Source organism: Micromonospora hortensis, from assembly GCF_022230935.1.
In the GTDB taxonomy this organism is placed as follows: Bacteria; Actinomycetota; Actinomycetes; order Mycobacteriales; family Micromonosporaceae; genus Micromonospora; species Micromonospora hortensis.
The window spans coordinates 1-57671 of sequence record NZ_JAKKFE010000002.1; the positions used below are offsets into that span (position 1 = coordinate 1).

At 71.6% G+C, this 57671-nt stretch carries 48 protein-coding genes (1 of these 48 running past the window's edge); 22 read left to right on the plus strand and 26 right to left on the minus strand.

What is annotated here, in order from left to right; genetic code table 11:
- Window positions 1–471 precede the first annotated feature (471 nt).
- The 3 genes from NIE111_RS01130 to NIE111_RS01140 are packed head-to-tail and all read right to left on the minus strand — an operon-like array spanning window position 472 to window position 4768.
- Window positions 472–2364: a PucR family transcriptional regulator gene (locus NIE111_RS01130; RefSeq protein WP_238682614.1), complete on the minus strand. Its 1893-nt coding sequence runs from the start codon at window positions 2362–2364 to the stop codon at window positions 472–474.
- Window positions 2365–2420: 56 nt separating this feature from the next.
- Window positions 2421–3872, minus strand: a complete 1452-nt coding sequence (argG, locus tag NIE111_RS01135) for an argininosuccinate synthase (RefSeq protein ID WP_238682615.1) — start codon at window positions 3870–3872, stop codon at window positions 2421–2423.
- A gap of 47 nt (window positions 3873–3919) precedes the next feature.
- Window positions 3920–4768, minus strand: coding sequence for a TrmH family RNA methyltransferase (locus NIE111_RS01140; protein WP_238682682.1), 849 nt, complete (start codon window positions 4766–4768; stop codon window positions 3920–3922).
- A gap of 91 nt (window positions 4769–4859) precedes the next feature.
- Between NIE111_RS01140 and NIE111_RS01145 the strand changes: the two genes are divergently transcribed.
- Entirely contained in the window at window positions 4860–6707 is a 1848-nt protein-coding gene (locus NIE111_RS01145; RefSeq protein ID WP_238682616.1) for a thiamine pyrophosphate-requiring protein, read from the plus strand.
- 151 nt (window positions 6708–6858) lie between these two features.
- Here the strand turns inward: NIE111_RS01145 and NIE111_RS01150 are convergent, their stop codons facing one another.
- The 4 genes from NIE111_RS01150 to NIE111_RS01165 form a co-directional block, all read right to left on the minus strand.
- Window positions 6859–9060, minus strand: a complete 2202-nt coding sequence (locus NIE111_RS01150; RefSeq protein ID WP_238682617.1) for a transglycosylase domain-containing protein — start codon at window positions 9058–9060, stop codon at window positions 6859–6861.
- 210 nt (window positions 9061–9270) lie between these two features.
- A complete protein-coding gene (locus tag NIE111_RS01155; RefSeq protein ID WP_238682618.1) occupies window positions 9271–10038 on the minus strand; it encodes a hypothetical protein in 768 nt (255 codons plus the stop codon).
- 152 nt (window positions 10039–10190) lie between these two features.
- Complete coding sequence (locus NIE111_RS01160; protein WP_238682619.1) at window positions 10191–11297, minus strand: SPFH domain-containing protein; 1107 nt, start codon at window positions 11295–11297, stop codon at window positions 10191–10193.
- Window positions 11298–11302: 5 nt separating this feature from the next.
- Entirely contained in the window at window positions 11303–11776 is a 474-nt protein-coding gene (locus NIE111_RS01165; RefSeq protein WP_238682620.1) for an NfeD family protein, read from the minus strand.
- A 120-nt stretch (window positions 11777–11896) separates the two neighbouring features.
- Between NIE111_RS01165 and NIE111_RS01170 the strand changes: the two genes are divergently transcribed.
- Complete coding sequence (locus NIE111_RS01170; protein WP_238682621.1) at window positions 11897–13198, plus strand: serine hydrolase domain-containing protein; 1302 nt, start codon at window positions 11897–11899, stop codon at window positions 13196–13198.
- A gap of 31 nt (window positions 13199–13229) precedes the next feature.
- Here NIE111_RS01170 and NIE111_RS01175 read toward each other — a convergent pair whose 3' ends face one another.
- Window positions 13230–14042, minus strand: coding sequence for a DUF3097 domain-containing protein (locus NIE111_RS01175; RefSeq protein WP_238682622.1), 813 nt, complete (start codon window positions 14040–14042; stop codon window positions 13230–13232).
- Between the two features lie 184 nt (window positions 14043–14226).
- Here NIE111_RS01175 and NIE111_RS01180 point away from each other — a divergent pair, with 184 nt between their 5' ends.
- The gene (locus NIE111_RS01180) at window positions 14227–15021 is read left to right on the plus strand and encodes an Rv1486c family protein (protein WP_091403871.1); all 795 of its coding nucleotides are present in this window, start codon (window positions 14227–14229) and stop codon (window positions 15019–15021) included.
- Between the two features lie 298 nt (window positions 15022–15319).
- On the opposite strand, the gene NIE111_RS01185 is transcribed toward NIE111_RS01180, so the two are convergent.
- The 4 genes from NIE111_RS01185 to fabG all read right to left on the minus strand — a co-directional run bounded on the left by NIE111_RS01185 (window position 15320) and on the right by fabG (window position 18743).
- Window positions 15320–16099 carry an HAD-IIA family hydrolase gene (locus NIE111_RS01185; RefSeq protein ID WP_091403868.1) on the minus strand — a complete coding sequence of 260 codons (780 nt, stop codon included), beginning with the start codon at window positions 16097–16099 and terminating at the stop codon, window positions 15320–15322.
- 15 nt (window positions 16100–16114) lie between these two features.
- Window positions 16115–17143, minus strand: coding sequence for a ferrochelatase (locus NIE111_RS01190; RefSeq protein WP_238682623.1), 1029 nt, complete (start codon window positions 17141–17143; stop codon window positions 16115–16117).
- Between the two features lie 100 nt (window positions 17144–17243).
- Window positions 17244–18011: an enoyl-ACP reductase FabI gene (gene fabI, locus NIE111_RS01195; protein ID WP_210786387.1), complete on the minus strand. Its 768-nt coding sequence runs from the start codon at window positions 18009–18011 to the stop codon at window positions 17244–17246.
- 27 nt (window positions 18012–18038) lie between these two features.
- Complete coding sequence (gene fabG, locus NIE111_RS01200) at window positions 18039–18743, minus strand: 3-oxoacyl-ACP reductase FabG (protein WP_238682624.1); 705 nt, start codon at window positions 18741–18743, stop codon at window positions 18039–18041.
- Between the two features lie 155 nt (window positions 18744–18898).
- Here fabG and NIE111_RS01205 point away from each other — a divergent pair, with 155 nt between their 5' ends.
- The 5 genes from NIE111_RS01205 to NIE111_RS01225 all read left to right on the plus strand — a co-directional run bounded on the left by NIE111_RS01205 (window position 18899) and on the right by NIE111_RS01225 (window position 23332).
- Window positions 18899–20128, plus strand: coding sequence for a sensor histidine kinase (locus NIE111_RS01205; protein ID WP_238682625.1), 1230 nt, complete (start codon window positions 18899–18901; stop codon window positions 20126–20128).
- Complete coding sequence (locus NIE111_RS01210; RefSeq protein WP_238682145.1) at window positions 20125–20787, plus strand: response regulator; 663 nt, start codon at window positions 20125–20127, stop codon at window positions 20785–20787. Before NIE111_RS01205 ends, NIE111_RS01210 begins: the two co-directional genes overlap by 4 nt.
- A 99-nt stretch (window positions 20788–20886) precedes the next feature.
- Complete coding sequence (locus NIE111_RS01215) at window positions 20887–21792, plus strand: alpha/beta hydrolase (RefSeq protein WP_238682626.1); 906 nt, start codon at window positions 20887–20889, stop codon at window positions 21790–21792.
- Window positions 21789–23054, plus strand: a complete 1266-nt coding sequence (locus NIE111_RS01220) for an acyltransferase family protein (RefSeq protein ID WP_238682627.1) — start codon at window positions 21789–21791, stop codon at window positions 23052–23054. Before NIE111_RS01215 ends, NIE111_RS01220 begins: the two co-directional genes overlap by 4 nt.
- A 62-nt stretch (window positions 23055–23116) precedes the next feature.
- A complete protein-coding gene (locus NIE111_RS01225) occupies window positions 23117–23332 on the plus strand; it encodes a hypothetical protein (protein WP_196925116.1) in 216 nt (71 codons plus the stop codon).
- Between the two features lie 92 nt (window positions 23333–23424).
- On the opposite strand, the gene NIE111_RS01230 is transcribed toward NIE111_RS01225, so the two are convergent.
- Genes NIE111_RS01230 through NIE111_RS01240 form a run of 3 tightly spaced genes read right to left on the minus strand, consistent with a single transcriptional unit; the run spans window position 23425 to window position 26449 of the window.
- A complete protein-coding gene (locus NIE111_RS01230) occupies window positions 23425–24375 on the minus strand; it encodes a VWA domain-containing protein (RefSeq protein ID WP_091403838.1) in 951 nt (316 codons plus the stop codon).
- Window positions 24372–25373, minus strand: a complete 1002-nt coding sequence (locus NIE111_RS01235) for a DUF58 domain-containing protein (RefSeq protein ID WP_238682683.1) — start codon at window positions 25371–25373, stop codon at window positions 24372–24374. The genes NIE111_RS01230 and NIE111_RS01235 overlap by 4 nt, the downstream gene beginning before the upstream one ends.
- Window positions 25352–26449, minus strand: coding sequence for an AAA family ATPase (locus NIE111_RS01240; RefSeq protein WP_196924350.1), 1098 nt, complete (start codon window positions 26447–26449; stop codon window positions 25352–25354). Before NIE111_RS01240 ends, NIE111_RS01235 begins: the two co-directional genes overlap by 22 nt.
- Before the next feature lie 241 nt (window positions 26450–26690).
- Between NIE111_RS01240 and NIE111_RS01245 the strand changes: the two genes are divergently transcribed.
- The 5 genes from NIE111_RS01245 to NIE111_RS01265 all read left to right on the plus strand — a co-directional run bounded on the left by NIE111_RS01245 (window position 26691) and on the right by NIE111_RS01265 (window position 30628).
- Window positions 26691–26921, plus strand: coding sequence for a hypothetical protein (locus NIE111_RS01245; protein ID WP_238682628.1), 231 nt, complete (start codon window positions 26691–26693; stop codon window positions 26919–26921).
- Between the two features lie 242 nt (window positions 26922–27163).
- Window positions 27164–27697, plus strand: coding sequence for a PH domain-containing protein (locus tag NIE111_RS01250; protein ID WP_238682684.1), 534 nt, complete (start codon window positions 27164–27166; stop codon window positions 27695–27697).
- 43 nt (window positions 27698–27740) lie between these two features.
- Complete coding sequence (locus NIE111_RS01255; RefSeq protein ID WP_372488265.1) at window positions 27741–29252, plus strand: PH domain-containing protein; 1512 nt, start codon at window positions 27741–27743, stop codon at window positions 29250–29252.
- A 54-nt stretch (window positions 29253–29306) separates the two neighbouring features.
- Complete coding sequence (locus NIE111_RS01260) at window positions 29307–29654, plus strand: PadR family transcriptional regulator (RefSeq protein ID WP_091403826.1); 348 nt, start codon at window positions 29307–29309, stop codon at window positions 29652–29654.
- Window positions 29651–30628, plus strand: coding sequence for a hypothetical protein (locus NIE111_RS01265; RefSeq protein WP_091403823.1), 978 nt, complete (start codon window positions 29651–29653; stop codon window positions 30626–30628). The genes NIE111_RS01260 and NIE111_RS01265 overlap by 4 nt, the downstream gene beginning before the upstream one ends.
- Window positions 30629–30655: 27 nt before the next feature.
- Here the strand turns inward: NIE111_RS01265 and NIE111_RS01270 are convergent, their stop codons facing one another.
- Window positions 30656–31741: a phosphatase PAP2 family protein gene (locus NIE111_RS01270; protein ID WP_238682629.1), complete on the minus strand. Its 1086-nt coding sequence runs from the start codon at window positions 31739–31741 to the stop codon at window positions 30656–30658.
- A 127-nt stretch (window positions 31742–31868) separates the two neighbouring features.
- Between NIE111_RS01270 and NIE111_RS01275 the strand changes: the two genes are divergently transcribed.
- Window positions 31869–32273: a thioesterase family protein gene (locus NIE111_RS01275; RefSeq protein ID WP_238682630.1), complete on the plus strand. Its 405-nt coding sequence runs from the start codon at window positions 31869–31871 to the stop codon at window positions 32271–32273.
- Window positions 32270–33100: an MBL fold metallo-hydrolase gene (locus NIE111_RS01280; RefSeq protein ID WP_238682631.1), complete on the plus strand. Its 831-nt coding sequence runs from the start codon at window positions 32270–32272 to the stop codon at window positions 33098–33100. Before NIE111_RS01275 ends, NIE111_RS01280 begins: the two co-directional genes overlap by 4 nt.
- Before the next feature lie 7 nt (window positions 33101–33107).
- Here NIE111_RS01280 and NIE111_RS01285 read toward each other — a convergent pair whose 3' ends face one another.
- From NIE111_RS01285 to NIE111_RS01295, 3 genes are all read right to left on the minus strand, one after another.
- Window positions 33108–34934: an alpha-galactosidase gene (locus NIE111_RS01285; protein ID WP_238682632.1), complete on the minus strand. Its 1827-nt coding sequence runs from the start codon at window positions 34932–34934 to the stop codon at window positions 33108–33110.
- 229 nt (window positions 34935–35163) lie between these two features.
- Window positions 35164–36099, minus strand: a complete 936-nt coding sequence (locus NIE111_RS01290) for a carbohydrate kinase family protein (RefSeq protein ID WP_238682633.1) — start codon at window positions 36097–36099, stop codon at window positions 35164–35166.
- Between the two features lie 114 nt (window positions 36100–36213).
- The gene (locus tag NIE111_RS01295) at window positions 36214–37389 is read right to left on the minus strand and encodes an XdhC family protein (protein ID WP_238682634.1); all 1176 of its coding nucleotides are present in this window, start codon (window positions 37387–37389) and stop codon (window positions 36214–36216) included.
- Window positions 37390–37758: 369 nt separating this feature from the next.
- Between NIE111_RS01295 and NIE111_RS01300 the strand changes: the two genes are divergently transcribed.
- Complete coding sequence (locus NIE111_RS01300; protein WP_238682686.1) at window positions 37759–38847, plus strand: lytic polysaccharide monooxygenase; 1089 nt, start codon at window positions 37759–37761, stop codon at window positions 38845–38847.
- A gap of 148 nt (window positions 38848–38995) precedes the next feature.
- Here the strand turns inward: NIE111_RS01300 and asnB are convergent, their stop codons facing one another.
- On the minus strand, window positions 38996–40957 hold the full coding sequence (gene asnB, locus NIE111_RS01305) for an asparagine synthase (glutamine-hydrolyzing) (protein ID WP_238682635.1): 1962 nt from the start codon (window positions 40955–40957) through the stop codon (window positions 38996–38998).
- A 132-nt stretch (window positions 40958–41089) separates the two neighbouring features.
- Between asnB and NIE111_RS01310 the strand changes: the two genes are divergently transcribed.
- The 3 genes from NIE111_RS01310 (at window position 41090) to NIE111_RS01320 (ending at window position 46764) form a co-directional block, all read left to right on the plus strand.
- Window positions 41090–42571 carry an aminopeptidase P family protein gene (locus tag NIE111_RS01310; RefSeq protein ID WP_238682636.1) on the plus strand — a complete coding sequence of 494 codons (1482 nt, stop codon included), beginning with the start codon at window positions 41090–41092 and terminating at the stop codon, window positions 42569–42571.
- A 346-nt stretch (window positions 42572–42917) separates the two neighbouring features.
- Window positions 42918–44831 (plus strand): hypothetical protein, encoded by a 1914-nt coding sequence (locus NIE111_RS01315; protein WP_238682637.1) that lies wholly within the window; start codon window positions 42918–42920, stop codon window positions 44829–44831.
- Between the two features lie 286 nt (window positions 44832–45117).
- Window positions 45118–46764, plus strand: a complete 1647-nt coding sequence (locus tag NIE111_RS01320) for a hypothetical protein (protein WP_238682638.1) — start codon at window positions 45118–45120, stop codon at window positions 46762–46764.
- An 85-nt stretch (window positions 46765–46849) separates the two neighbouring features.
- On the opposite strand, the gene pulA is transcribed toward NIE111_RS01320, so the two are convergent.
- The 5 genes from pulA to NIE111_RS01345 all read right to left on the minus strand — a co-directional run bounded on the left by pulA (window position 46850) and on the right by NIE111_RS01345 (window position 55338).
- The gene (pulA, locus tag NIE111_RS01325) at window positions 46850–52345 is read right to left on the minus strand and encodes a pullulanase-type alpha-1,6-glucosidase (protein WP_238682639.1); all 5496 of its coding nucleotides are present in this window, start codon (window positions 52343–52345) and stop codon (window positions 46850–46852) included.
- A 110-nt stretch (window positions 52346–52455) separates the two neighbouring features.
- Window positions 52456–53148 carry a cellulose binding domain-containing protein gene (locus NIE111_RS01330; protein WP_238682640.1) on the minus strand — a complete coding sequence of 231 codons (693 nt, stop codon included), beginning with the start codon at window positions 53146–53148 and terminating at the stop codon, window positions 52456–52458.
- A 147-nt stretch (window positions 53149–53295) separates the two neighbouring features.
- Window positions 53296–53970 carry a hypothetical protein gene (locus tag NIE111_RS01335; protein WP_238682641.1) on the minus strand — a complete coding sequence of 225 codons (675 nt, stop codon included), beginning with the start codon at window positions 53968–53970 and terminating at the stop codon, window positions 53296–53298.
- A gap of 98 nt (window positions 53971–54068) precedes the next feature.
- The gene (locus tag NIE111_RS01340; RefSeq protein WP_238682642.1) at window positions 54069–54458 is read right to left on the minus strand and encodes a DUF6841 family protein; all 390 of its coding nucleotides are present in this window, start codon (window positions 54456–54458) and stop codon (window positions 54069–54071) included.
- Between the two features lie 37 nt (window positions 54459–54495).
- Window positions 54496–55338 carry a hypothetical protein gene (locus tag NIE111_RS01345; protein WP_238682643.1) on the minus strand — a complete coding sequence of 281 codons (843 nt, stop codon included), beginning with the start codon at window positions 55336–55338 and terminating at the stop codon, window positions 54496–54498.
- Window positions 55339–55357: 19 nt separating this feature from the next.
- On the opposite strand from NIE111_RS01345, the gene NIE111_RS01350 reads away from it, so the two are divergent.
- The 3 genes from NIE111_RS01350 (at window position 55358) to NIE111_RS01360 (ending at window position 57592) form a co-directional block, all read left to right on the plus strand.
- Window positions 55358–55546 (plus strand): hypothetical protein, encoded by a 189-nt coding sequence (locus NIE111_RS01350; RefSeq protein WP_238671532.1) that lies wholly within the window; start codon window positions 55358–55360, stop codon window positions 55544–55546.
- 64 nt (window positions 55547–55610) lie between these two features.
- Window positions 55611–56333, plus strand: a complete 723-nt coding sequence (locus tag NIE111_RS01355) for a dienelactone hydrolase family protein (RefSeq protein WP_238682644.1) — start codon at window positions 55611–55613, stop codon at window positions 56331–56333.
- A gap of 251 nt (window positions 56334–56584) precedes the next feature.
- Window positions 56585–57592: an FUSC family protein gene (locus NIE111_RS01360; RefSeq protein WP_238682645.1), complete on the plus strand. Its 1008-nt coding sequence runs from the start codon at window positions 56585–56587 to the stop codon at window positions 57590–57592.
- A gap of 4 nt (window positions 57593–57596) precedes the next feature.
- Here the strand turns inward: NIE111_RS01360 and NIE111_RS01365 are convergent, their stop codons facing one another.
- Window positions 57597–57671, minus strand: partial view of a hypothetical protein gene (locus tag NIE111_RS01365; protein WP_238682646.1) — the 3' end only. Its footprint extends 870 nt past the window's final position; the window shows 75 of its 945 coding nt (coding positions 871–945); the start codon falls outside the window, past its right edge; the stop codon is at window positions 57597–57599.

Sequence of the window (57671 nt, forward strand, 5' to 3'; positions counted from 1 at the left end):
CCCGGCCCCGCCCCGCCCCGCCCCGCCCCGCCCCGCCCCGCCCCGCCCCGCCCCGCCCCGCCCCGCCCCGCCCCTGGGGAGTGTGCCCCTGCTCCTTTGGAGCTGATGTCGTAAACGAATCAGGGCGCGGTTGACCCGAGCCGGGCCGAGCCGAGCCGACCCGAGCCGACCCGAGCCGACCCGAGCCGACCCGAGCCGACCCGAGCCGACCCGAGCCGACCCGAGCCGACCCGAGCCGGGCCGGGCCGGGCCGGGCCGGGCCGGGCCGAGCCGGGCCGGGCCGCGCGATTCGTTCACGACATCAACTCGATAGCGTGCCGGCCCTCTATGCCACCACTACGCCAGGCCGACCCCGCCCCCGTCGATCATGGCGTTCTGGTGGGCGCAATAGACGTTTTCGCGCCTTCTGCCGCCCACCACAACTCCTTGATCGACGCGGGCGGGGCTTGGGTGGGGTGGGGTGGGGTGGGGTTAGGGGGTGCGGACTGCTTCCAGGGCAAGTAGGGCTACGTGTAGGGAGAGGCTGGCCTCCACCGAATCCAGGTCCACGTCGAGGATGCGGGCGATGCGGGCCAGGCGTTCGTAGAAGGCCGGCCGGGACAGGTGGGCGGCGGCGGCGCCGGCAGACTTGTTACGGCCCTGCTCCAGGTACGCGCGCAAGGTGTCGAGCAACTGTTCCCGGGGGTGCCGAGCGTCGTACTCCAGTAGCGCGCCGAGTTCGCGTTCCACGAACGTCTGCAGGCGGGGCTCGTCGCGCAGCAGGTGCAGCAGCCCGGCCAGGCCGACGTGCGGCAGCCGGAAGATCGGTAGGTCACGCCGGTCCCGACGGGCCGCCTCGGCGATCTGCCGCGCCTCGACCAGCGACCGGCGGGCCTCCCGCAGGGTGCCCACCCCGGAACCGGCGGCCACGATCACGGCACCCGGGCTAGCGCCCCGGAACGGGTCGACACCGACCCCCGACCGAGCGGACTCGACACCGGACGCCGCGCGGGACGCATCTACGCCGAAGCCCGTACGGGCCGGATCGGCGCCGACCGCCGCACGGGAAGCGTCGGATGCGGAGCGGGACACGTCAGCTGCGGGACGGGAGACGTCGACGCCGGAGGCGGCCCGCGCCGGTTCGACACCGGGCGCCGGTCGGCCGGTGCCGGCGTCGAGGCGTACCCGACGAAGGGCGCTGGCGAACGCGGACAGCGCGCGATCCTCGGCGGCCGGGTCCGGCAGGGCCAGCAGCGCGCCCACCGAGTGGTCGTCGACGGCGCTGGTCAGCGCGGTCAGCTTCGCCTCCCGCAGGGCCTGGCCGACCGCCTCGGAGAGATCACGTAGCCGGGCCTGACCGGCCTCGGGGCCGACCTCTCCCGCGGGGTCGTCGGCGCGGTGCCGGACCATCACGCCGACCAGGTGCCGTCGGTCGAGCACCACGCCGAGCGCCTTGGCCCGCAGCCCCACCTCGTCCACCGGACGGGAGTGGTCCAGCAGCGCGGTGAGCAGGGTGCGGTGGATCTGCCGTTCCAGGCCCTCGGCGTCGCGGCGGATCAGCCGGCCCAGCGCGAGGGTGGACGCGGCCCGCTCGATCAGGATGGTGAGCCGGGTCGGCGAGCCCGCTGCCGGTTCAACGGCCCGGGCGCTGGGCACGTCCCCGCTGGCCGGCCAGCGCAGCAGCAGCCGACCCCAGTCCTGCCCCCGAGCGCCGACGGTGGTCACCAGCCAGCCGCTGTCCGCGTCGTACGCGGTCCGCCCGGCCGGGCGGATCCGCCGGGAGTGCTGCTCCCAGCCGTCCAGCAGCAGCTCGGCGCTCTCGCCCGCCGGGTCGTACCCGAGCACCTGCCGGGACAGGTTCTCCAGCACCACTGGGCAACCGGACAGCTCGGCGGCCTGGCGGATCACCTCGGCGGCGTCGGCGCCCTCGACGGACAGGTCGTTGAACCGCTGGTGGATCTCCTCGGTGGCGCGCAGCTCGGTGAGCTGCGCGTCGACGATGAGCGCGTGCACCGCCTCGGTGATCCGGACGAACGGGGTGGCCCGGCGCAGCTCCACCAGGGGCAGCCCACGCCGTTCGGCGGCGGCGGCCATCACCCGTGGCACACCGCTGACGTACCGGCGGCCCAACTCGACGACGAGCCCGGAGACTCCGACGTCGGCGAGATCACCGATGAACGCGCGTAACCCGGCGTCGTCCCCGGGCAGACCGATGCCGGTGGTGAGCACCAGTTCGCCACCGCCGAGCAGGGTGGCGATGTCCGGCACCTCGGCGACATGCACCCAGCGGACGGGTCGGTCCAGCCCTTCGTCGCCGGCGACGACGCGTGGCGCGCCGTGGCGGACCGGGTCCAGGGCGAGGACCTCACGGACGGTAGGGAACACGGCCGCCACGCTACCGTCCGTGACGCCGGAACTCGACTTGCCACCGGCGCGAGGGGTCAGTCGACGCCGAACTCCATGGCGGCGCGGTCGAGCGCCTCGTCCTCCGCCGAGGCGACGCCCCGGGACGCGATGGCTTCCGCGCCACCCTCGGGCATCGCGCCGATCAACCCGGTCGAGGCGGCCTGCGCGGCCCCGATCATCCGCTGCGGGTTCCCGCCGCCGACCAGGCCGAGGGAGGCGTACTGCTCCAGCTTCGACCGCGAGTCGGCGATGTCCAGGTTGCGCATGGTGAGCTGACCGATCCGGTCCGACGGGCCGAACGCCGAGTCCTCGGTACGCTCCATCGACAGCTTGTCCGGGTGGTAGCTGAACGACGGGCCGGTGGTGTCCAGGATCGAGTAGTCCTCGCCCCGGCGCAGCCGCAACGTCACCTCGCCGGTGACCGCCGTGCCGACCCACCGCTGCAACGACTCGCGCAGCATCAGCGCCTGCGGGTCCAGCCAGCGGCCCTCGTACATCAGCCGACCGAGGCGGCGACCCTCGTTGTGGTAGTTCGCCAGGGTGTCCTCGTTGTGGATGGCGTTGACCAGCCGCTCGTACGCGTAGTGCAGCAGCGCCATCCCGGGCGCCTCGTAGATTCCCCGGCTCTTGGCCTCGATGATCCGGTTCTCGATCTGGTCCGACATGCCCAGGCCGTGCCGGCCGCCGATGGCGTTGGCCTCCAGCACCAGGTCGACGGCGCTGCCGAACTCCTTGCCGTTGATCGTGACCGGGCGACCCTGGTCGAAGCCGACGGTGACGTCCTCGGCCTGGATCTCCACCGACGGGTCCCAGAACCGCACACCCATGATCGGGTTGACAGTCTCGATGCCGGTGTCGAGGTGCTCCAGGGTCTTCGCCTCGTGCGTGGCGCCCCAGATGTTGGCGTCTGTCGAGTACGCCTTCTCGGTGCTGTCCCGGTAGGGCAGGCCGCGTTCGAGCAGCCACTCGGACATCTCCTTGCGCCCACCCAGCTCGGTGACGAAGGCGGTGTCGAGCCACGGCTTGTAGATGCGCAGCATCGGGTTGGCCAGTAGGCCGTACCGGTAGAACCGCTCGATGTCGTTGCCCTTGAAGGTCGAGCCGTCGCCCCAGATCTGGACGTCGTCGGCGACCATCGCCCGCACCAGCAGGGTGCCGGTCACGGCGCGGCCCAGCGGGGTGGTGTTGAAGTACGCCCGCCCGCCGGTGCGGATGTGGAAGGCGCCGCAGGTCAACGCGGCCAGGCCCTCCTCGACCAGGGCGGCGCGGCAGTCGACCAGGCGGGCGACCTCGGCGCCGTAGCTGAGCGCGCGGCCGGGCACCGAGGCGATGTCGGGCTCGTCGTACTGGCCGATGTCGGCGGTGTAGGCGCAGGGAATGGCGCCCTTGTCGCGCATCCACGCGACCGCGACCGAGGTGTCGAGGCCGCCGGAGAAGGCGATGCCGACACGTTCGCCGGTGGGCAGGGAGGTGAGAACCTTGGACACGGGGAAAATTATGCAATAGAACGCATGGCCATGCAAGCCGAAGGGGTCTACTCGCCGCCGAAAGGCGGATCCTCGCGGCCCAGCTCCCAGAACGCCACCGCCGCCGCGGCGGCCACGTTCAACGAATCCACGCCACGCCGCATCGGAAGGACCACCCGCACGTCGCTGGCGGCCTGGGCCGCCGCGGTGAGCCCTGGCCCCTCGGCGCCGAGCAGCAGGGCCGCCCGCTCACGCTGCGCCGGGGTCAACCGCTGGATCGGTACGGCGTCCGGCGCGGGCGTCATGGCGAGCACCGTGAAGCCGGCCTCCCGCACCTGGTCCAGGCCCTCGGGCCAGCGGTCGAGCTTCGCGTACGGCATCGCGAAGACCTCACCCATGCTGACCCGGACACTGCGCCGGTACAGCGGGTCGGCGCAGGACGGCGACAGCAGCACCGCGTCGATGCCGAGCGCGGCGGCGCCCCGGAAGACCGCTCCGAGGTTGGTGTGGTTGTTCACGTCCTCCAGGAGCACGACCCGGCGCGCGGCGGCGAGCACCTCGGCCGCCGTCGGCAGCGGCCGGCGGTGGAACGACGCCAGCACCCCCCGGTGTACGTGGAAGCCGGTGGCCCGTTGCAGCACGTCCTGGGTCGCGGCGTACACCGGCGCGTCGCCGGTGTCCAGGTCGGCGAGCTGGTCGACGCGCTTGGCGTCGACCAGGTACGACCGGGCCGGGTAGCCCGCGCGCAGCGCCCGGCGCAGCACCAGCTCCCCCTCGGCGATGAACAGGCCGTGCGGTGGTTCCCAGCGGGTGCGCAGCTCGACGTCGGTGAGCGCTCGGTAGTCGGCGATCCGGTCGTCGTCGGGGTCGGTGATCTGGTGGACGGGCACCCGACGATTCTGCCGGACGCGGAGCAGTGCGCTTCGACGCCCGTCCGGCGGGGTGTTTTGTCCGAAGAAGAAGGGGAATGACCGGCGGGCATCGGACGCGACGGGAAGGACCAGCCAGGTGAGCGCAGACGACACCACGGCGGGCGAAGCGGGCACTCTGCCCCGGCGTCCGACCGTCGCCGACCACATCGTGTCGCGACTGTTCAGCTGGGGCGTCCGCCGCTACTTCGGCTATCCCGGCGACGGCATCAACGGCATGACCTCCGCGCTGCAACGCACCAACGGCCGCGCCCAGTTCATCCAGGTCCGCCACGAGGAGACCGCCGGCTTCGCCGCCTCCGCGCACGTGAAGTACGGCGGCGGGCCGCTGGGCTGCGCGCTGGTGACCAGCGGGCCGGGCGCGATCCACCTGCTCAACGGCCTGTACGACGCGAAGCTCGACCACCAGCCGGTGGTCGCCCTGGTCGGGCACACAGCGACCACCGCCGAGGGCGGCGGCTACTACCAGGAGGTCGACCTGCTCGCCCTCTACAAGGACGTGGCAGCGGCGTTCCTGGCCCAGCTCGACCACCCGGCGCAGGTACGCCACCTGGTCGACCGGGCGTGCCGGACGGCGCTGGCCCGGCGCACCGTCACCGCCCTGATCCTGCCCCTGGACCTCCAGGACGAGCCGGCCGTACCGAACCCGCCGCACGCGCACGGCTACTACCAGACCAGCAACGCGCCGAGCAGCACGCCGACGGTGCCGCCCGAGGCGGACGTACGCCGGGCGGCCGAGGTGCTGCGCGGCGGGCAGCGGGTGGCCATGCTGGTCGGCCAGGGTGCCCTCGGCGCGCGCGACGAGGTCCGCGAGATCGCTGATCGGCTCGGGGCCGGCGTGGCCACAGCGCTGCTCGGCTTCACCGCCGTCGACCACCGCGAACCCTGGGTGACCGGCGCGATCGGGCTGCTCGGCACCCGACCGAGCTGGCAGCTGATGAGCGGCTGCGACCGGCTGCTGATCGTGGGCAGCAACATGCCGTACTCGGAGTTCTATCCGCAGCCCGGGCAGGCCCGCGCGGTGCAGATCGACCTGGACGGCACCCAGCTCGGGCTGCGCTACCCGACCGAGGTGAACCTGACCGGCGACGCCCGCCCCACGCTGCGGGCGTTGCTGAACGAGCTGGGCCCCGGCCCCGGGCCGACCGCCTGGCGGGCGGAGGTCACCGAGGCCACCTCGGCGTGGCGTCAGGTGCAACACGACCTGGCCGAGCAGGCCGCCGACCCGGTCAACCCGCAGTTGCTCTTCCACACGCTGAACGAACGGCTGCCCGACGACGTGCTGCTCACTGTCGACTGCGGCACCACCACCGCCTGGTACGCCCGACACATCCAGGTACGCCCCAGCATGCTGGCCAGCCTCTCCGGCACGCTGCTGTCCATGGGCGGCGCCATGCCGTACGCGTTGAGCGCCAAGTTCGCCCACCCGGACCGGCCGCTGGTCGCGCTGATCGGCGACGGCGCCATGCAGATGAACGGCGTCAACGAGCTGATCACCGTGGCGAAGTACTGGCGCAGCTGGACCGACCCACGCTTCGTGGTGCTGGTTCTCAACAACCGGGATCTGGCGTTCGTCAGCTGGGAACAGCGCTCCACCGAGGGGACGCCGATGTTCCCGGACAGCCAGCAGTTGCCGGACATCGCCTACCACCAGTGGGCGGAAGTGCTCGGGCTGCACGGCGAGTTGATCGACTCACCGGATCAGGTACGCGACGTCTGGGACCGGGCGCTCACCGCCGACCGGCCGGTGGTGATCAACGCCCTGGTCGACCCGGCGGAGCTGATGCTGCCACCGCACTTCACCGTCGAGCAGGCCCGCAAGACCGCCGCGGCGGTGCTGCGCGGCGACACCGACTGGGCCGGAATCATCCGCCGCGGCCTGCCAGCCACCCTGGCCAGCTACCGCCCCCGCCGCCGCGACCGCTAACCCCGCCCCGCCCCCGGCCCCGGCCCCGGCCCCGGCCCCGGCCCCGGCCCCGCGATCTTGCACTTTCTGCGCCGACAAAAGGGGGCAAACGAGTGCTTGTCGACAACCGAAAGTGCAAGATCGCGGGGGTGAGGGCGGGAGGGGCGGGGGGTTAGCCTCGGCGGTCTAGCCAGCGCTGGAGGGCTGAGCGGGGGTCGTCGGTGGTGGGGTCCTGCCGACGTTCCGGGACCTTTGGGCGCTCCACCGGGCGGTGCGGGTCGCCGGCCAGCTCGTGGCTCGGGGCGGCGAACGCCTTCTCCGGCTGACCCTTGACGGCGGTGGCGATGACCCGGGCGACCGCGTCGATCACCTTCGTCTGCACCGCCGAGCCCACCGAGTCGGCCGGGTCGTCCGGGTTGGCGGCGATACCGGCAACAGCGACCTGCGGGGTGAAGCCGACGAACGTCTCGGTGGAGTTCTGCTCCGAGCTACCCGTCTTACCGGCCACCGGTCGGCCGTCGAGGATGTCGTTCACACCGGTGGCGGTGCCGCCGTTGCACTGCCCGAACGCCGACTGCTGACCCACCGGGCAGCGCGCCGCGTCGGTCGCGGCACGGGCGATGTCGGCGTCGAGCACTCGCTTGCAGGAGGGCTGCCCCACCGGCACCTTCGTGCCGTCCGCGCCGGTCACGGAGACCACCGGCACCGGCGTGCAGTAGGTGCCCTCGGCGGCCACCGTGGCGTACGCGTTGGCCAGGTCCAGCGGGGTGGTCGCCGCCACACCCAGGGTGAACGAACCCCAGTTCGCGGCGTTGTTCTTGGCGAAGGCGGCGTCCGAGTCGGCGCGGAACGTGATGCCGAGCCGCTGCGCCATCTGGACCACCTTGTCCTGGCCGACCTGCTCGGCCAGCCAGACGAAGTAGGTGTTCACCGAGCGGCCGAAGCCGTCCCACATCATCCGGTACCCGTCCATCCAGTCCGGGTTGGCGTTCGCCGGGCACCAGTGGCCGTCACAACTGCCCGGCCCCTCGGCGGCGTACCGGGTGGGCAGCTTGGCGGGCGCGTCGAAACCGGTGGAGAGGGTACGGCCCGACTCCAGCGCGGCGAGCATCGTGAACAGCTTGAACGTCGAACCCGCCTGGTACCCGTCGACGCTGGCACCGCCGGAGATCAGCGGGTTGACGGTGTTCGGGTAGTTAGCCTGCCCGGCCGGGTTGTCGGCGAGGCTGTAGTGCCTGTTGACCGCCATCGCCAACACCCGCCCGGTGCCCGGCTGGACCGCCGCGATCGGCAGGGCGCGCTTGTTGTCGTAGGAGTAGACCTTGGTGGCCTGCTGCTGCGCGGTGGCCTGGATCTTCGGGTCCAGCGAGGTGACCACCGTGTAGCCGCCCGAACGCAGTGCCTGCTCGCGCTCCGCGACGGTGGCCCCGAAGGCCGGCTGGGTCAGCCACCACTGGCGCAGGTAGTCGCAGAAGAAACCCCAGTCGTCGTGGCCCTGGGAGACAGCGGTGCAGCCGTTGGGCTGAGCGGTGGCGTGCAGGGCCAGCGGCTCCGCCTTGGCCTGGGCGGCCTGCGCGGCGGTGATCGCGTTGGTGGCGACCATCGAGTCCAGCACGTACGACCGGCGGGTCAGCGCCTCGTCCTTGTCGCCGCTGATCGGGCTGTACGCGTCCGGGGACTGCACCAGACCGGCCAACAGGGCCGACTCGGCGAGGGTCAACTGCGCCGGGGGCTTGCCGAAGTACCGCTGGCTGGCCGCCGCGATCCCGTACGCGCCGGAGCCGAAGTAGGCGATGTTCAGGTACCGGTCGAGGATCTCGTCCTTGCCGAGGCTCTTGTCCAGCGCGCTCGCGTACCGGATCTCCTGGATCTTGCGGCCCACCGTGGGATCGGTGGCGGCGGCGCGCTCCTCGGCGGTGCGCGTGGGGTCGGTCTTGAGCACGTTACGGACGTACTGCATGGTCAGCGTCGAGCCGCCCTGCTCGGTGCCGCCGCCCTTGACGTTGGCCACCAGCGCCCGGGCCAGACCGCGAAGGTCCGCGCCACCGTGATCGTAGAAGCGCCGGTCCTCGGCCGCCACGATCGCCTGCCGCATGACCGGGGCGATCTCCGAGAGGGGGACGTCGGTGCGGTTCACGTCGTAGAACGTGGTGATCAGCGTCTTGCCGTCGTTGGCGTAGAGGTACGAACGCTGCGGCGTGGCGGGGGTCTTCAGCGAGGCCGGCAACGCGGCGTACGACCCGAGCGCGGAGCGGGCGGTGAGCCCGAGCAGCAGGTTGCCCGGCAGCGCGGCGACGGCCAGGACAAGCCCGGCCAACACGCCGGCGAGCAGCACTGTGAACAGCCGCGACAGCGGCGAGCGGGGGGCGGCCATGCTCCCCAGGATTGCCATGAAAGCCGCCAACCGACCACCCCCACCCCGCGATTGTCAGCAACTTCACGCCCACCCACCAGCCAACTCCCACCCCGCGCCCCGCACCAGTTGTTCAGGGTGATCAAGAGGTTTGCGTCAGGAAAGGGCCTTCGGCTGACGCAAACCTCTTGATCACCGGCCAGTAGGCGAGGCTTAAGGCAGGTGGGTGGGTTAGGGGTTGGGGGTACTTAGGCTGGCGATGGCGGCGTCTCTGGCGGTTTCGCGGGGCATCAGGCGGCCGGAGCGGTAGCCGATGCCGATGCCGGCGATCAGCACGAAGATCGCGCCGAAGGTCTGCAACGAGCCGATCAGGGCTCCGCCGAGACCGAGCAGCGGCGCGGCGATGATCAGCATGACGCCGTCGCCGAGGCTGAAGGTGCCCGAGCGGGCCACCGCCCATCCGGTGAGGAACCAGCCCGCGCTGTAGAACGTCGCCCCGAGCAGGACCAGCGACCGCGCGGTGGCGCCGAAGACCGGCGTCTGCTCCTCGAATCCCGCGAACGGCAGCATCAGCACGGTGCCGGCGATGCTGACCAGCAGTCCGGCGGCGGCCACCCGGCGGCTGCGGGTCGCGGCCAGCAGCCCGGTGAGGGCCAGCAGCGCGAGCAGGCCGAGCCAGACCGCTGCCACCCAGCCGATCAGGTACACCGCCTGGCCGTCGGCCGGGTAGGGGTCGTTGCCCACCCCTCCGTCGCTGGCCATCGCCACCGCGCCGTAGAGGATGGCGTACGCGGGCAGCAGCCAGACCGCCGCTCGTGCGAACCGACGTACCGAGAAGGCCCAACTGGCGTTCGTGGCGGGGGCGCCCGGGGTCGGCTCGCCGACGAAGGGCAGTACGCCGAAACCGCCACCGCTGCGGCGGGAGCCCAGCGGGGCGACCGGGTCGTGCGCGCCGGGCACCGGGGCCGAGGACCACATCCGATTCGCCGGATCCTTCATGCGTCACCTCGCTCGTCGTCGAGCGGTGCACCGACGCGCCGGGGCGCCCCGATTGCCTGGTCACCACCCGTCCTAGGACCGATCGTGGCAGGCGTCGGAGCGCCCCATGAGTCTTTCTCGTATTTAGCCGACCGGGCGGCCCGCGTACCGGATCAGCCGCGCTCGCGCTGGTCGGCCGGGTCCTCGGTCAGGCTGGCCGGAGACACCGGCTCCGGTGCCGGCAGCCCCTGCGGCTTGTTGCCGCCGGTGGCCTGCGCCTCGGCGACGCGTACCTCGTCGTGGATCTGCTGAGCGGCGTCCGCCGCGGCCTGCGCCGCCTCCGCGGCCTCGCGCTCCACCTGGCTCGCGTGTTCGGCCGCCTCCGGAGCGGGCAGGTCCCCCACCATCTGGCTCAACCCACCGAGCGCGCCGCCCATCCCCTCCAGGGCCTTGGTCAGCTCGGCCGGAACGATCCAGACCTTGTTGGCGCTGCCCTGGGCGATCTGCGGCAGAGCCTGCAGGTACTGGTAGGCGAGCACCTTCTGGCTCGGGTTGGCCTGGTGGATCGCGTCGAAGACCGTACGGATCGCCTTCGCCTGACCCTCGGCCTGGAGGATCCGAGCCTGCCGGTCACCGTCGGCGCGCAGCACCGCCGACTGCTTGTCACCCTCGGCGGTGAGGATCACCGACTGCTTGTGCCCCTCGGCGGTCAGGATCGCCGCACGGCGGTCCCGCTCGGCGCGCATCTGCTTCTCCATCGAGTCGCGGATGCTGGCCGGCGGCTCGATCGCCTTGATCTCGACCCGGGTCACCTTGATGCCCCAGCGGCCGGTGGTCTCGTCCAGCACACCCGAGAGGTGCCTGTTGATCTCGTCCCGGCTGGTCAGCGCCCGCTCCAGGTCGAGCGAACCGATCACGTTACGCAACGTGGTTACGGTCAGCTGCTCGATGGCCTGGAGGAAGCTGGAGATCTCGTAGGTCGCCCGGACCGAGTCGACCACCTTGAAGTAGAGGACCGTGTCGATCGAGACCACCAGGTTGTCCGAGGTGATCACCGGCTGCGGCGGGAAGCTGACCACCTGCTCCCGCATGTCGACCTTGGTACGGACCGCGTCGATGAACGGCACCAGCAGGTTGAGGCCGGGGCTGAGGGTGCGCTTGTACTTGCCGAGCCGTTCCACCACGTCCTGGCGTTGCTGCGGAACGATCCGCACCGCCTTGGCCAGCGTTATCACGGCGATCAACGCCACCGCGATCACCACCACCCCGATTAAGGTCATCCCGTTCACCCTCTCGATTCCGGCAGCTCGCCGGAGGAAGAAACATCGTCCTGCCACACCAGGGCGGTCGCGCCCCGGACCTTTATCACCCGAACCCGTTGACCGGGGTCGTAGACCTGCGTCGTGTCGTACGACCGGGCGCTCCACAACTCACCGTCGATCTTGACGAGGCCGTGCTCGGCGTCCACCCGTTCCAGCACCAGCGCCGTGGAGCCCTCGATCGCCTCCACGCCGAACGGCTGCTCACCGCTCTCCAACGCGGAGCGGCGGTGCCGCCGGATGACCGGCCGGACCACCACCAGGCTCAACGCCGACACCACGGCGAAGACCAGCGCCTGCACGGCGACCGGCGCGCCCAGGGCGGCCGCACCGGCGGCGGCGAACGCACCGGCCCCGAACATGATCAGAAATAGCGTCGTCGTGAAAATCTCGGCGACGGCCAGCAGCACACCCAAAACGATCCACACCACGGCGTCCACCCCCCGATCGTGACACGCAAATGCACGCGCGGCCTCCCCACGAAGATCAGTAGGCTCTGCGGGACCCTTTCCGGCCCGTCAAAACACCACGAATCGGCGGCCCGACCCGAGGAGATCCCGTTGACCCTGTTACCCGAGACCGCCCGACAGATCGACACCCGGGCCGCCCAGGCACAGGCCGACGGTCACACCCCGTCGCTGGTGCTGGGCGTGGTCCGCGACGGCACGCTGGCGCACGTGGCAGTCGCCGGCGAACACCCTCGCCCAGATGTCGACCTGCAGTACCGGGTGGGCTCGATCAGCAAGACGATGACCGCCACCCTGATCATGCAGTTGCGCGACGCCGGACGACTGGCCCTGGACGACCGGCTGGAGCAACACCTGCCGGGTACCGGTGTGGGCGCGCTCACAGTACGTCAACTGCTCGGCCACGCCAGCGGCATCCAACGCGAACCCGATGGCGACTGGTGGGAGCGGGCGGCGGGCGTCGACCTCAACACCCTGCTCGCCGCTGTCGACGCCGACAAGATCGCCTACCCGTCGCACCGCGCGTACCACTACTCCAACCTGGCGTACGGGCTGCTCGGCGGGTTGCTCGAACGGCTCACCGGGACACAGTGGGCCGACCTGCTCGACGAACGGATCCTCACCCCGCTGGGCCTGCGCCGCACCACCTACGCGGCCACCGAGCCGTACGCCCGCGGATACGTCGTCCACCCCTGGCACGGCACGTTGCGTGAGGAACCCCGTACCGACACCGGCGCCATGGCCCCCGCAGGCCAGCTCTGGTCGACGATCGAGGACCTGGGTCGCTGGGCCGCGTTCCTGGCCGACCCGGACCCGTCGGTGCTGGCCGCCGAGACGCTGACCGAGATGTGCGCCCCCGTGGTGATCAGCGACCTCGACTCCTGGACCGGCGGACACGGCCTGGGGCTGGAGCTCTACCGCGACGGCGAGCGCGTGTACGTCGGGCACGGCGGCTCGATGCCCGGGTACGTGGCCGCCCTCATGGTGCACCGGCCCACCCGAACCGCGGTGGTCGGCTTCGCCAACTCGTACGGCTTTCCGATCACCGGGCTCGGCCGCCAACTGCTGACCACAGTGCTGGACACCGAGCCGGCGTTCCCGCAGCCGTGGCGGCCGACCACCGCCGCGCCTGATCCCGAACTCGCCGAGCTGACCGGCCGCTGGTGGTGGATGGGCACGTCGCTGGACCTGAGTTGGGACGCGGGTGACCTGGTGGCCCACGTACGCGGTGAGCGGGTGAGTCGGTTCACCGCCGAGGGGACGGACCGCTGGCGGGGACGCTCCGGCCCGGAGAACGGCGAGATCCTGTCGGTGCTGCGCGACGACGACGGACGGGCGCGAGCGGTCGACATCGCCACGTTCGTCTTCACGCGCAGCCCCGACGAGGTTCCCTGACCCAACGGGGGCGGCCCGGAGGAGCAGGCGGTCAGGCCGGTTCGGTGACGAAGTCGATGAGGCGTTCCATCGCGTTGATCAGCGGGGTCTCCACGTCGGCGAAGCTGTTCACCCGGGACAGGATGTGCCGCCACATGTCGGCCGGCTCGGCCACACCGAGGGCCGCGCAGACCCCCTCCTTCCACGGCCGCCCCGGCGGCACCACCGGCCAGGCAGCGATGCCCAACGCGGCCGGCTTGACCGCCTGCCACACGTCCACGTAGGGGTGCCCGGTCACCAGCACGTGCGGCGAGTTCACCCGGGCGACGATCCGGCTCTCCTTGCTGCCCGGCACCAGGTGGTCGACGAGCACGCCGAGTCGTCGGGTCGGGCCGGGGCCGAAGTCGCGCACCTCGGCGTCGAGGGCGTCGATGCCGTCCAACGGCTCGACCACCACGCCCTCGATCCGTAGGTCGTCGCCCCAGATCCGCTCGACCAGCGCGGCGTCGTGGATGCCCTCCACCCAGATTCGGCTGGCCTTCGCCACCTGGGCCCGGACGTTGTCCACGGCTACCGAACCGGACGCGGTCCGCCGACGGGCCGCCGGCACCGGGGCGCGGGTCGGGCGGCGCAGCGTCACCGGGCTGCCGTCGAGCAGGAACGCCGCCGGCAGCAGCGGGAAGTTGCGCCGTCTACCGTGCCGGTCCTCCAACACCACAGCGCCGGCCTCGAAGCCCACCACCGCTCCGCAGAACCCGGAGTCGGCGTCCTCGACCACGAGATCCGGTTCGGCGTCCACCTCGGGGGTGACCTTGCGCCGTCGCCAGTCGCCCGCCAACACGTCCTCGCCGTATCGCCCCGCCATGTCGATCACGCTAAACCCAGCCCGCGCCCACCCGGGCCCCCGACACACCGCTCCGCCCTCCGACCGCCGACCACACACCCGCGCCAGGGAGCGGGGATTGGGGCGAACAGGGCAGTTGGGGGCAGGCCGGGCGACCGGAGCGGCAGCCGAGACAGGGCCGGTCGTGACCACGTACCCTTTCGGCATGTCCACCCCCGCAACGGGCGCGGCCACACTCGCGCCGCGCCGGTCCAGCCGGTTCGTTGCCTGGGTGCGCGCGTGGCGCGCCGGGTTGGTGCCCTACGACGAGGTCGCCGACGCCATCGCCGGCGACGAGGAACACCTCGTTGCGGACGCCCCGGGCACCTGGACCGACGTCCCGCTGGGCGCCGCGCTGCCCACCCTGGCCAAGCTCTCCCCGGACGAGATCCGCCTGGTGCTGCCCGCGCCGGGCGACCCGAGGGGTTTGCCCGGCCCCGGCGACTTCGCCGGTGCGGCGCTGGTCACTGGCGAGGCGGTGGTCGCCGGCGGGCTCGGGTTGATCCCCCAGGTGCGGCTGCACACCTCCGGCTCCGGGGACTGTTTCGAGACGGTGCTCTGGCGGGTCTACCCGCTGCCGGCCAACGCCGCCGCCGCGTCACTCTCGTTGCCCGGCGCCGCCGAGGCGGAGGCCGAGTTGGCCGCCGCGCTGGCCGAGACGACCGCCGTGCTGACCCGCCTCGACGTCGCCCAGTGGCGGCCCGAGCTGGCCGGCGCGCTGGCCGCGCTCCGCCGCCCGGACGGCACCACCGACCTCCCACCGGGCTTCGACCCTCGGGCCCGCCGGCTCTTCGCCCGGGCCGCGGTGCTCGACCGGGTGCTGGCGTTGGCCGGGCACGCCGCCCCGGGCGGCGCGATCAACAACTACGAGGCACAGCAACGCGACGCGGCACTACGGCCACTCACCGCAGCCTGCCGACAGGCGCTGGTGGCCGCCTGCAACGCCCCCCTGCGCCCCTGACCAGACCGCGCCACGGCACCGCCACAAGCGTCACGGCACTGCCACAAGCGCCACGGCACCGCCCCGCCGCCCATGATCGTGCTCGATCCAGGTTGTAGTGGCCTGCTACGGGACGGTGACCACTACAACCTGGTTACAGCGCGATCATCAGCGCCGGCGCGGCGCGACCACCAGCGCCAGCGCGGCACGATCAAGCAAGCGCCGCCCGACCAGCACCGCCCCGACCAGCGCCGGCACCACACGGCCGCGCGGCGGGCCGAGGGCCGAGGGACGAGGGACGAGGGGCGACCGGGGCTGGTCAGATCTCGTCGAGCAGGTCCGCTACCGAGTTGATGATCCGCGACGGGCGGTACGGGTAGCGCTCCGCCTCGGTGCGGCTGCTGATCCCGGTGAGCACCAGGATCGTCTCCAGCCCAGCCTCCAGGCCACACAGGATGTCGGTGTCCATCCGGTCACCGATCATCGCGGTGCTCTCCGAGTGCGCGTTGATGGTGTTCAGCGCCGAGCGCATCATCATCGGGTTGGGCTTGCCGACGAAGTACGGTTCGACCCCTGTCGCCTTGGAGATCATGGCGGCTACCGAGCCGGCGGCGGGTAGCGCGCCCTCCACGGACGGGCCGGTCACGTCGGGGTTGGTGCAGATGAACCGGGCGCCGTCGTTGATCAGGCGGACGGCTTTGGTGATCGCCTCGAAGCTGTAGGTGCGGGTCTCGCCGAGCACCACATAGTCGGGGGCGAAGTCGGTCAGCACGTAACCGACGGCGTGCAGCGCCGTGGTCAGTCCGGCCTCACCGATGACGTACGCGGTGCCACCCGGCCGCTGGTCGGCGAGGAACTGGCCGGTGGCCAGGGCGGAGGACCAGATCGACTCCTCCGGCACGTCCAGCCCCATCCGGCTGAGCCGGGCCGTCAGGTCCCGAGGTGTGTAGATCGAGTTGTTGGTCAGCACCAGGAACGGCTTGCCGGAGGCGCGCATCCGGTTGATGAACTCCGGCGCGCCGGGCACCGGCTGGCCCTCGTGCACCAGCACGCCGTCCATGTCGGTCAGCCAACTCTGCACGGGCTTACGGTCATGCATGATGATCCTCAGAGGTCAGGGGCGACGGGTCGGCACGCAACAGACGGTGGGGCAGGTGTCCCACAAGGGCAGCTCGCCCAGGCGGCGACGCAGCTGCGCGCCGTCCGGGTCGGTCCGCTCGGTGACCAGCTCACGCACCATGGTCACGAAGCGCGGGTCGGTGCCCGGCGTGCCGGCCCGGACGAAGTCCAGGCCGAGCTGCTTCGCCGTCTCCAGCGCTTCGGTGTCCAGGTCCCACACGACCTCCAGGTGATCGGAGACGAACCCGATCGGGCTGACCACCACACCGGTGGTGCCGCCCTGCGCGAGGGCGGCCAGGTGGTCGTTGATGTCCGGTTCCAGCCACGGCACCTGCGGCGGGCCGGAGCGGCTCTGCCAGACCAGGTCGTACGCCAGGTCGGGTGCGGCGGCCGCGGCGACGAGCCGGGCGGTCTCGTGTAGCTGCGCCTCGTACCGGCCGCCGTGCGGGCCGGCGTTCGCCGCCATCGAGGTGGGGATGGAGTGGGCGGTGAAGACCAGCCGGGTGGTGTCCCGCTTCGCCGGGTCGAGCTGGCCCAGCGCCGCCCTGACGGCGTCGACGTGCGGCTCGACGAAGCCGGGGTGGTCCCAGAACTGACGCAGCTTCTCGATCACCGGGGCGTCCGGGCCGACCGCGGCACGGGCTGCGGCGATGTCCTCCTGGTACTGCCGGCAGGACGAGTAGCCGCCGTACGCGCTGGTGACGAAGGCCAACGCCCGGGTGATCCCGTCGTCGCGCATCTGGGTCACGGTGTCGGCGAGCATCGGGTCCCAGTTGCGGTTGCCCCAGTAGATGGGCAGGTCGACACCGTGCGCGTCGAAGTCGGCGCGGACGGCGGCCAGCAGGTCACGGCACTGCTGGTTGATCGGGGACACCCCACCGAAGTGCTGGTAGTGCTCGGCGACCTCGACCAGTCGTTCGGGAGGCACACCCCGGCCCCGGGTCACGTTCTGCAGAAACGGCATCACGTCCTCGGGCCGCTCGGGACCGCCGAAGGACACCAGCACCACCGCGTCGTACGACATGGGGTCATTCTTGCCCCTCGGCCGGGACGTCCCGGCGACGCCCCCTGGTCCGGACGCGTAGATCACGCGGACGGTGACCAGGGAGCGTCACGGCACAGCGTCAGGAGCCGATGGCGTGGTAGCCGCCGTCGACGTGGACGATCTCGCCGGTGGTGGCCGGGAACCAGTCGGAGAGCAGCGCCAGGCAGGCCCGAGCGGCGGGCTCCTGGTCGGTGAGGCTCCAGCCCAGCGGGGCACGCTCGGCCCAGGCTTCCTCGAACTGGTCGAAGCCGGGGATCGACTTCGCGGCGATGGTGCGCAGCGGCCCGGCGGCGACCAGGTTGCTGCGGATGCCCTGCTTGCCCAGGTGCAGCGCGAGGTAGCGGGACGCGGACTCCAGGCCGGCCTTGGCCACGCCCATCCAGTCGTAGACCGGCCACGCCTTCGTCGCGTCGAAGGTCAGGCCGACCACCGCGCCGCCGGGCGACATCAGTGGCAGCGCCGCCATGGCCAGCGACTTGTACGAGAAGGTGGAGACGTGCAGGGCGGTCGCCACGTCCTCCCAGGGCGCGTCGAGGAAGCCGCCGCCGAGGCAGCTCTGCGGGGCGAAGCCGATCGAGTGCACGACACCGTCGAGGCCGTCGACGTGCTCGCGTACCCGGTCGGCGAGGCCGGCCAGATGCTCGGTGTTGGTGACGTCCACCTCGATGACCGGCGCCGGCTCGGGCAGCCGCTTGGCGATCCGCTCGACCAGGGAGAGCCGGCCGTAGCCGGTGAGCACGACCTGCGCGCCATTTTCCTGAGCGAGCTTCGCCACCGAGAAGGCGATCGAGGCGTCGGTGATGACACCGGTGACGAGCAGTCGCTTACCGGCGAGCAGTCCGGACATCGCTGATTTCCTCCGTAGTCAAAAGGGTTAGTGGCCCATGCCGAGGCCGCCGTCGACCGGAATGACGGCGCCGGAGACGTACCCGGCGCTGTCCGAGGCCAGCCAGGTGACCACGGCGGCGACCTCGTCCGGGCTGGCCATCCGGCCCGCCGGGATGGACTTGAGGATCTCCGCCTTGCGGTCGCCGGTGAGGCCGGCGGTCATGTCGGTGTCGATGAAGCCGGGCGCCACCACGTTCGCGGTGATGTTGCGGCTGCCCAGCTCCCGGGTGATCGAGCGGGCGACGCCGACAAGGCCGGCCTTGCTGGCGGCGTAGTTGACCTGCCCGGCGCCACCGGCGAGGCCGACCACCGAGGAGATGAAGATCATCCGGCCCCACTTGGCGCGGAGCATCTTGCCGGAGGCCCGCTTCGCGACCCGGAACGCGCCGGTGAGGTTGGTGTTCACCACATCGGTGAACTGCTCCTCGGTCATGCGCAGCAGCAGCGTGTCGGCGGTCATGCCGGCGTTGGCGACCAGCACCTCGACCGGACCCAGCTCGGCCTCGACGGCGGCGAACGCGGCGTCGATCGAGGCGGCGTCGGTGACGTCGGCGCGGACGCCGAACAGCCCGTCGGGCGCCTCGCCGCTGCGGTGGGTGACCGCCACCCGGTCGCCCTGCTTGGCGAAGGCCTGCGCGATGGCCAGGCCGATTCCCCGGTTGCCCCCGGTCACCAGCACGGTACGGGCCACTGTTCCCCCTTGCGAATGGTCAGCACGGACGCGTCGGAGCCTAGGCGTTACCGGCAGGTAAGCGCTAACGGGAGTCGCGTCACACTGGGGTACGACACCGGGATCAACCCCTGGTGGCACGCCTCGTGGCGGGGTCGGCCCGTAGCCTGCGGGTGGTGAACCGGCATCCGATCGCGGTGGCAGTGCGGGCCCTGCGGCAGACAGTGCTCGGCCCCGACGTCCGGCCCGAACGGCCGCTGCTGGCGCGTTGGCCCGGGCCGGCCCGCTACGCCGCGCCGGCCGGCCTGCTCGCCGCGCTCGGCCTCTTCCTGATCACGTTGACGGTGGAGAGCGACTGGGGCCTGCCGCCACCGATCGCGCTGCTGTTCGCGGCGATGACGGTGGCGCCGCTGCTGGCGCTGCCCCGGCGTCCACTGCTGGCCTGGCGGCTGACGGTGCTGGCCCTGCTGATCTGCACGTTCAACGCCCCGGACGACCAGGCCTGGCCGTGGACCCCGCCGCTGGCGCTCGGGTCGGTCGCGGTGCTGGCGGTGGTCGTCGCACGGGTCGACCGGCCGGTGCTGGTCTGGGTGGTGGCGATCAGCACCGTGCCGGTGCTCACCCTGGTCCACCCCGACAACCGGGTCCCCGTTCTGCTGCTGGTCGGCGCGCTGGCGATCGTCGGCGACCTGATCCGGCGCAACCGGCTGTCCCGGCACGCCCTCGACGCGCAGGCCGAGCTGAGCGAACGGGAGCAGGAGCGCCGCGCGGTGCTGGAGGAACGCACCCGGATCGCCCGGGAGCTGCACGACGTGGTGGCCCACCACATGTCGCTGATCGCGGTGCAGGCGGAGACCGCCCCGTACCGGCTGACGGACGTGCCGGCCCCGGCAGCCGCGGAGTTTGTCGCCATCGCCGCGTCGGCCCGCGACGCGCTCACCGACATGCGGCGGCTGCTGGGGGTGCTGCGCAGCGAGACGAGCGGGCCGCAGACCGCGCCGCAGCCGGACCTGACCGACCTGGGCGCGATGGTGGACGCGGCACGCCGGGCCGGGTTGCCGGTCACAGTGGACGTCGAGCCGGTGGACGACGACCGGGTGCCCGCGCCGGTCGGGCTGGCCGCGTACCGCATCGTGCAGGAGGGCCTGGCCAACGCGGCCCGCCACGCGGCCGGCGCCGCGGTGCGGGTCACCGTCCGCGCCGGCCGGTCCGGTCTGGAGGTACGCGTCGAAAACTCCCCGGCCGACGTCCGACCGACCGCCGACGGCGGCCCCGGGCACGGGCTGACCGGCATGCGGGAGCGGGCCACCTCGCTGGGCGGTACGTTCACCGCCGGGCCGCTGCCCGACGGGGGTTACGCGGTGGCGGCCGAGTTGCCGTACGACGCGGAGGGCGGGGACCGATGATCCGGGTGCTGATCGCCGACGACCAGGCGATGGTCCGGCAGGGTTTCGGCGCGCTGCTCGCCGCCCAACCGGACCTGCTGGTGGTGGGGGACGCCGCCGACGGCGCGCAGGCGGTGGCCGCCGCCCGCCACCTCGACCCGGACGTGGTGCTGATGGACGTGCGGATGCCGGTCATGGACGGGCTGGAGGCCACCCGCAAGCTGCTCGGTGACCGGTCGACGCAGCGACCCCGGGTGCTCATCCTCACCACCTTCGACCTGGACGACTACGTGTACGAGGCGTTGCGCGCCGGGGCCAGCGGGTTCCTGCTCAAGGACGCCCCGGCGGCCGACCTGGTGCAGGCGGTGCGGGTGGTGGCGGCCGGCGACGCGCTGCTCGCCCCGGGGGTCACCCGCCGGCTGATCGCCGAGTTCGCGAACCGTCCGGACCGCCGCCGCCCGCGCCCCACCGACCTGGCCGGGCTCACCCCGCGCGAGACCGAGGTGCTGCGGTTGATCGCCCGGGGCCGCAACAACGCGGAGATCGCTGGTGACCTGGTGGTGGCCGAGCAGACAGTGAAGACGCACGTCGGGCGGATCCTGGCCAAGTTGGGTCTGCGCGACCGGGCCCAGGCAGTGGTGCTGGCGTACGAGACGGGTCTGGTGGCCGCCGGCGAGTAGCCCCGTGGAGCCAGCCCGGCAACGGCTCTGCGGGCTGACGACCGGGCCCCGCCCCTGGGCGCACTCTCCCTCCGGACGACATTCCGGAGGGAGACCGTGATGCGACGACGAGGTGCCAGCCGGGTGGCGATGGCCGCGCTGCTCGGCGTGAACCTGGTTCTGCCGACCCGACCCGAGCCGGCCACGGCGGCCGGGTTCGTCGAGGCGTACCCGGTGATGGCGGCGGCGATGCGCGCGGCCGGCCCCCCGTACGCGGACTGGGCTGCCGACGGACGCCGGTTCCTGCTGTTCGACGAGCGCGGTGACGGCCGCGCTGTCGAGGTTTTCGGCGACCTCGCCGACGCGGACCGGATCGCGGTGCTGGTGCCGGGGGTCGGCAGCACCCTCGCCGACTTCGACAGGGGGTTGGGCGGGGTGGCCCGGCGGGCGCCGGCGGTGCAGGCTGGGCAGCTCTACCGGGAACTGCTGGCGACCGACCCGGCGGCGCGGGTCGCGGTGCTGGCCTGGCTCGGCTACGACCCGCCCGACGGGGTGTTGACCGCCGCCGGCGGCGTCAGCGCCCGGCGTGGCGCGGCCGGGCTGGCCACGCTGCTGCGGGAGTTGGCCGGGCGGCGTCCGGCGGCGACGATCACCCTGGTCGGGCACAGCTACGGGTCGCTGGTGGTGTCGCTGGCGGCGGCGGACGCCCCGACCCAGGTCACCGACGTGGTCAGCCTCGGCGGCGTCGGCGCCGGGGTGCAGCGCGCCGACGACCTGCCCGGCGGACGCCGGTTCTGGGCGGCCGAGGCGCCGACCGACTGGATCCGTCGGGTACCGCCGGTGCGGCTGCCCGGCCTGGGTTTCGGCCGGCGACCCGGCGATCCGGCGTTCGGCGCCCGAGCGCTGCCGGTGGGTGGGGTGGCGGGACACGACGGCTACCTCGCGCCGGGCAGCTCCGCGCTGGTAGCGGTGGCGGCGGTCGTGCTGGGCGGCGTCGACACCGACCGGATCGGGGACGCCCGATGAGCCGGGACCGTGCCGTCGACGCGCTGCGGGCGTACGCCATCGGCGGTGTGGTGCTGGGGCACTGGCTGGTCACCGGGTTGGTGCTGGCCGGAGACGGCGGGCTGCACCAGGCGAGTCCGCTGACCGCTCTGCCCGACCTGGCCCCGGTGACCTGGGTGTTGCAGACGCTCGGGTTGTTCTTCTTCACCGCCGGGTTCGGCTCGACCCGGTCGCTGGCCCGCTACCCCGGCGGCGCGGGCGGTTGGCTGGCCGGGCGGCTGCGCCGGCTGCTGCTGCCCACCGTGGCGCTGCTCGGTGTCGGTGCCGCGGTGCTGCTCGCCGCCACAGTCGTCGGCACCTCCGACGACACGCTCGCCGTCGCGCTGCGGCTGGCGGTCAGCCCGCTGTGGTTCCTGCTACCGCTGGTGGTCCTGGTCGCGCTGACCGGCCCGCTGCGCGTCGTCGTACGCCGGTGGGGGGTGGCGCGGTGCGGGGCACCGGCGGTGGTCGTGGTGGCCGCTGTCGACCTGGCCGTCCGGCTGCTGCCGGCCGGCACCGACCTGCCCCCGGTCACCGTACTGGCGGCCTGGTCGGTGCCGTACCTGCTGGGTGTGGCGCACGCCGACGGGCGGCTGGACGGCCGGCGGGCGGGCGGCACGTTGGCGGCCGGTGGGGCGGTCGCGCTGGCGGCGCTGCTGGCGCTGGGCTACCCGGTGAGCGCGGTCGGCGTGCCCGGGGCCGGGGTGTCCAACCTGAATCCACCGTCGCTGCTGGTCGTGGCGCTGGCGGTGACCCAGGTCGGGCTGGGACTGCTCGCCCGGCCGGCACTGCACCGGCTGCTGACCCGGCCGCTGCCGGGCCGGGCGGTGACCGATGTGAACCGCTCCGCCGTCCGGATCTACCTGTGGCACCAGCCGGTACTGGTGGCGGTGACAGCGCTCACCGCCCGCGGCGGGCTGGCAGTGCCCGGTCTGCACACCGCCCCGGACGGCCCGGGGTGGGTGCTGGCGCGCTGCTGCTGGCTGCCACTGCTCGCCGTGGTGCTGGTCAGTGTGGTGCGGGTGGGGCAGCCGCGCTCGTCACCCGAAGGCGTACGTGCTGGTGGCGAGCGGCGTCGCCAACCGGGCGGTGGAGGGGTCGCCAGCCGGTCGGCCGAGTGCGTTCCGTCGGCACCGCAGGTGTACGATCATCGACGTTCCGGCCCGCCCGACTTGCAGGAGGTGATCGCTGTGCGAGATAGCGATCCTCCCAGTCGTGGCCGGGCCGATGGTCAGTCCCGCTGAGCCACGACTCAGTCTGGTGAGCTGACCCCGCTCCGCTCCCCACCACCTCGGCGCCTGCCGAGGTGAGTGTGCCGCGCCGCCCGATCCCGGGCGGTCGCCGGGAGCCGCCCGGTCACGACTTCGTGTGCGCGTCCCCACCCCCTGCGGTCCGCCCCCGCACGCGGACCGTCCAGCCGCCACCCGGAGCCGTCATGAGCCGCTACGTCGCCCCGCTGGGCTTCACCCTCGCCGCCGTCTGGGTGGCCATCGTCTTCGTGCTCGCCGGTGGCGGTCACTGACCGCTCCGGGCCGTCCGCGGTCGCCGACCGCTGGCTGACGCTGCCTCGTGCTGGTGCCGGCGGCGGTCGTCGCCCGCCGCCGGCGCACCGGTTCACAGCATCCGGGACGACCAGAGCAGACTGAACGCGCCCGCGCAGAGCGCCAGCAGCAACGCCACCCCGGCGTACCACTGGGTCACCTCCCGCGGCTCGGTGCGGAACCCGATCGAGCTGCCCATGTCCTGATAGACCTGCTTCAGCTCGCTCACCGAGGCCGCCTCGTAGAAGTAACCCTCGGTGGTCTCGGCCAGCTCGGCGAGGGCCAACCGGTCCACCGGCACCCGCTGCAACTGCCCGCCGATGTCGACCTGGCCGGTGTCGGTGCCGAAGGCGATGGTGGAGACCGGAACGTTCGCTGCCTGCGCGGCTGCCGCCGCCTCCTCCACCGCTCGACCGGAGGTCCGGAAGCCGTCGGAGAGCAGCACGATCCGTGCCGGCGGAATGCCCGCCGCGCCATCGGTCGGCACCGACCGGATCGCCTCCAGGCAGGTGAACACCGCCTCGCCGGTCGCTGTCGCCTCGGCCAGCACCAGCCCGTCGATGGCGCTGGTCACCGCGTCCCGGTCCTTGCCCGGCGGCACCAGCACGTTGGCCGCCTTGGCGAACGACACGAGACCCAGGTTGTAGCTCTCCGGCAACTCACTGACGAACTGCTTGGCCGCCTCCTGGGCCGCCTCCAGCCGATTCGGCGCCACATCGTCGGCCTGCATCGACAACGACACGTCGATGGCGAGCATCACTGTGGCCCGCTCCAGCGGCTCCTTGGTGTCCACGGCGGGACGGGCCAGCGCGGTGGCCAGCACCAGCAGGCAGAGCAGGAACGCGGTCGCCGGGACGTGCCGACGCCAGCCCAGGCCCTTCGGCGCGACAGTACGCAGCAGGTCCACATTGGTGAACCGCATCGCGTACGCCCGACGGTGCAACTGCCGCCAGACGTAGAACGCGGCGAGGGCGAAGACCGGCAGCACAGCCAGCAGCCACCACGGTTGCAGAAAACGGATCATCGTGTCGTCCCCCTGGTACGCGCGTGCCGCTGCGCGGCCACGAATCGCACCATGTCCAGCAGCCAGTCTCGGTCGGTACGCAGACGCAGGTGGGCCGCGCCAGCGCCGCGCAGGGCGGCGGCGATAGCGGCCCGTTGGGCGGTGGCGGCCTCGGCGTAGCGCTGCCGTAGCCGCGGGTCGGCGGTCTGCACCTCGTGCAGCTCACCGCTCTCCGGGTCGACCACCGGCAACACGCCCACGTCGGGCAGCTCCAGCTCACGCGGATCGACCACCTCGATCGCCAGCACGTCGTGGCGGACGCGCAGCTTGCGCATCGGCCGCGCCCACTGCTCGGCCGGCGCGAGGAAGTCCGAGACCACCACTGCCACCCCACGACGACGGGGCGGACGGTTGAGCATCTCGATCAGGGCGCCCAGATCACCACGGCCGGGCTGGATGGCGGTGCCGGCGACGGCACGCAGCAGGCCCTGCGCCTCCTTGCGCCCGGAGCGGGCCGGCAGCCGGGTGAGCACCCCGGGGCCGGCCGGCGGTGGTCCGCCCCGCCACCGTCGCGCCGGCGCGGACGCCCCGCCACCGGTACCGATCACGGCGCCGATCCGGTTGCCCCCGCGCACTGTCAGGTGGGTGATGGCGGCCGCGGCGGCCACCACTACCTCCCGCTTGAGCCACTGACCGGTCCCGAAGTCGAGGCTGGCGGAGAGGTCCAGCGCGAGCCAGGTCTCCAGCTCCCGGTCGGCGACCGTACGCCGCACGTGCGGTGTGGTGGTCCGGGCCGTGACCGGCCAGTCCATCCGGCGCACGTCGTCGCCGGGGCGGTACTCCCGGGACTCACCCGCCTCACTGCCCGGTCCGGGCAGCAGGCCGGCGTAGTCGCCCTGCAGCAGACCGTCGAGCTTACGGGTGACGAGCAGCTGAAGCCGGGACAACACGGCCTCGCTACGGTCGCCGAGGGGGGCCGGACGAGGGGTGGGTGAGGTCACGGGCGCTGCCCGGGCCAGCCAGCGCCCGGCGGCGGCGCGATCGACGGCGGGGTGGCCTGCTGCCGGGGAGCGACCGCCGGGAGCGGGATCGTCGACATCACCCGCTGCACGATGTGGTCGGCGGGCACGTCGTCGGCGAGCGCGTCGTAGCTGAGCACCAACCGGTGCCGCAGGATGTCCGGTGCGATGTCCTGCACGTCCTGCGGCAGCGCGTAGTCACGCCCACGCAGCAGCGCCAGGGCGCGGGTGGCCCGGACCAGACCGAGCGAGGCACGCGGGCTGGCCCCGTACTGGATCAGTTGCGCGACGTCGGGCATGCCGTGCTCGGCCGGGGCCCGGGTGGCCAGCACCAAGCGGACCGCGTAGTCGACCAGCGCGTTGTGGACGAAGACCTGGTCCGCCTTGCGTTGCAGGGCGATCAGCTCCGGGGTGTCGAACACCGCTGTCGGCTCGGGCGCGGCCACGCCCATCCGGTAGACGATCTCCCGTTCCTCCGCGTCGGTCGGATAGCCCACCACGATCTTCATGAGGAACCGGTCCCGCTGCGCCTCCGGCAGCGGGTAGACACCCTCCTGCTCGATCGGGTTCTGGGTGGCCATCACCAGGAACGGGTCCGGCACCCGGTGGCTCTCCCCACCGATGGACACCTGCCGCTCGCTCATGACCTCCAGCAGCGCGGACTGCACCTTCGCCGGTGCCCGGTTGATCTCGTCGGCGAGCAGGAAGTTGACGAAGACCGGGCCCAACTCGACGTCGAACTTCTCGCTCGACTGCCGGTAGATCCGGGTGCCCATGATGTCGGCGGGCACCAGGTCCGGGGTGAACTGGACCCGGGCGAAGGACCCACCGACGACCTTGGCGAGGGTCTCCACCGCCAGGGTCTTGGCCACCCCGGGCACGCCTTCGAGCAGGCAGTGACCGCGGGCGAGCAGCGCGACGAACATCCGCTCCACCATCCGGTCCTGCCCGACGATCACACGTTTGATCTCGAACAGGCCCTTCTCCAGCAGGGTGGCGTCCTGCGCGGGTGTGGTCACCGGGGCAGGTGCCGCTCCGTTCGGCGTCGGGGCGTCGGGCATGGTCGGCTGGGCCACCGGTCCTCCACAGCGTTTGTCGGTCGTCGCGGCTCGTGCGGTATCAAGACTCGCACGCCTTGCTGAGTGTCGAGGTGGGGAGAAGCCGATTTTGACAGCGCCGTCCCCAGCGGCCGATTCACGCATCGCGGGTGTGCACGGACCGGCCCGCCGCGTGTACGATTCACCCCGTCGCCGGGCGGCTCCCCCCGTGGTCGCCCGGCGCTCAAACTTTCCATCCCGCCGCCCTAGACTGGCCGGGATGAGCATCCCCTCCCCCACCGACGAGGCCCTGATCTGTTCGGCCCGGGGCTGCCGGTCCGCCGCCGTCTGGGCGCTGGAGTGGAACAATCCCCGCCTGCACGACGCCGATCGGCGCAAGACCTGGTTGGCCTGCGACTCCCACCGGGGCAGCCTCGGTGACTTCCTCGACGCTCGAGGCTTCCTGCGTGCCGTCACTCCGGTGCCCGGATCGCCTACGCTCGACCTGTGAGCGGCGACCCTCCGGCTTCCCCCGGCCCCACCTCCCCGTCCTGGCCGCCCACCCCGGCCACCGCACCGCCCGGCGTCGACCCGCCGCCCGGCGCGTTCCCGGCACCCGGCACGCTCGGCCCGGAGCCCACCGCGCCGGATGTCTCGACGCCCGCCCCGCTGCCACCGGGCGCACTGCCGCCCGGTCACCGGCCGGCACCAGCCGCCGACCACCGCGCTCCCGACCTGCCGTCCCCGGGCCTCCTGCCGCCCGACCCCGGCGCGCTGCTGACGGCTGCGCCGGCTGGTCGGGGTCCGTTGGAGCCCTGGCCGGACACTGTCAACTGGCAGCCGATCTCCACGGACCTGATCTGGGTGGAGCTGATCCGGCTGGCGATCGTGGTCGCCGTCGGGCTGGCGGTGACCGGTGTCGGCTGGGCGCTCAGCGGTCACTGGTTGTTCGGGCTCGCCGTGGCCGTCGTGCTGGTGCTCGGCGCGTGGCGGGCCGTCGCGATCGTCCGCGCGGTCCGCGCCTGGGGGTACGCCGAGCGGGAGAACGATTTACTGGTCCGGCACGGGCTGCTGGTCCGCCGGCTCTCCATCGTGCCGTACTCGCGGATGCAGTTCGTCGACGTGAGCGCCGGGCCGTTGGAGCGCGCCTTCGACCTGGCCACCGTGCAGTTGCACACCGCGGCGGCGGCGAGCGACGCCCGGGTGCCCGGGCTACGTCCGGCGGAGGCGTCCCGGCTGCGCGATCGACTCACAGCGCTCGGCGAGGACCGGGCGGAGGGGCTGTGAGCGCCCGCGCGGGCAGCCGCCGGCCGCGCCGAGGGCCGCTCCGATGAGCGACGGGCCCGCCGAGCCGAGCACCGTGCCACCCACCGGCCCGACGCCACCGGGGCCGGCGCTGCCCGCTGACTCGGCATTCGCTGGCGCGGCAGCGCCTGGGCCGGTGCCGACCGGCGTGGCACCTGGTGGGCCGATGCCGCCCGGCACGCCCGCGCCGTGGCCGGCACCGCCGGGCGGCGGCGAGGGCGAGCCCCGGCAACGACTGCACCCGCTCAGCCCGGTGCTGCACGGCGCCAAGTCCCTGGTCGTGGTGATCGCCGGGCTGTCCTGGTCGACGCTGTCCCGGGTGGGCTTCGGCTGGTTCGCCGCCATGGTGGCGGTGCTGGCGCTCGGCGCGACAGTGCTGTCGGTGATCAGCTGGTACAACACTGGCTACCACGTCGTCGGCCGGGAACTACGGGTGTACGAGGGGCTGCTCTGGCGGCGTACCCGGGCCATCCCGTTGGAACGGTTGCAGGCCGTGGAGGTGGTCCGGCCGCTGCTCGCCCAGCTCACCGGCCTGGCCGAGCTGCGCCTGGAAGTGGTCGGCGGTGGCAAGACCGAGGCGCCACTGGCGTACCTCGGGGTGGCCGACGCGGCACTGTTGCGCGAGCGCCTGCTGGCGCTGGCCGGGCGGGTGGCGCAGCAGCCCGCGCCCGGCGACGCGGCGACCCCGGTGGCCCCGGGTGCGACGGCGCCACCGGCTGCCGTGCCGGGCCGGCCACTGCACGCGGTACGCAACCAGAACCTGCTGATCAGCCAACTACTCACCCCGCAGGCGTTCCTGCTCCCGTTCGGTGTGGCCTTCGTCGTGGTGCAGTTCCTCACCGCCGGTTCGTGGTCGTTCGTCGCGGTGGCGAGCACCCTGACCGCGATGGCGGGTGTGCTGCTGCAACCGATCCGCCGGGTCCTCGACGACTGGAACTTCCGGCTGGCCCGCGACGGCGGCACGCTGCGGGTGCACAACGGCCTGCTGGAGACGCGGGCGCAGACCGTGCCCCTGGAGCGGGTGCAGACCGTGCGGGCCACCTGGCCGTTGCTGTGGCGGATGAAGGGCTGGCTGCGGCTACGGCTGGAGGTGGCCGGTTACTCCGTCGCGGAGGCCGACGACCGCAACCGGCCCGATCGGCTGCTGCCGGTCGGCGACCTGCCGACGGCGACGATGATCGTCGCCGAGGTGCTTCCCGGGGTACGCCTCGACACGCTCACGCTGAGCCCGCCGCCGCACCGCACCCGTTGGTTGCACCCGCTGGGCCGTACCGCGTTCGGCGCGGGGCTGTTCGAGCGGGTGTTCGCCACCCGGTCCGGGCGGCTCACCCGGCAGTTGGTGATCGTGCCGTACGCCCGGATTCAGAGCGTGCGAGTGGTCCAGGGGCCCCTCCAGCGCCGTCTCGGGTTGGCCACCGTCCACGCGGACACCGCAGGGGGTTCCGGCGCCACCGCCCAGGACCGCGACCTGGCAGAGGCCTGGGCCCTGGCGGCCGACCTGACCGAAAGAGCACACCAGGCCCGCACCCAACCCTGACCCGCCACGGTCGACGTCATTGCTATATATATCGTCGTGCGGTATATATAGCCCATGGACATCAGTGAGCAGACGTTCCTGATCCTCTCCGCCCTCGCCGACCAACCCCGCCACGGCTACGCGGTGGTGACAGAGGTCGACGAGATGACCGACGGCAGGATCCGGTTACGCGCCGGCACGCTCTACGGGGCCCTCGACCGCCTCGTCACCCAGGGGCTCATCGCCCCCGACCACGACGAGGTGGAGAAGGGCCGGCTGCGCCGTTTCTACAAACTGACCGACGCGGGGGCAGACGCCATCCGCAACGAGAGCCAGCGGATGGCCACCGCGGTCCGGCTCGCCGAGGAGCGCCTCAACAAGCGTGCCGCCCGCAACGCCCCGCGCCTCGGGGCCATCGGATGAGCCCGGACATCAGCCCCCTGGAACGACGATATCGGCGGCTGCTGCGCCTGCTGCCGGCCACGCACCGCACCACCCGCGGCGAGGAACTGCTCGGGCTGCTGCTCGACCTCGACGACGGCCGCCAGCGCCCCAGCCGACACGAGACACTGCACATCATCGCCCTGGCGATCCGGCTGCGACTCACCACGCCCGTCACCACCACGGCCCTGACCACCGGGCTCACCGCCCTGCTCGTCGCCGCCGGAACCCAGCCCGCCGGTCACACACTGGATCTGTTCACCGGTGCCGTCCTCGCCACCGACATGTCGGCCGTCATCGCCGGCTGGCCGCAGCTTGTCGCTCTCGGCCTGCTGCCCCTCGCACCGCTGATCGCCTGGCTGTGCGGCGCGACCCGGACCGCCCTCACCCTGCAGGCGATATTCCTGACGGCCACCGTAGGTTGGCTCGTCATCGACGTGGTCAGCGGCGCCGGCCTGGGAATCAACCCCGGCCAGCAACTCGTGGCGTCCGCCGCCCCACCGGCCCTGACCCTCGTCCTGCTCGCGATCGCCGCCCGCGAGCGGTGGGCCGTGCCCCGGCCGCGCCTGTTCTGGTGGGCCCTCGTCCCGCTCGGGATCCTCGCCTGGAAGGGCACCGGAGAGTGGGGGCGCCACGGGGTCTACGTTCCCGACGCCGTGCCGACCGTCATCGGGATCCTCACCGCCGCCGCCGTCGCTGTCGGAGCCGCCTTCGCAGTCCGCCGCCACCGGCCCGCCGTCATCATCGGTGTCGGACTCTCCGGCTTCATCGCCGGATGGCTCGTCCCCGACCCGCTGCTCTCCAATGCGGCGATGCGGCACTTCGACGGTCAGCCGCTGCCGCTGGCGATCCTCATCACGGTGATCGCCGCCGCCATGGCCGGCATCAATCGCCTCACCCGTCGCCTCAGGCCCGAGGTGCGGTCGCTACCACCCGACGAACCCGTGCTGCGCTGAACACCAACTCCGGGGGCGGGGTGGGAGTTAGCGGTCGGCGGGGATCGCGGGGTGGGTGGTGGTGTCCGGTTCCCCTGGTGTGGGGGGCTCGGGCTCGCCGGGCGGGGGGTCGGTGGGCGTCGGTGGAAGTTCCGTGGCCGGTTCCGACTTGGCGCTCGGGTGCCGGACGCGCCACGCTGCCCAGCCGCGCTCCGCCAGACCGACCACCAGGAAGGTCAGCCCCACGTAGGCCCAGCCGACCAGCACGTCGATCACGTAGTGCTCACCCGAGTAGACCAGGGTGAAGGTCATCGCCAGCGGGTACGCGAGCAGCAGCGGCCACCAGCGACGACGGGTGGCGGTCAGGAAGAACAACACCACGAACAACGCCCACGCCGTGTGCAGCGACGGCATGGCGGCGACCGGGTTGGAGGCGATCTGACCGGCGTTGAGGACGTTTCCGGCGCCGTGCATGCCGAACGCCTTCCAACCCCGTGTCGAGATCCGGGCGACCTCGGTGAGCAGGCCGTTCTGCGCCGCCCACCAGGGCGGGGCGGCCGGGTAGATGAAGTAGGTCACCAGGCCGGCCGCGCAGAGGAAACCCCACCGCCTCATGTACGCGGCCCAGCGGTGCCGGTCGCGCAGCCAGAGCACAGCGGCGGCGGCCAGCGCCACCACGAAGTGGGAGAAGTACACCCAGCTCGCGGCGACATCCCACCAGTGCACCTGCGGGTGGTAGAAGTGCTGCTGCAACCAGACGGTGGGCACCTCACCCCCGGTGGCCCAGCCGAACATGAACCGGTCGGCGACGATCAACTCCATCGCGTGCGGCGTGGCCCCGTTGTCGGCGAACCCGCGCGAGAGGTTGTAGATCACGAACAGCAGCACCACCGGCACCCAGTCCCGGGCGAAGCGCAGGTGGCTACGCCACGGCCGTTCGCTGTTCCAGGCGATGGTCGCGAGCCAGATCCAGACGAAGGCGTACGCGGGATCGGTGGGCAGCCCGATGCCCAGCCACGCACCGACGAAGGCGACCGCCCAGACGGTCATGGCGACGACGCGCCGACGACCCCCGTCCGGGGACGCGGGCGGGTCGGTCCGGGCGGGGGGCTGGGGGTCAGTCACGACGGCCATCGTGGTCAAGGTTAACGACGGGTACGGCATCGACGGACGGGGACCACCCGTTGCACGTCGGGGGTGGTCGCGCCCGGATCGTCGGGCGCGTGCTCGTCGCGTCCAGCGAGCACCTAGGCTGACGACCATGCAGGAGCAGCCCGAGCCGGCCTTCGCGCCGGGTCTGACCGCCCAGATCGAGTTGACAGTCACCGACGCGGACACCGCCCAGGCGGTCGGTTCCGGTGACGTACCGGTGCTGGGCACTCCCCGGGTGCTGGCGCTGGCCGAGGCGGCCACCGTCGCGGCGACGGCGACCGGGATGCCGCCCGGTTCGACGACAGTGGGCACGCGGGTCGAGTTGGAGCACCTGGCGCCGACAGTGGTCGGCCGGACGGTCCGCGCGCAGGCGCTGCTGGCGACCGTCGACGGTCGCCGGCTGTCGTTCGAGGTCACTGTCAGCGACGGCGACCAGACGGTGGCTCGGGGCCGGGTGGACCGGATCCTGGTCGACCGGGGACGCTTCGTCGAACGGGCCGGGCGGGCGTCGTGAACGCCGGTTTCGTCGAGGTCGCCGACCGGGTGCATGTGCTGGCCGAACCGCTGCTGCGGGTCAACGTCACTCTGGTCGTCGGCGACGACGAGGCGCTACTGGTGGACACGCTCTCCTCGGCCGCCCAGGCCACCGAGCTGGCCGCTGCCGTCCGGGCGGTCACCGACCGTCCGTTGACGCTGGTCAACACCCACCACCACTACGACCACTGCTTCGGCAACGCCGTCCTGGCCGGCGACCCACCCCGCCCGGTGTACGCGCACGACCTGGCCGCCGCCGCCCTGCGCGAGGAGCCGGAGCGGCTGCGCCGGGAGGCGTACGAGGAGTTGCGCACGGAGCACCCGGCGCTCGCCGCCGAGCTGGCCGACACCCCGCTGCTCGCCCCCACGCACACAGTGCACGTCGAGACGGTCCTCGACCTGGGTGGTCGACGGGTGCTGCTGCGCCACCCGGGGCGGGGGCACACCGAGGCCGACCTGGTGGTTCACGTGCCGGACGCCGACGTGTTGGTGGCCGGGGACCTGGTGGAGCAGAGCGGCCCGCCCGCCTTCGAGGACTCGTACCCCCTGCAGTGGCCGGACGCGGTCGCGGACCTGCTGCGGCTGACCACCGCGCGCACCGTGGTGATCCCGGGCCACGGCGACCCGGTGGACGTCGACTTCGTCCGGGCCCAGCACGCGGAGCTGGCGAAGCTGGCCTGGCTGATCCGGGCCGGGCACACCGGCAGCGCCCCGCCGGAGCGGGTGGCCGCCGAGGCACCCTTCGGGGCCCGCCCGGCCCTGGTCGCCGCCCACCGCGGCTACCAGGAACTGACCGGCACGGGCTAACCCGGTTCTACGCCGCGGTACGCCGCCACTGCTGGTGGGTGCCGGTGCCGCACGTCCACTGGGCCAGGCGGGCACCGTCGGTGGTGGCGGCGTTGAGCACCTCCAGGCACTTGCCGCTGTGCCGGGCGACGAGCTGCACGTACCCCGAGCCGACATCCTGTACGCGCCACTGCTGGTTGGTGCCGCCGTTGCAGCCCCACTGGATCACGCGGACCCCGTCCGCGGTAGCGGTCGCGCCACCGTTGACGTCGAGGCACTTGCCGCTGTGCACGCTGACCACCGTCTGGTAGCCGCCGCCCGCGTCCTGGAAGCGCCACCGCTGGTTGGGCTGACCGTTCGCGGCCCACTGCACCATCTCGGCACCGTCGGTGGTCGCGTTGTTGTAGACGTCCAACAGCTTGCCGCTGTGCCGCGCGGCGAGGGTGTGGGTGGTCGGCACCGGCACAGTGGTGTCCGGGGTCAGCCGGTACAGCCCGGAACCGTGGGCCGCAAGCGACCGGGTGAGGGTGCCGGTCACCGTGCCGAGGGCCGCGCCGGACCACAGGTCGGTCACGGCGGCCGCTCCGATTCCGAGGTCGGCGAGGTTCACCGACACCTGCCCCGCGCTGCCGTCCCGGTTGAACAGGGCGACGTACCGATCGTCGCTGCCCGGCACGTCGGCGACCCACACCTGCCGGCTGCCACCGTAGAGCTGACGGTTGTTAGCGCTGTTCTGGTTGACCCCGATGACCGCGGCGTTGGTCATCAACGCCAGCTCCGCGGCACGGTTCTCGACCAGGTTGCCACCCCACATCAGTGGTGCCCGATTGATCGCCCAGAGTGACATCAGGGTGCGCTGCTCGTCGGGGGTCAGGTTGGAGTATCGCGGCGAGCCGACCGGCCCGTACTTGGAGAGCCGGCCGATCGGGATCATGTCGGCGTCGGGCCAGGCGCCGGTGGTGCGGTACGGGGTCCAGTTGCGCAGTTGGTCGAAGAGCGCGTCCACCGACGACCAGTTGTCCCACAGGTCGTTGACGATCCGCCACATGTGCGCGTTGGCCTGGACGTGTGCGCCGCTGGCCAGCGAGGTCGGGCCGGGCGACAGGCTCAGCACCATCGGGCGGCCGCTGCGCTGGATGGCCAGTCGGTATCCCTCGACCTCCGACTGCCGGTACGTCGGGGCGGCGATGTCGTCCACCTTCACGTAGTCGACCCCCCAGGACGCCAGCAACTGGAACATCGAGTCCAGGTAGGTCTGCGCGCAGGGGTTGGACATGTTCAGGCCCCACATCAGGTTGAGCCAGTTCGCGGTGGTGGTGTTGTTGATCTGGTTGGCGCGGCAGGTCGTGCCGAGGATCGGGACGTTGTCGGCGACCGCCTGGCGGGGAATGCCGCGCATCAGGTGGACGCCGAACTTCAGCCCCTTCGCGTGGACGTAGTCGGCGAGCGGCTTGAACCCGTTCTCACCGGCGGCGGAGGGGAACCGGGTGGTGTCCGGCAGCAGCCGTCCGTTGGCGTCCATCCGGAGCCGGGGTTGCAGGTTCGCGTCCTGGTTGGGGCTGTTGTTGTGCCGACCGGGGTAGTACCAGGCCCAGTCGATCACCACGTACTCCCAACCGAACTGCCGCAGGTTGGTGCCCATGTAGTCGGCGTTGGCCCGGACGTCGGCCTCGGTGACGCTCCAGTTGAACGAGTCGTAGCTGTTCCACCCCATCGGCGGGGTGTCGGCCACCCCGTTGTCCCACGCGGCTGCCCGCTCCGGCGGGTCGGCGACGACCATCCCGGCGGCCACGAGAAGCAGGGCCAAAAGGGCCGCGACGCGGCGGAACACCAGAGGTACCAGAACCACCCGCATCAGAGCCTCCCGACGATGCCCACGTTTCCATCGTGATTCGTCGATGTTAACGCTCACAAACCCCGAGGTCAACCAACGCTCCCCGCCCCACCCCGCCCCCCTTGCTGCCGCGATCTTGCACTTTCTGCGCCGTCAAAGGCGAGCAAAGCGGACCAAACGTCGACCGAAACTGCAAGATCGACGCGCGGGTGGGGGTGGGGGTGGGGCGGGGCGGGGCGGGGCGGGGGGGTTAGGTGTTGAAGCGGTTTTGGACGGCGGTGCGGGTGGGCATGGCGGTGGCACCGCCCGGGGATTCGCAGACCAGGCCGGCGACCCGCAGCGCGAAGGCGACGCGGTCGGCCCAGCCCGACGGGACCGCCGGCTCGCCGTCGCGGAGCAGGTCGGCGATCAGCGCGGCCATCACGGAGTCACCAGCGCCGGTGGCGTCGATCGCGGTAACCTTGGGGGCGGGCACCCGGACCGGGTCGGCGTCGGCGGCGGCCAGCACCGCACCGGCCGCGCCGAGCGTCACCACCACGGTGGCCGCCCCCAACTCCCGCAGGTACGCCGCCACCCCCTCGACCGGCTCACCGGGATAGAGCAGCACAGCGTCGGCGGCACTCAGCTTGACCAGGTGCGCGCCGGCGGCGAACTCGGCCACCACCTCGCGCAGCCCTTCCAGCGCGGCCGGCCCGTTCAGCAGCCGAGGGCGGACGTTCGGGTCGAAGACCCGCAGGCCGGGGGCGAGCGACCAGGCACGGCGGGCGGCCGCCAGCGTGTCGGGTCGGAGCAGCACTATCGAGCCGCAGTAGAGCACGTCGGCACCCTCCAGCAACGCCAGGTCCAGATCGTCGGGGCCGAGCAGTCCGTAGGAGGCCGGCTCGCCGTAGAAACGGAAGTCCGGTTCGGGCCCGGCGTACGTGACCACAGCGAGCGTGGTCGGCGCGGGGACCGTGATCGCACCTGCCACCCCGACGTCGGCAGCGGTGAGGAAGTCGCGGATCCGGCCGCCCAGCGCGTCGTCACCGAGCGAGCCGACGAACTGTGCCGCACCGCCGAGTCGGGCCACCCCGACGGCGACGTTCAGCGGCCCGCCGCCGATGGCCTGCCGGTAGACCCGCTCCCCGTCGAGCTCGCTGTCGAGCAGGTCGACGAGCGCTTCACCGATCACCACCGCGTATCCCATGCCGATCCTCTCGTCGTCGCCACCGGCCGCCGGTCGCCGAGCCGATCTCCGTGGCACCAGGCTGGCACAGCGCGCGCCCCGATGGGCGCCGAAGGCCAGGCACCGACGTGCGCGCTACCCCGGCTGGTGGATCGGCCCGTCGAGCACCGCGAGGGGGCGGCCGGTACCGCCCCACCGGGCCGCGACGATCTGCGCGGCCACACTCACGGCGGTCTCCTCGGGGGTACGACCACCGAGATCCAACCCGATCGGGGAGGCGAGCCGGGCGAGCTGCGCCGGGCTGAGCCCCGCCTCGCTCAGCAGCTTGTGTCGCTCGTCGTGGGTGCGCCGTGAGCCCATCGCGCCGACGTACGCCAGCGGGTGGCGCAGCGCCAGCTCCAGCAACGGCACGTCGAACCTGGGGTCGTGGGTGAGCACGCACAGCACCGTCCGCTCGTCGAGCCGATCGGCCGCCAACTCGGTACGCAGGTAGCGGTGCGGCCACTGCACCACCACCTCGTCCGCCTCGGGAAAGCGCCGCGCGGTGGCGAAGACCGGCCGGGCGTCGCAGACGGTGACCCGGTAGCCGAGGAACGCGCCGATCCGGGCCACCGCGGCGGCGAAGTCGATCGCCCCGAAGACGATCATGCGGGGCGGGGTGGCGTACGCGGTCACGAAGAGGCTGACGCCGCCGCCTCGGCGCTGCCCGTGGTACCCGTACCGGAGCATGCCGCTGCGTCCGGCGGCGAGCAGCCCGAGAGCGTCGGCACTGGCGGCGTCGTCGAGCCGGTCGTCGCCGAGCGAGCCGACGGACCGTTGGCCGGTCAGCACCAGCCGACGGCCACGCCGTCGGGCCGGGTCGGTCGGTCCGGCGCCCGGAGACGTGCCGGCATCGGCGGGTGGATCGTCGTTGGCGTCGGCTGCCACGCAGGTGACGATCGCCGCCGGGCGGCCGCTGCGGCGGGCTGCGGCGACCGCGTCCAGAGCCGGCAGGGCGCTCGCGTCGACGCGCTCCACGAACACGTCGAGGATGCCGCCGCAGGTCAGGCCCACGGCGTACGCGTCGTCGTCGCCGATCCCGTAGCGGCACAGCTCGGGTTGGCCGGTGTCGAGCACACGACGGGCCCGTTCGTAGAGATCCGCCTCGACGCAGCCTCCGGAGACACTGCCGGTGACGGTGCCGTCGGTCGCGACCACCATGGCGGCACCGGGTGGCTGCGGGGCGGAGTGCCAGGTGGCCACCACTGTGGCCAGCGCGACCGGCTCGCCGTCGCGGCACCGGCGGTGCACCTCGTCGAACACGTCCGGCACCGGCTGCCGCCTCTCCGTTCCCGCTCCCCGTACGCAGGATATGGCGTTCAACGACGACCGGCGGGTGTTCTCATGCATCGAGGAATGCCTATTGCGCTCGGCCGCCCGGCGTGATGGGATGACGCATACCGGGCGGTGCGAGGGCTGCGGGCGCCCCCCGGTTGCCGGGTTGGTTAGACGCGAGGGCACCGGTCCCGGACAGGACCGTCGACGGCGCACGTCCACTGGCTGTTTTCCGCCGGGGCACGTCGCCGTGATCGTCGCACCGCTCACGACAGCGAGGCGATCACGCCACATCCCACCCGATTGCGGCGGGGCGGCTCAGCCAGCGCCCCTCGCGAGTCAGGAGAACCCGTGAACCGTTCCCGTATGGCCGTATTGCTCACCGCGGCCACGACCCTCGCGCTGGGCGCAGTCGCCCTGGCGTCCAACCCTCAGCCGGCCGCCGCGCACGGCGCGGCGATGACGCCGGGCAGCCGCACGTACCTGTGCTGGCAGGACGGCCGCAGCCAGACCGGTGAGATCAGGCCGAACAACCCTGCTTGCTCCGCGGCCGTGGCCCAGAGCGGGGCGAACTCGCTGTACAACTGGTTCAGCGTGCTGCGCTCCGACGCTGGCGGCCGGACCACCGGCTTCATCCCGGACGGGCAACTGTGCAGCGGCGGCGCAACCGGTTTCCGCGGCTACGACCTGCCGCGCACCGACTGGCCGCTGACCCACCTGACCGCCGGGGCGCGGTTGGACTTCAAGTACAGCAACTGGGCGCACCACCCGGGCACGTTCTACTTCTACGTCACCAAGAACAGCTGGAGCCCGACCCGGGCGCTGGCCTGGAGTGACCTGGAGGAGCCGTTCCTGACGGTGACCAACCCGCCGCAGCGCGGCTCGGTCGGCAGCAACGACGGGCACTACTACTTCAGCGGCAACCTGCCGTCGGGGAAGAGTGGCCGGCACATCATCTACTCCCGCTGGGTCCGCTCGGACTCGCAGGAGAACTTCTTCGGCTGCTCCGACGTGACCTTCGACGGCGGCAGCGGCCAGGTCACCGGTGTGGGCCCGGGCGGTACGCCGACCGACCCGACCGATCCGCCGACCGATCCGCCGACCGACCCGACGGATCCGCCGACCGACCCGACCACCCCGCCGCCGTCCGGCGGTGACTGCATGGCCACCTACAAGGTGTCCAGCACCTGGCAGGGCGGTTTCCAGGGCGATGTCACGATCATGAACCACGGCAGTACGCCGTTCTCCGGTTGGACAGCGAACTGGACCTGGCCCAACGGGCAGGCGATCAGTCAGATCTGGGGTGCCACCCAGACATCGTCCGGCTCGACGGTGACGGCGACGAACGTCGGTTACAACGGCACAGTCGCACCGAACGGCACCACAACGTTCGGCTTCCTAGCGAGTTCCACAGGAACCAACGGGCTCCCCACAGTCACCTGCGCCCGCCGCTAACACCCACCACCACCACCACCTGCTTCACCCTGAAATGATCAAGAGGTTTGCGTCACCGGAAACGCTCCGGATGACGCAAACCTCTTGATCAACAGGGTGGGGCAGGGGTCAACAGGGTGGGGCAGGGGTCTGCGGGGTGGGGCAGGGGTCAGCGGACCATGGAGCCGACCACTGGCTTGGTGAGCAGGGCGGACTGGTTGCGCTGGATTCCCGGGTCGAGGGTCTTGGCCACGAAGATCGCGTGCCAGATGCAGAAGATCAGCACGGTCCACACCTTGCGGGAGTGGTCGGCCTCCTCCCGCTTGTGCGCGTCGAGCAGCCGCAGCGCGTACGACAGGTCCAGCAGGTCACCCGCGCCCGAGGTGCTGAGCACGTGCCGGGCCCACTCGTACATCTCGCCGCGCAGCCAGACCCGGGTGGGGGTCGGGAAGCCCAACTTCTTGCGGTTGACGATGGCCGGCGGCACGACACCCTGCAATGCCTGACGCATCGCGTACTTGGTGGCGTCGGAGCGCGGCGGCAGCTTCAGATCGACCGGGATCTTCGCCGCGACGTCGAAGACCTCACGGTCGAGGAACGGCACCCGCACCTCCAGCGAGTGCGACATCGAGATCCGGTCGGCCTTGACCAGGATGTCGCCGCGCAGCCAGGTGTAGAGGTCGACGTACTGCATCTTGGTGACGTCGTCGAGCTCGGTGCACTCGGCGTAGATCGGGGCGGTGACGTCGGTGTAGCGCACCGAGGGGTCGTAGCGGCGCATCAGGTGCTGCTTCTCCTCCTCGGTGAACATCCGGGCGTTGCCGTAGTAACGCTCCTCGATCGGAGTGGTGCCACGCTCCAGGAAGCTCTTGCCCTTGACCCCCTGCGGGATCGCCTTGGAGACCGCGCGCAGCCCCTTCTGCACACCGCCGGGCAGACCGTTGACGGTGCCCAGCGACAACGGCTCCCGGTAGATCGTGTAACCGCCGAAGAACTCGTCCGCGCCCTCACCGGAGAGCACAACGGTGACGTGCTCGGCGGCCTTCTTGGCCACGAAGTAGAGCGGCACCAGCGCCGGGTCGGCCACCGGGTCGTCCAGGTGCCAGACGATCTTCGGCAGCGCGTCGATCATGTCCTGCGGACCGATCTTGGTGGGAATCGTGGTGACGTCGAGGTGCCGGGCCGAATCCTGGGCGACGTCGATCTCCGAGTAACCCGGCACGTCGTAGCCGACGGTGAAGGTCAGGATGTTCGGGTTGAACTCCCGCGCCAGCGCCACCACCGCTGTGGAGTCGATGCCACTGGACAGGAACGAGCCGACCGGCACGTCGGAGCGCATGTGCATGCGCACGCTCTCCCGCAGCGTCTCGCGGATCTCGTGGTAGAGCTTCTGCTCGTCGTCGACCGGCGCCGGCCGGAACACCGGCCGGTACCACCGGCGCACGTCGATCCGGCCGCCCGGGGTCCAGTTCAGGTACTCCCCGGAGCCGATCCGGCTGATGCCCTTGTGAAGGGTGCCGGGCTCGGGGACGTACTGCAGGGTCAGGTAGTGGCTCAGGTTCGCCGTGTCGACGCCCGCGTCGCCCTGGTAGTTGCTGTGCGCGAACGGCAGCAGCGCCTTCTTCTCCGAGGCCAGGTAGAGGCCGTCGGCGGTCTCCAGGTAGTGCATCGGCTTGATGCCGAAGTAGTCGCGGGCACCGAACGCCCGGCGCTCCTGCCGGTCCCAGATGACGAAGGCGAACATGCCCCGAAGTCGGGTGAGCACCTGCTCACCCCAGAAGTGGTAGCCCGCGACGATCACCTCGCCGTCACCGGCGGTGGCGAACTGGGCACCGAAGTTTCTGATCAGCTCCTCGCGCAGCTCGATGTAGTTGTAGATCTCGCCGTTGAAGGTCAGCAGGTAACGGCCGTTCGCGTAGGGCAGTGGCTCGTGACTCGACGCGACGTCGATGATGGCCAGCCGCTTGTGGGCGAACACGCCGTCCGCGTACCGGCCGGAGGCGTCGCCGACCACCTCGACCCCTGTCTCGTCGGGGCCGCGGTGGTGCAGGCATTCCAACGCTCCGGCGATGTGGTCGCGATGCGCGGCGGCGTTGCCGTTCGCGCTGAAGAAGGCCAGAAGTCCGCACATGGTGGCCATCTTTCCACGCGCGCTGTCGGCCCTCGCAGCCGTCCGTCGATCCACCCGACTCACAGGGGGCGTCACCGCCAACCGGACGCGCGGTACCGTCGGGACCAGCAACGAAGCGGAGGGAGCGGCGCAATGACCGAGGGACAGACCGACGGTACGCCGACGGACGGTACGGAATCGCACGATCCGGACTTCCCGGAGGCGTTCCTGTCCTTCATGCGGCAGGGCTGGAGCGACACCGCACTTCCCGTGACGCCCCGCCCGGAGACGCCCAACTACGCCAAGCGGCGGGCGGCCCTCTCGGCGGCCTTCCCCGGCGAGACCCTGGTGATCCCCACCGGCACCGAGAAGGTCCGGGCCAACGACACCGACTACCCGTTCCGGCCGGGCAGTGACTTCGCCTACCTGACCGGCGACCACGACGCCGACAGCGTGCTGGTGCTGCGCCCGAACGGCTCGGGGCACGACGCGACGCTGTACATGCGGCCCCGGTCCTCCCGGGAGACCGACGAGTTCTTCCGCAGCCGCAACGGCGAGCTGTGGGTGGGCCGGCGGCACACCCTCGGCGAGAAGTCGACCGAGCTGGGCCTGCCCACCGCCGACCTGACCGGCCTGGAGGCGACGCTAGCCGACCTGGCTCCGGGGCGTACCCGGGTGTTGCGCGGTTTCGACGCCCAGGTGGACGCGGCCGTCCGCCAGTACGACGGGCCCCGCGCCGAGGGCCAGCCGGCCCGGGACCGCGAGCTGGCGATCGCCATCTCGGAGATGAAGCTGGTCAAGGACGAGTGGGAGATCGGCCAACTCCAGGACGCGATCGACGCCACCGTACGCGGCTTCGAGGACGTCGCCCGGATCCTGCCGGCCGACCGGGCGGTCTCCGAGCGGCTGCTGGAGGGCGTCTTCGCGCTGCGGGCCCGCCACGACGGCAACGACGTCGGGTACGGGTCGATCGTCGGTGCCGGCGAGCACGCCACGATCCTGCACTGGGTGCACAACCACGGCGCCACCCGACCGGGTGACCTGCTGCTGATGGACATGGGCGTCGAGGGCCGCAACCTCTACACCGCCGACGTCACCCGGGTCCTGCCGGTGAGTGGCCGGTTCACCGCGCTACAGCGCCAGGTCTACGACATCGTGTACGCCTCGCAGCAGGCCGGCATCGAGGCCATCCGCCCCGGGGTCAAGTTCAAGGACGTCCACCTGACCTGCATGCGGGTGCTCGCCGAGGGCCTGTCCGAGTTGGGTCTGCTGCCGGTGAGCGTGGACGAGGCGATGGACGAGAAGTCGACCGTCTACCGGCGGTGGACGCTGCACGGCTTCGGCCACATGCTCGGCATCGACGTGCACGACTGCTCCAACGCCCGCAAGGAGACCTACCGCGACGGCGCGCTGGGCGAGGGCTACGTGCTCACCGTCGAGCCCGGTCTGTACTTCCAGCCGGAGGACGAGCTAATCCCCGCCGAGCTGCGCGGTGTGGGCATCCGGATCGAGGACGACGTGCTGGTCACCGCGACGGGCGCGGTCAACCTGTCGGCCGGGCTGCCCCGCACCTCCGACGAGGTGGAGACCTGGCTGGCCGAGCAGCGCGAAGCCGGCCCCCGCCTGCCCGGCTGAGCCGTCTGTTCTGCCGGGGCTGACGGATCAAGCCCCGCTCCCTGGCCCGCCCACCCCTGGCCGCCCGCCCCTTCTTGAGGGGCTGGCGGCCAGGGGTTTCTGTCGTGATCCGCCGAGGGGGCCGGCACCGTTCGGTGTGTGCGCTGCACGGGCCCTTTCTGCCGGCCCGGACTGGATGGCCGCCCTCGCCTGACCTGCGCCAAATGCGTGGTTGTCTCGGATAAGTCCGCATCGCGAAGATGGTTCTCATACGGTGTGGATCAGAGGCTACAACCCATTTGTAGCTGGTCGTGGCGCCTGGGGCGGTGCGATCCCGTCTGGTAGCAGGAAAGGGCGGAAGGCTCTGATGTCCAACGACGTAACGAGTACCGACGGCGGGGCCTCGACGGCTCCGCCAACACGGCGAAGGCGAGCGCTCTGGGTCGCCGGCGTAGCCGGGCTGACCGGCGTGGTCGGCCTGGCGGCCCTCGGCGGCGTCGCCGCTCGGGACGACAAGCCGAAGGCCGACCAGGTGTCGGACGCGCAGCCGTCGACCAACCGGCAGAACGCCAGCGACGACGGCGGCGCGGACAAGGGCGGCGCCAAGGACGACGGCGGTCAGGACGACGACTGGAGCGGCGACGACTGGAGCGGCGACGACTGGAGCGGCTTCGACGACCGGTCCGGCAAGAATGGCAAGGACCGCGAGGACGGCAAGGACGGCAAGGACGACGAGAAGGACCGCACCAAGCAGATCCCGTGCGACTCCGACAAGCTGATCCAGGCGATCACGTTCGCCAACAACGAGAACGGCGGCGTGTTGGAGCTGGCCAGGGGCTGCACCTACACCCTGACTCGCAACCAGGACGGCAACGGCCTCCCGGTGATCACCGAGCACATCACCCTCAAGGGTGAACACACCACCATCGGTCGCGAGGCCACTGCCGACTACTTCCGCATCCTCAACGTCGGCGCTGGCGGGCACCTCACACTCAAGGGCCTGAGCATCAGGGGTGGCCAGACCCTCCAATCCCCGATGACCGCCGACCCGGCGACGGTCTGGGCGCCGTACTCGGCCCAGGTCCGCTCGACCGTGGCCCAGCCGCCGGCAGCGGCGGCGCCCGCCGCGAAGTCGGCGACCGCTGCCGCGCCTGGAGCCAAGCCAGCGGCAGCGAAGCCGGCAGCAACCGCCGCCAAGCCGGCCGCGAAGACCGCCGCAAAGGCAGCGCCCGCAAAGGCCACCGCCAAGGCAGCGCCCGCAAAGCCGGCCGCGAAAGCAGTGCCGGCCAAGCCCGCAGTGGCAGCAACCAAGGCCGCCCCGACTGCCACCAAGGCCGCCACTGCCAAGCCGGTAGCCGCGGCGGCGAAGCCGGTGAGTGCCGGTACGGCGGTCGTGCCGCTGGTCGAGCAGCCTGGGTTCACCGACGGCGCCGGGGTGCTGGTGCAGCCCGGTGGTCGCGCGGAGATCCTGGACAGCGAGTTGCTCTACAACCAGTCCGGCGGCAACGGCGGCGGGCTGGCCAACTTCGGCAGCACCAGGCTCAGCAAGACGACTGTCGCGCACAACACCGCCTTCTTCTTTGGCGGCGGCATCTTCAACGCTGGCGTACTCCAGGTCGACGAGTCGAAGATCAAGGACAACACCGGCATCATCGGCGGCGGCGGCATCTCCAACGGCGCTGCCGACATCTTCACCGAGAACGTCGACGGCGGCTCGGTCTGGGTCTACAAGAGCGAGGTCACCGACAACGAGACGCTCGGCTTCGGCGGCGGCGTACTGGATGTCGAGGGCACCACGACGTTGCACCAGACGACGGTCAGTGACAACACCGCGCTGCTCGACGGTGGTGGCGTCGCGGTGGTCGACAGCCAGCTCAACCTCAAGGACGCCACGGTGGTCAAGAACAGCGCCGGTCGCTCGGGTGGCGGCCTGGCCGTGACCAACGACAGCGTTGCGACGATCGAGAACAGCAGGATCAACGACAACACCGCGGGCTTCTCCGGCGCCGGCCTCTTCAACGAGGAGAGCGTCACCACGCTGCGCGACAGCGAGGTGTCGGGCAACCGGGCCGTCGGTCCGTTCGGCCGCGGCGGCGGCATCCTCAACACCGAGGGCGGCGAGGTCACGCTCCACCGGACGAAGGTGGCGCACAACTTCTCCACCCTTGAGCCGGGGGGCATCTTCAACAGCATCGGCGGCACCGTGACGCTGGACGACGAGTCCGCCGTCACTGCCAACCGCCCGACCAACTGCTTCAACGTTTTGGACTGCTTCGCCTGATCGGGTGGGGCTGAACCACATAAAACGCCCCTCCGAGCCGTCACGGCTCGGAGGGGCGTACCCATTTGGGCAGGTCAGGAGCGTGCAGGCCGGCTTGGGCGGCCGTGTGTCGGTCCGGGCCCCGCTGGGGGCAACATGAACCGAATGTGGGCTTATCTCGGATAAGCCCGCGAGGCGAGGAACCTTCTCATACGGTGGTTTTGGGAGCTACAACCGATTTGTAGCAGGGGACACCCGTCTGACGGCGGCGACCCTGTCTGGTACGAGGAGAGGGCAGAGAGCTCCGATGTCCAACTACCTAACGAACAACGAAGCCTCCGGGCGGGCGACGGCCAAGAGCCGCCGCAAGCTCTGGCTCGCCAGTGGCGTGGCCGGTTTGACGGGCGTGATCAGTCTCGCGGCGGTGGGCGTCGCGGGCAGCGCCGGAGCGGTCGGCTTGAACTGGAACACCGCGCAGGTCAGCAAGGATGGCGACCAGCGGGGTGACGAGGCGCGCGACTGGGACAAGGACGAGGACCGGAACAAGGACCGGGACAAGGACAAGGACCGGGACAAGGACCACGAGCGCGGGAAGGAGGTGCCCTGCGACACCGACAAGCTGATTCAGGCGATCGTGTTCGCCAACAACAAGCACGGCGGTGTGCTGGAGCTGGCCAAGGGCTGCACCTACAACCTGACCCGCAACGACTACGAGGGCAACGGCCTGCCGGTCATCACCGAGCGGATCACGCTCAAGGGCGAGCACACCACGATCTCTCGGGAAGCCACGGCGGACTACTTCCGCATCCTCAACGTGGGGGCCGGTGGTCACCTCACCATCAAGGGCCTGACCATCAAGGGTGGCCAGACCCTCGAACTGGAGAACGGTGTGGAGCCGGCCGCGGTCTGGGCGGCCTACTCGGACTCCGAGGCGCTCGCCGCGCAGGTGAAGGCGGGCACCCCGTTGGCCCAGGCGCTCACCGCGCGGCAGGCCAACCCGAAGGCGGGCCTGAAGGCCGCGCCGAAGGTCACCCCGAAGGCCACGCCGGGCGTCGTCACGCCGCTCGTCGAGGAGCCGGAGGAGAACGACGGCGCCGGAATCCTGGTTCAGCCGGGTGGCACCGCCGAGATCCTGGAGTCCGAGGTCGTCCTGAACCAGTCGGGCGGCAACGGTGGTGGTGTGGCCAACTTCGGCACCACGAAGATCTGGCACAGCACCGTCACCCGTAACACCGCCTTCTTCTTCGGTGGCGGCGTCTTCAACGCCGGGCTGCTCAAGGTCGAGGAGTCGAAGATCAAGGACAACACCGCCGTCATCGGTGGTGGCGGTATCTCCAACGGCGCCGCGGAGATCTTCACCGACGACGTCGACGGCGGAACTGTCGAGCTGAAGAAGGCCGAGATCACCGACAACGAGACGCTCGGCTTCGGTGGTGGCTACCTCGACATCGAGGGCAACACCACGGCGTACGAGACCAAGTTCGTCTCGAACACCGCGGTTCTCGCCGGTGGCGGTCTCGCTGCGGCGGACAGCCAGCTGAACCTGCACAACGTCACTGTGGAGCGCAACAGCACCGCCGGTGTCGGTGGCGGTGTTGCCATCGCCTTCGACAGCGTGGCCACCTTCGAGAAGAGCAGCATCAAGGACAACACCGCCGGCTTCTTCGGCGGCGGGCTCTTCAACGCCGGCAGCGTCACCACGCTGCGCGACAGCGAGGTTGTCGGCAACCGGGCCGTGGGCCCGATCGGAGTCGGCGGCGGCATCTTCAACATCTTCGGCGAGGTCAACCTGTCGAAGACGAAGGTCGCCCACAACTTCTCCACCTTCGAGCCGGGCGGCGTCTTCAGCTTCTTCGGAGACGTGAACCTGGACGACAAGTCCGCCATCACCGCGAACCGTCCGACCAACTGCCTGGCCATCCCGGGCGGCACGATCGACAACTGCTTCGCCTGATCGATCACCCTCGGGTGACGACGGCGTAGCACCAGCACAACGGGCCGGCCCCCTTCCGCGAGACGCGGAAGGGGGCCGGTTCACGTCACCTCTGGACGAAGACCGCCACGCTGCGCGCCGGTACGGTGAACGTGCCCGCAGCCCGGTCGAACGAGGCGGTACGCAGCACCGGGTCGGCCGAGTCGACAAGCACCGGGTGCAGTGCCACGTCCGCACCGCGCAGTCCGGTCACCGTCTGGTCGGCCGCCGACGGCGTGCTGTTGAAGACGACTGTCAACGACTTCCACGGCCCGCCCAGCCCACTGGCGTCCAGGGTCATCGTCAGCACGCCCGGCGTCTCCTGCGCGCCGGACAGCGGGAACGCCACCCGCCGCTGGACCTGCTCGGCGGTGGCCAGCCCGAACACCGGCGACGACGCCCGGATGCGCAGCAACTCGGCGTACCGGGCATCGGTGGTGTTGATCGCTGCGCAGTCCGGCACCAGCGCCGGGTCGGCCAGCAGCGGCCTCGCGTACGACCACTTGTCCTCGTTGTCGGGCGCGGGCGGCAGACCGATGCCGAACCCGTTACCCCGTTCACAACCCCAGCGGATCTGGTTGAACCAGTCACCGGAGTTGTACGAGTTGCGGTCCAACGACTTCGACCGCAGCCGCTCGGTGCCGGAGGTGACGAACCCGGTGCCCTGTCCCAGCACCACGGTGCCCAGCGCCAGCACCTGCATCCGCGAGCGGTCCGCCGCCGTCGTGGCCTGCGGCAGTTTGTACGCCAACGCGTCGTACAGGATCTCGTTGTCGTGCGCGTCGGCGTAGGTGACGGCCTCCCCCGGCGCGGCGGTGTAGCCGGCCGGGGAGCCGTTGTAGTCCACCTGCGCCCCGGTTACCGCACGCCCGGCGGTGTCGGTGAACCGGTAGCCGCGCAGGTTGCCGGTGAGCCCCACCTTGATCAGGTCGTGGGCGTGCAGCAGTCGGGCCTTCTGCTCGGCCGGCGACCCGTTGACCGCGTCGCCGTTCGGGTCGGTGTAGAGCCCGGAGGCGAAACCCTGCACCCGGGGGTTGGCGTCGAACGGTCCGCCACCGCGCACCGCGTCGCGCAGCCGGTCGTTGAAGGTGCCGACGCCGGTGCCGGCCATGTTGGCCTGGGTGGCCTGGACGAAACGGGCGTCGTTGGCGACCTCGCCGAAGTTCCAGCCCTCGCCGTAGAGCATGATCGCCTTGCCGTCGACGCCGTCGCGGGCGACGGTGAGCCGGTCCAGGGCCGCCCGGACGGCAAGGATGTTCGCTTTCGGGTGGTGACCCATCAGGTCGAAGCGGAACCCGTCCACCTTGTACTGCCGGGCCCAGGTGACCAGCGAGTCGACCACCAGCTTGCCCATCATGGCGTGCTCGGGGGCGGTGTTGGCGCAGCAGGTGGAGTTGGCCACAGTGCCGTCGTCCAGCAGCCGGTGGTAGTAGCCGGGCACGATCTGGTCGAGCACCGACTTCGCGTCGGTGCCGGCCGCCGACGTGTGGTTGTAGACCACGTCCATGACCACCCGCAGCCCGGCGTCGTTCACCCCGGCGACCATCCGCCGGAACTCGGTGGTCCGTGCCGCGCCGACCGGGTCGACGGCGTAGCCACCCTCCGGCACCGTGTAGTGCAGCGGGTCGTACCCCCAGTTGTAGCCGTCGGTCTCGGCGACCGCCGCCACGCACTTCTGCTGCTCGGCCGAGTCCGGTGGCAGCGCCGCCAGGTCGCAGGCCGGCTGGCGCTGGTCGGCCCGCTTCTCCGGGATCGTCGCGAAGTCGAACGCCGGCAGCAGGTGCAGGTGGGTGACGCCGGCGTCGCCGAGCGCCCGCAGATGGGTCATGCCGGCGGCCTTCGGGTCGGTGAACGCGAGGAAGGTCCCCCGCCGCTCGGCCGGCACCGTGTCGTCGGCGATGGAGAAGTCCCGCACGGACAGCTCCGTGATCTGTGCCTTCGCGGGCGGTACCGGTGCCGGTTTGCGCAGCGTGCGCCACCCGGGGGGTGCCAGCGCGCTGTCGTTCAGGTCGACGAGCTGGCTGTGCGTGGAGTCCGCGGCGAGGGCCACCGAGTACGGGTCGGTGACCGCCGCGGTGACGATCCGCTGCGCCGCCGGCTGCCACGCCCGCACCTCGTACCGGTAGAACCTGCCGGTCCAGGTGTGGTCGCCGCGCACCGACCAGACGCCGGTGCGGTCGTCGCGGCGCATCGGCACCGTCTTCGGCGCGGCGGCGGGCGAGTCGAACAGGAGCAGGCGCACGCTCTGGGCGGTCGGCGCCCACAGCGCGAGGCTCGGCGTCCGCCCCGCGAACGTGGGCCCGAGGGTGGCGTTGGCCGCCCGGGAGTAGACGTCGTCGAGCACGCCGGGGATCTGCACGCCGGTCGCGGCGAGCAGCGCACCCTCGGCGTCGCGTTCGGTGACCAGCAGCTGCCCCCGCAGCGCCGCCGGGACCTTGGCCAGGTCCGCCCGGTCCAGGGCGAAGCTACGGTACGACCACAGGTGCGGGAACCTGTCGCGTTGGGCCTCGGTGAGCCCGTTGCGCTGCGCCCGCAACGGCACCGTGGTGTACGTGCCGGTCAGCTCGCCGTCGACCACGCTGACCCCGCCGGTGGGCGCGGTGACCAACGCGTACGTCTTACCGTCGGTCGGTGGGGTCTGCCAGGCCACTGTGGATCTGTCGATCCAGTGCGCCTTCTGCTTGCCGATGTCGGTGTCTCCGCTGGCGGTGGTGGCCGTCGACGGCAGCAGGCGGCCCGGCGTGGCGGCGAGCAGCCACACCTCCCGGCCGGCGCTGGCGAAGTCGAGCCGCTGGTCGTCCGGCAGGTCCTTGGTGTCGCCCTGGTGGATGATGTAGTTCAGGCCGGTGGCGCCGGCCGCCAGCGGCACCCGGAACACCGCCCCGAACGCGTCGACGGACGTCGGACGCAGCGGGGCGGGCCACTCGGTCGGGTTGGCCGCGCCGTCCCACAGGTGCAGGCCCCAGCCGTCGTAGTTGCCGTCGGCCCGCCGGTAGTGGAGCACTGCGGTGCCCTCCTCGACCGGCGGCTCCGGTTCACCGGCGGCCGCCTGCCTGCTCGGGTAGATCGCCGGGTCGCCCTGCTTGAGCCAGATCTCGCCGGTCCGGGTGACGTCGATGCTGCGGTCCTGGGCGACGTCCTTCGTACCAGCCTTGTCGACAACCAGGAAGTTCACCGACGTCGCGCCCGGCTTGAGTTTCACCCAGGCGAACCGGCCGTAGGAGTCCTCCCCGGCGAACGGCTGCCCCTTCGGCCACTCGGTGACGTACGCCGGGTCGATGTCCCCCCAGGCGTACAGTCCCCAGTCGTCGTACCCCCCGGCCGGGCGCTGGTAGTGCACCACCGCCCACTCCCGGGAGCTGCCCTGCGGCGGGGTCCCCACGACGGCTGTCGACCGGGCGGTGGCGGTACGGCCCCGGCCGTCGCGGACCACTGCCTTGTACTCGACAGTGGTGCCGCCGGCCAGGCCGGTCAGGTCGTGCTGCACCGTGTACGGGGCGTGGTCGGCGCTGCCCAGCAGCGTCCACCGGCCGCCGGCCACCCGCGCCGCCACGGTGACGGTGGCCAGCGGGTCACCGGTCACCCGGGCGGTGACCGCCGCCCGGGTGGCGACCGGCGCGTCCGGAACCGGGCTGCTGATGGTGATGGTCGGCTTGTCGGCCGCCGGTGCGATGGGGTTGCCGGCCCGGTACACCGCCGCCGACAGCGGCGGCACGGTGAGGGTCAGCTCGCCGTCGTCGCCGGCTTGTTCAGTGTCTGAGTCGCCGTAGATGCCGGTGAAGGTGGCGCCGGCCGACCAGGTGTCCACCGTGACAGTCTGCGCGGTGTCGGCGTTGTTCACGGCCACCACGTACTCGGTGCGGTCGGCCGGGGCGATCCGGGAGGCGGCGAAGACGCCCGGCCCGTCGTCCGCGTACCGGGTGACCTGCACGCCGTCGCGCAGCGCCGGGTGGGCCTGGCGCAGCCGGCCCAGCTCGGCGATGGTCCGATACAGCGGGTGGGTCCTGTCGAACTGGTCGCTGGCGTGCGTGCGGTCGGTGCCGAGCAGGTCGTCGTCGAGGTAGTCGGGAACCGTCGACGCGAACATGTCCTGGCGGGCGTCCTTGTCCCCACCCGGGCCGGTGAAGCCCTGTTCGTCGCCGGAGTAGACCACCGGCTGACCCCGGGTCAGGAACATCAGCTGGTGCGCGAGCTGGTCACGGCGCAGGTGGCTGGCCGGGTCGCTGCCACCACCGGCGATGAACGATCCGATCCGGCCCATGTCGTGGTTGCCGAGGAAGGTGGTCAACCGGCCAGCGTCGGTGTCCCGGGCCGCGTAGAGGTCGTCGCGGGCGTACACGTCGGCGAGCGCCTTGGCGGAGCCGGCGCCGGCGGTGAAGCCCCGCGCGGCCTCCTGGAAGGCGAAGTCGAGGGTGGCCGGCAGGCCACCCTGGCGGACGTAGCTGGAGCTGATCTCCGGATCGGCGCTGTACACCTCGCCGAACATGAAGAAGTCCTTCTTGCCGGCCTTCTCCGCGGCCCGCTCGATGCCCTGGCTGAACTGCGGCCAGAAGTCCATGTTGACGTGCTTCACGGTGTCCAGTCGGAAGCCGTCGACGCCGGTCGCGCCGATCCAGTCCCCGTACGCCTTGGTCAGGCCCCGGACCACCTCGGGACGCTCGGTCCACAGGTCGTCGAGGCCGAAGAAGTCGCCGTACTCGCTGTTCTCGCCGGCGAAGGTGGAGTCACCCCGGTTGTGGTACAAGGTGGCGTCGTTCAGCCAGGCCGGGACCTTGACGCTCGCGTCCTTCGGCTCGGCGAAGGTCGGCGTGTACGGGAAGGACTCCTTGTCGACCGGCGGGAACGCCCGGGAGCCGTCGGCGTAGTTGCGGTCCTCGAACGCCCGGCCATGCGCGTCGGTGTACGGCGATGTCGCCTTGTCCACGTACGCGTACTTGTCCTCGGCGTACTTGATCACGTCGGCGGTGTGGTTGACGATCACGTCGAGATAGATCTTGAGACCGCGCTGGTGGGCGAGCTTGACCAGCCGCTTCATCTCTTCCATGGTGCCGAAGTGTGGGTCCACCTGGGTGAAGTCGGTAATCCAGTAACCGTGGTAACCGGCCGAGATGTCGTTACCGGCGCCCTGCACCGGTCGATTCTTGAAGATCGGGGCGAGCCAGATGGCAGTGGTGCCCATCCCCTGGATGTAGTCCAACTTGTCGATGACGCCCTTGAGGTCGCCGCCGTGGTAGAAGCCCTTGTCGGTCGGGTCGAGGCCGGTCCGCGACCGGTCGCCGGTGAGGCCGCCCCGGTCGTTGCGGGGGTCTCCGTTGGCGAACCTGTCCGGCAGGACGAAGTAGAACTGCTCGGCCCGGGCGGAGTTGCCGCCGGCCTTCAGCAGCGCCTCGGCGGTGGGTTCGGCACGCCACTGGGCCGCGTCGCCGATCGCGAGTGGGGCGCCGTCGGACGGCCGGGGGCTCGCGGCGGCGGGGTGCACGGCGACCGGAGCGCCGACGAGCGTGACGGTGAGCAGGGAGGCAAGGGCCAGCAGGGCAGTGCGCGGTATCGGCGGGGGTTTCATCGACGCCTTCCTCTGGTCGCTGATTGGCCGCACGCTAACCCTTGCCGAAACATTCTGCAATACCTTGCAAACATGGTCGCAACACAGCAACATCCTTGCGGAAGTTGCGCTCAGAGCCCGCTGCAGCGGGCACCATCCACCGTGCACTCCCGTGGCGTGCTGGACGCCCGCTCCATGTGGAACCGCAACGACACCGAACCACCGGGTGACACGTCGACCCCGCTGACGTACGTGAAGCCGTCATCGGATTGACGGATCGTTCCCTGCGGAACGCCCTCCACCCACGCGGTCACCAGCCGTCCACCCAAGAACTGCAACCGCACCGTCCAACCACGGCTCCGGGTGGACGTGTTGACCATCGCCACCTCGCCGATGAAACCCCCGTCGAAGCTCTGCACCACCCGGTACCGCCCGGTCATCGCCGGCTGCCCCGACGCGGCCCGGCTCGGCGACCGCGTCGCCGTCGGCTTCCCGATCGGACCGGCCGTCGGGTCGGCCGATGGTGACCCGGACCCGGCCGCGACGCTCGGCGGCAGCCCGCTCGCACGGCCGGATATCCCCGGCAGCACCGGCGCCGGAGACGGCACCGAGGTGGGCACGCTCGGCGCCGCCACCGCGGACGGCACTGGCAGTGCCGGCGGTCGCGCGCCGTCCGGCGCGGGGCTACGTCCCCGGTAAGCGCCCAGGGCCACGATGAGCAGGACCACCATCACGACGACACCGGCGCCCACCACGATCCAGGGCGACGTCGCGATCGCCACCGGACCGTGTGACGGGCGCGGAACACGGCGCATGCCGGACATGTACCTCCTTCAGCGGACCGTCCGCGCAGCGTAGCGATCGACGGCCCGACCCGAAAAGCCTTGGCGGTGCGGCGGTGCGGCGGTCACGCGGCGCCGGGCGGCTTAGCGGCGCCGGGCGGTCTAGCGGCGGGGCGGCGGAACGCTGGCTCAGCCGATGCGGCAGTCGACCCCGTTGACAGTGCACTTGACCGGTCGCTGCGCCGAGTCATGCCAGCCGACGCGCAGCCGCAGCGTCCGAGAGTCACCCGCATCCAGCGAACGGGTGCCGCGCAACAGGAACTCCCCGTGCCCGCGCCCTCGCACCGAGACGCCCGAGTCATCACCCACTCGCAGAGCCCAGGTGTCATCGTCGAACACCAACTCCACCTGCCAGTCCATCGACCGACTCGACTCGTTGGCGATCGCCAGCACCGCCGCGTCGCCGTCCCAGCCGTCCGATCCGACCTCGTACCGGGCGCTGACCGTATCCTCCGCCGACGGCGCCATCAGGACGCTGGTCCGCCCCGGAGTCGGCGAGCCGGTGACGGTGGCCCGCGGTGACGGCGTCCGGCTACTACGGGACGGTCGCGGCGACACCGAGCGTCGCTCCACAGCGGCCGGAGTCGGTCCCCCGGTTGCCGACGCGGCGGCCGGCACGGTCGGCAGGAACGCCGGAGGCGCGGCCTGCGGCGGCGCGTCCCGCTCCCTGGTCCGGAACGACAACAGCGCGATCACCAGGAGCACCACCAGCGCGCACACACCGAGCAGCACCACGATCCACGGCACCGACGCCAACACCCGAGCCGCCCGCGAATCTGCCACACCGTCCGGCCGCACCGCCATCAGGTCTCCCCTCGTCCCCCACCGACGCGACAGCGTAGCCAGCGCCGCACGAACCGGAAACCGGGCGGGTACGGATCGGGCCGACCGGCCCCCGTCGGTCAGCCCGTCCGGACGACGGTGCAGATCAGTGGTCCGTCATCGGTGATGCGCAGCAGGTAGCGGTACCGCTCCCCCGGCACCGCCTGCCCCCGACTGTCCAGGAACTCCCACTCCACCGCCACCATTGTCAACAGCGCGGACACGGGCTGCACGTCGTCGATCTGGGCGTGGGCCGCGACCAACTCCCGGTCCTGGTAGTCGGGTGCGGCGCCCACGAAGGACAGCGCCACCGCCGCCGCGGACGTGAACGAGAAGCTGTAGGTGTCGGCCACCACCAGGCCCGGCAGGGCGTAGCAGCCGGCGATGGCCGGCAGGTCGCCGGAGGTCAACGCCACGCCGTACCGGTCGAAGAAGTCGGCCAACGTGTCAAGATCCGTGGAGGCGTTCACGGTCACAGCAATTGCCGGTCACCGCCCAGGTCAAACCTCAGCGCGGCGGCACCTGAACCTCGATCTCGGAACCCAACCGGGCGTCGGCGGCCAGACCCAGGTCGTCCCCGCTCCAAAACCGCCCCGGGTCATACCAGTTCGGACGCCGACCCGCCGGCAGCAACCCCATTGCCTCATAGGTCACCGCCACCACCTCGGCGCAGTACGCCGTCTCGAGCGCCCGGTCCCGCTCCCCCGCCGACCGGGCCGGAGTGGCCGGGCCGGAGGGGTTGGCGCGGTCGGCCGGGTTGAGGTGGTTGGCGCGGTCGGCCGGGTTGGCACGGTCGGCCGGGTTGGCACGGTCGGCCGGGTTGGCACGGTCGGCTGGGTTGCGACGAGGTGTCTGCTGGCCGAGGCGTGCCAGCGCCGACAGCCGATCGAGGTGCGGCAGCGAGGGAAGCCGGCCGGGGCGCGGCAGCGCCGGCACCCGACCCCGCACCCAGCGCCACGCCAACTGGGCGGTTGACGGGAACGGCGTGCCGTCCAACCGCGCGATCGTCCGCAGCACCGCCCGCTCCATCTCCGCGTCGGCCGGCGGGTCGAGCTGCCGCAGCCAGGCCCGTTGGCCGTACCGGTTGGCCCAGACGCAGACCGCGTCCCGCAGGTCGTGCAGCTGGACGCCGCGTTGGTGGCCGCCCGACCACAGGTCCGGCAACGACCTGCCCAACTCCGCGTGCCACATCAACGGCGGCATGTCGTCCAGCACCACCGCCATCCCGACGTGGTTCACCGGGCTGTTGGTGGTGAACTGGATCGCCCGGTCCGGCACGCTGCGACCCCGGAACACCCACACGTCACCGGTGCGGGTCAACTCGACGGCCTCATCCAGGCTGATGCTCATGAGGGTCTAGCCTAGGCCGATGCGGCAACGAATGCGGTGGTGGAAGGTTCTCGGGCTGGCCGGGCTCGCCGGCGTCGCGGCCTCCGGTGTGGTCATCGCGCGGGCCGAGCGGCGGCGGCGCGCGTACACCCCCGAGGAGATCCGGCAGCGGCTGCTGGAGCGGCACGCCCAGGCCAGCGACGCCGCGAAACCCGGTGACCCAACCTGACCCATCGTCCTCTGTAGATTGTCCTGGGGCAGCCGGACAGGTCGATGATCGATACGATGAGACGATGACGACGCCCGTCGCACAGCGGCCCTTCGTCCTGTCCAGCCCGACCGCGCCTGTCGAACGACACGACAACGTCGACCTGCACCTGCCCACCCGCACCGGTCCCTCGCCCGCCGTCGTGGTGGTGCACGGCGCTCCGCTGCCACCCGACGCGCCCGACCCCCGTGACTGGTTGCTGTACCGCGGCTACGGCGCACTGCTCGCCGCGAGCGGCGTGGTCACCGCGCTGGTCAGCTACCAGGTGTCCGACCTGTCGGCACTGCCCGCCGCCGCCGACGACATCGCCGCGATGGTCGAGCAGGTCCGCGCCGATCCACGGGTCGACCCCGAGCGGGTCGTACTGTGGTTCTTCTCCGGCGGCGGCCTCTTCGCGGCCGACTGGCTACGCGTCCCGCCACCATGGCTACGTGGGATCGCACTGACATACCCGCTGCTCGTCCCGTTCCCCGGCTGGGACGTCGACGCTCGGTTCCTGCCGGTCGAGGCACTCAGCTCCGGCGCAGGCGTGCCACTGGTGCTGACCCGCGCCGGCCAGGACATCCCGCCGGTCCTGGCCGGCATCGACGCGTTCCTCCCCGCAGCGACCGCCGAGGGCTGGCCGATGCAGGTGATCGAGGTGCCGGACGGCCAGCACTCCTTCGAGATTCTCAACCACGGCCCGCAGTCCGAGGCAGCCGTCCTGGCCGCCCGCGACGCGGTCCTGAAGCTGCTCGACGCCGGCTGACCCACCCCGCCGGCCGAACGCCCTCTCCACGCGCGGAGGCGCAGGTTTCCGTCGGTGCCGCATCAGATTGGGGATCTCCCGCACCCGAGGTTCGCCGCCGTACGACGATCGTCAGAGAGCCGATCGGTGGTGGGGGGTGAGAGGTGCGCGGCAGACGTCGGGGCGCCCGACCGGCGGAGAGTGCGCTGCGCGAGGGCCGAGAGGCCTATGAACGTCTTCGCACCTACCTCATCCTCGCGGTGCAGGCTGGTGTGGCCGCCGGGTTGGCCTGGTTTGTTGCCAGCGACGTGCTGCACAATCCGCAGCCGCTGTTCGCACCCGCCGCCGCGGTCGGCACCATCGCGGCGGCCGTCGGCAATCGGGCCCGTCGCACTATCGAACTTCTCGCCGGGGTGATCCTGGGCGTTCTGGTTGGAAACGGCATCATAAGGTTCATCGGGGCGGGACCAATACAGACCGGCGTGGTCGTGGCCCTGACCATTTCGGCGGCAGCCGTCTTCCGGGGCACCGGAGCGGTCATGGTGCAGGCGGGAAGCACCGCCGTCCTACTCGGCACGGTCTCTCCGGACCGGCCGGACCTGGCCGTGCCCCGGACGGCGAATGCGCTGGTCGGCGTGGTGGTGGCCATCGTGGTGGCCTTGCTGATCCTGCCGCTGAATCCGGTGCGGATCGTGCACCGCGCCGCTGGTCCGACAGTCGATGCCATCGCCCGGGAGATGACCGCCATCGCCAATGCGCTGGCTCACCGCGACGCGCGACAGGCCGAGGAGGCCCTACAGCGATTGCGTGCGGCAGAGGCGGCACGACGGAACATGGCCGACGTGGTCGCCGCAGCATGCGAAGTCGCGATCCTCTCACCGTGGCGCAGGAGGCGGCTGGGCATCATGCGTCGGTACGCGCGGGCGACCGAGCACCTTGAACTCGCCTACACCAGCAGCCGCGAGATGGTGCAGTGGGCGGTGTCGGCACTACACGCCCGGGAGACGCTGCCGGCCGGCCTCTCCACGGCGATCGAGCACTTCGGCCAGGCGTTCAGGCTCCTGCATCGTGAATTCCTGGCCGGACGGGAGCCGGACCGCGCGCGGGAGCGAGCGCTACAGGTGATCAGTGACATCAACGAGGCATGCGCCGAGGGTGTCGGGTCCTCCGGTGACGTCGTCGTCTCGCAACTGCGGGTTGTCGTCAGTCAACTGCTCCAGATCTCCGGGCTTCCCCAGACGGAGGCGAATCAGCGGGCCGGTTTGAACGCCGACGTGTGAGCGTTCAGGACAGCGGGCCGTCGGTCTCCGCCGTCAGGTTGAGGCGGTCCCGGATCAGCGCCAGCACGGTGTCGGTGGT

Bases quoted from the DNA above. Each gene is read 5' to 3' on its own strand.
- NIE111_RS01150 (WP_238682617.1), bottom strand. From the start codon at position 9,060: ATGGCCGCCCCCCGCTCGCCGCTGTCGCGGCTGTTCACAGTGCTGCTC.
- NIE111_RS01155 (WP_238682618.1), bottom strand. From the start codon at position 10,038: ATGAAGGATCCGGCGAATCGGATGTGGTCCTCGGCCCCGGTGCCCGGC.
- NIE111_RS01160 (WP_238682619.1), bottom strand. From the start codon at position 11,297: ATGACCTTAATCGGGGTGGTGGTGATCGCGGTGGCGTTGATCGCCGTG.
- NIE111_RS01175 (WP_238682622.1), bottom strand. From the start codon at position 14,042: ATGGCGGGGCGATACGGCGAGGACGTGTTGGCGGGCGACTGGCGACGG.
- NIE111_RS01180 (WP_091403871.1), top strand. From the start codon at position 14,227: ATGTCCACCCCCGCAACGGGCGCGGCCACACTCGCGCCGCGCCGGTCC.
- NIE111_RS01185 (WP_091403868.1), bottom strand. From the start codon at position 16,099: ATGCATGACCGTAAGCCCGTGCAGAGTTGGCTGACCGACATGGACGGC.
- NIE111_RS01190 (WP_238682623.1), bottom strand. From the start codon at position 17,143: ATGTCGTACGACGCGGTGGTGCTGGTGTCCTTCGGCGGTCCCGAGCGG.
- fabI (WP_210786387.1), bottom strand. From the start codon at position 18,011: ATGTCCGGACTGCTCGCCGGTAAGCGACTGCTCGTCACCGGTGTCATC.
- NIE111_RS01210 (WP_238682145.1), top strand. From the start codon at position 20,125: ATGATCCGGGTGCTGATCGCCGACGACCAGGCGATGGTCCGGCAGGGT.
- NIE111_RS01215 (WP_238682626.1), top strand. From the start codon at position 20,887: ATGCGACGACGAGGTGCCAGCCGGGTGGCGATGGCCGCGCTGCTCGGC.
- NIE111_RS01220 (WP_238682627.1), top strand. From the start codon at position 21,789: ATGAGCCGGGACCGTGCCGTCGACGCGCTGCGGGCGTACGCCATCGGC.
- NIE111_RS01230 (WP_091403838.1), bottom strand. From the start codon at position 24,375: ATGATCCGTTTTCTGCAACCGTGGTGGCTGCTGGCTGTGCTGCCGGTC.
- NIE111_RS01245 (WP_238682628.1), top strand. From the start codon at position 26,691: ATGAGCATCCCCTCCCCCACCGACGAGGCCCTGATCTGTTCGGCCCGG.
- NIE111_RS01255 (WP_372488265.1), top strand. From the start codon at position 27,741: ATGAGCGACGGGCCCGCCGAGCCGAGCACCGTGCCACCCACCGGCCCG.
- NIE111_RS01260 (WP_091403826.1), top strand. From the start codon at position 29,307: ATGGACATCAGTGAGCAGACGTTCCTGATCCTCTCCGCCCTCGCCGAC.
- NIE111_RS01265 (WP_091403823.1), top strand. From the start codon at position 29,651: ATGAGCCCGGACATCAGCCCCCTGGAACGACGATATCGGCGGCTGCTG.
- NIE111_RS01270 (WP_238682629.1), bottom strand. From the start codon at position 31,741: ATGGCCGTCGTGACTGACCCCCAGCCCCCCGCCCGGACCGACCCGCCC.
- NIE111_RS01275 (WP_238682630.1), top strand. From the start codon at position 31,869: ATGCAGGAGCAGCCCGAGCCGGCCTTCGCGCCGGGTCTGACCGCCCAG.
- NIE111_RS01285 (WP_238682632.1), bottom strand. From the start codon at position 34,934: ATGCGGGTGGTTCTGGTACCTCTGGTGTTCCGCCGCGTCGCGGCCCTT.
- NIE111_RS01290 (WP_238682633.1), bottom strand. From the start codon at position 36,099: ATGGGATACGCGGTGGTGATCGGTGAAGCGCTCGTCGACCTGCTCGAC.
- NIE111_RS01300 (WP_238682686.1), top strand. From the start codon at position 37,759: ATGGCCGTATTGCTCACCGCGGCCACGACCCTCGCGCTGGGCGCAGTC.
- asnB (WP_238682635.1), bottom strand. From the start codon at position 40,957: ATGTGCGGACTTCTGGCCTTCTTCAGCGCGAACGGCAACGCCGCCGCG.
- NIE111_RS01310 (WP_238682636.1), top strand. From the start codon at position 41,090: ATGACCGAGGGACAGACCGACGGTACGCCGACGGACGGTACGGAATCG.
- NIE111_RS01315 (WP_238682637.1), top strand. From the start codon at position 42,918: ATGTCCAACGACGTAACGAGTACCGACGGCGGGGCCTCGACGGCTCCG.
- NIE111_RS01320 (WP_238682638.1), top strand. From the start codon at position 45,118: ATGTCCAACTACCTAACGAACAACGAAGCCTCCGGGCGGGCGACGGCC.
- pulA (WP_238682639.1), bottom strand. From the start codon at position 52,345: ATGAAACCCCCGCCGATACCGCGCACTGCCCTGCTGGCCCTTGCCTCC.
- NIE111_RS01330 (WP_238682640.1), bottom strand. From the start codon at position 53,148: ATGTCCGGCATGCGCCGTGTTCCGCGCCCGTCACACGGTCCGGTGGCG.
- NIE111_RS01335 (WP_238682641.1), bottom strand. From the start codon at position 53,970: ATGGCGGTGCGGCCGGACGGTGTGGCAGATTCGCGGGCGGCTCGGGTG.
- NIE111_RS01345 (WP_238682643.1), bottom strand. From the start codon at position 55,338: ATGAGCATCAGCCTGGATGAGGCCGTCGAGTTGACCCGCACCGGTGAC.
- NIE111_RS01350 (WP_238671532.1), top strand. From the start codon at position 55,358: ATGCGGCAACGAATGCGGTGGTGGAAGGTTCTCGGGCTGGCCGGGCTC.
- NIE111_RS01355 (WP_238682644.1), top strand. From the start codon at position 55,611: ATGACGACGCCCGTCGCACAGCGGCCCTTCGTCCTGTCCAGCCCGACC.